This is a genomic window from Natronobiforma cellulositropha (assembly GCF_025629245.1).
GTDB lineage: Archaea > Halobacteriota > Halobacteria > Halobacteriales > Natrialbaceae > Natronobiforma > Natronobiforma cellulositropha.
Map to the genome: position 1 here is coordinate 1 of NZ_JANZXN010000031.1, position 53,981 is coordinate 53,981.

59 protein-coding genes and 2 tRNA genes are annotated in these 53,981 nt (G+C 66.7%); 30 read left to right on the forward strand and 31 right to left on the reverse strand.

Going from position 1 to position 53,981, the window contains the following annotated elements:
• Window positions 1–204 precede the first annotated feature (204 nt).
• From N0B15_RS14190 to N0B15_RS14200, 3 genes are all read left to right on the forward strand, one after another.
• A tRNA-Cys gene (locus tag N0B15_RS14190) sits at window positions 205–280 on the forward strand.
• 526 nt (window positions 281–806) lie between these two features.
• Entirely contained in the window at window positions 807–1,268 is a 462-nt protein-coding gene (locus tag N0B15_RS14195; RefSeq protein ID WP_263020373.1) for a CPBP family intramembrane glutamic endopeptidase, read from the forward strand.
• Between the two features lie 118 nt (window positions 1,269–1,386).
• Window positions 1,387–2,229 carry a hypothetical protein gene (locus N0B15_RS14200; RefSeq protein ID WP_263020374.1) on the forward strand — a complete coding sequence of 281 codons (843 nt, stop codon included), beginning with the start codon at window positions 1,387–1,389 and terminating at the stop codon, window positions 2,227–2,229.
• Window positions 2,230–2,808: 579 nt separating this feature from the next.
• Here N0B15_RS14200 and N0B15_RS14205 read toward each other — a convergent pair.
• The 3 genes from N0B15_RS14205 to N0B15_RS14215 all read right to left on the reverse strand — a co-directional run bounded on the left by N0B15_RS14205 (window position 2,809) and on the right by N0B15_RS14215 (window position 3,900).
• A tRNA-Lys gene (locus tag N0B15_RS14205) sits at window positions 2,809–2,882 on the reverse strand.
• A 77-nt stretch (window positions 2,883–2,959) separates the two neighbouring features.
• Window positions 2,960–3,685 carry a DUF7119 family protein gene (locus N0B15_RS14210; protein WP_263020375.1) on the reverse strand — a complete coding sequence of 242 codons (726 nt, stop codon included), beginning with the start codon at window positions 3,683–3,685 and terminating at the stop codon, window positions 2,960–2,962.
• A 71-nt stretch (window positions 3,686–3,756) separates the two neighbouring features.
• Window positions 3,757–3,900, reverse strand: a complete 144-nt coding sequence (locus N0B15_RS14215; RefSeq protein WP_263020376.1) for a hypothetical protein — start codon at window positions 3,898–3,900, stop codon at window positions 3,757–3,759.
• Between the two features lie 592 nt (window positions 3,901–4,492).
• Between N0B15_RS14215 and N0B15_RS14220 the strand changes: the two genes are divergently transcribed.
• Window positions 4,493–6,385 carry a PAS domain-containing sensor histidine kinase gene (locus N0B15_RS14220; RefSeq protein ID WP_263020377.1) on the forward strand — a complete coding sequence of 631 codons (1,893 nt, stop codon included), beginning with the start codon at window positions 4,493–4,495 and terminating at the stop codon, window positions 6,383–6,385.
• A gap of 23 nt (window positions 6,386–6,408) precedes the next feature.
• Here the strand turns inward: N0B15_RS14220 and N0B15_RS14225 are convergent, their stop codons facing one another.
• The 4 genes from N0B15_RS14225 to N0B15_RS14240 all read right to left on the reverse strand — a co-directional run bounded on the left by N0B15_RS14225 (window position 6,409) and on the right by N0B15_RS14240 (window position 9,066).
• The gene (locus tag N0B15_RS14225) at window positions 6,409–6,879 is read right to left on the reverse strand and encodes a desampylase (RefSeq protein WP_263020378.1); all 471 of its coding nucleotides are present in this window, start codon (window positions 6,877–6,879) and stop codon (window positions 6,409–6,411) included.
• Window positions 6,876–7,808, reverse strand: a complete 933-nt coding sequence (locus N0B15_RS14230; protein WP_263020379.1) for an ABC transporter substrate-binding protein — start codon at window positions 7,806–7,808, stop codon at window positions 6,876–6,878. The genes N0B15_RS14225 and N0B15_RS14230 overlap by 4 nt, the downstream gene beginning before the upstream one ends.
• Before the next feature lie 37 nt (window positions 7,809–7,845).
• The gene (locus N0B15_RS14235; protein ID WP_263020380.1) at window positions 7,846–8,235 is read right to left on the reverse strand and encodes a hypothetical protein; all 390 of its coding nucleotides are present in this window, start codon (window positions 8,233–8,235) and stop codon (window positions 7,846–7,848) included.
• Window positions 8,236–8,322: 87 nt separating this feature from the next.
• Entirely contained in the window at window positions 8,323–9,066 is a 744-nt protein-coding gene (locus tag N0B15_RS14240) for an SDR family oxidoreductase (RefSeq protein ID WP_263020381.1), read from the reverse strand.
• A gap of 123 nt (window positions 9,067–9,189) precedes the next feature.
• Between N0B15_RS14240 and N0B15_RS14245 the strand changes: the two genes are divergently transcribed.
• Both N0B15_RS14245 and N0B15_RS14250 read left to right on the forward strand, forming a co-directional pair.
• The gene (locus N0B15_RS14245; protein WP_263020382.1) at window positions 9,190–9,954 is read left to right on the forward strand and encodes a hypothetical protein; all 765 of its coding nucleotides are present in this window, start codon (window positions 9,190–9,192) and stop codon (window positions 9,952–9,954) included.
• A gap of 71 nt (window positions 9,955–10,025) precedes the next feature.
• A complete protein-coding gene (locus N0B15_RS14250) occupies window positions 10,026–10,262 on the forward strand; it encodes a hypothetical protein (RefSeq protein WP_263020383.1) in 237 nt (78 codons plus the stop codon).
• 85 nt (window positions 10,263–10,347) lie between these two features.
• Here the strand turns inward: N0B15_RS14250 and N0B15_RS14255 are convergent, their stop codons facing one another.
• Together N0B15_RS14255 and N0B15_RS14260 are read right to left on the reverse strand one after the other, a co-directional pair.
• Window positions 10,348–11,859, reverse strand: coding sequence for a carboxypeptidase M32 (locus N0B15_RS14255; protein WP_263020384.1), 1,512 nt, complete (start codon window positions 11,857–11,859; stop codon window positions 10,348–10,350).
• 79 nt (window positions 11,860–11,938) lie between these two features.
• Complete coding sequence (locus N0B15_RS14260; protein WP_263020385.1) at window positions 11,939–13,030, reverse strand: M20 family metallopeptidase; 1,092 nt, start codon at window positions 13,028–13,030, stop codon at window positions 11,939–11,941.
• 509 nt (window positions 13,031–13,539) lie between these two features.
• Here N0B15_RS14260 and N0B15_RS14265 point away from each other — a divergent pair.
• Together N0B15_RS14265 and N0B15_RS14270 are read left to right on the forward strand one after the other, a co-directional pair.
• Entirely contained in the window at window positions 13,540–14,319 is a 780-nt protein-coding gene (locus N0B15_RS14265; protein WP_263020386.1) for a helix-turn-helix transcriptional regulator, read from the forward strand.
• 72 nt (window positions 14,320–14,391) lie between these two features.
• Window positions 14,392–16,278, forward strand: a complete 1,887-nt coding sequence (locus N0B15_RS14270) for a PINc/VapC family ATPase (RefSeq protein ID WP_263020387.1) — start codon at window positions 14,392–14,394, stop codon at window positions 16,276–16,278.
• Window positions 16,279–16,473: 195 nt separating this feature from the next.
• On the opposite strand, the gene N0B15_RS14275 is transcribed toward N0B15_RS14270, so the two are convergent.
• The 7 genes from N0B15_RS14275 to N0B15_RS14305 all read right to left on the reverse strand — a co-directional run bounded on the left by N0B15_RS14275 (window position 16,474) and on the right by N0B15_RS14305 (window position 22,974).
• On the reverse strand, window positions 16,474–16,860 hold the full coding sequence (locus tag N0B15_RS14275; protein ID WP_263020388.1) for a MarR family transcriptional regulator: 387 nt from the start codon (window positions 16,858–16,860) through the stop codon (window positions 16,474–16,476).
• 659 nt (window positions 16,861–17,519) lie between these two features.
• Window positions 17,520–17,930, reverse strand: a complete 411-nt coding sequence (locus N0B15_RS14280) for a hypothetical protein (protein WP_263020389.1) — start codon at window positions 17,928–17,930, stop codon at window positions 17,520–17,522.
• A 48-nt stretch (window positions 17,931–17,978) separates the two neighbouring features.
• Window positions 17,979–18,275: a winged helix-turn-helix domain-containing protein gene (locus tag N0B15_RS14285; RefSeq protein WP_263020390.1), complete on the reverse strand. Its 297-nt coding sequence runs from the start codon at window positions 18,273–18,275 to the stop codon at window positions 17,979–17,981.
• A 215-nt stretch (window positions 18,276–18,490) separates the two neighbouring features.
• A complete protein-coding gene (locus N0B15_RS14290) occupies window positions 18,491–19,612 on the reverse strand; it encodes a DUF5305 domain-containing protein (protein ID WP_263020391.1) in 1,122 nt (373 codons plus the stop codon).
• Between the two features lie 202 nt (window positions 19,613–19,814).
• Complete coding sequence (locus tag N0B15_RS14295) at window positions 19,815–20,981, reverse strand: signal peptidase I (protein ID WP_263020392.1); 1,167 nt, start codon at window positions 20,979–20,981, stop codon at window positions 19,815–19,817.
• A gap of 144 nt (window positions 20,982–21,125) precedes the next feature.
• Window positions 21,126–22,295, reverse strand: a complete 1,170-nt coding sequence (locus N0B15_RS14300) for a CARDB domain-containing protein (RefSeq protein WP_263020393.1) — start codon at window positions 22,293–22,295, stop codon at window positions 21,126–21,128.
• Window positions 22,296–22,467: 172 nt separating this feature from the next.
• Window positions 22,468–22,974, reverse strand: a complete 507-nt coding sequence (locus N0B15_RS14305; protein WP_263020394.1) for a hypothetical protein — start codon at window positions 22,972–22,974, stop codon at window positions 22,468–22,470.
• Window positions 22,975–23,240: 266 nt separating this feature from the next.
• On the opposite strand from N0B15_RS14305, the gene N0B15_RS14310 reads away from it, so the two are divergent.
• The 4 genes from N0B15_RS14310 (at window position 23,241) to N0B15_RS14325 (ending at window position 27,313) form a co-directional block, all read left to right on the forward strand.
• Window positions 23,241–23,813, forward strand: a complete 573-nt coding sequence (locus N0B15_RS14310) for a DUF7344 domain-containing protein (RefSeq protein WP_263020455.1) — start codon at window positions 23,241–23,243, stop codon at window positions 23,811–23,813.
• 7 nt (window positions 23,814–23,820) lie between these two features.
• Window positions 23,821–25,035: a hypothetical protein gene (locus N0B15_RS14315; protein WP_263020395.1), complete on the forward strand. Its 1,215-nt coding sequence runs from the start codon at window positions 23,821–23,823 to the stop codon at window positions 25,033–25,035.
• Window positions 25,036–25,149: 114 nt separating this feature from the next.
• Window positions 25,150–25,497 (forward strand): EMC6-like membrane protein, encoded by a 348-nt coding sequence (locus N0B15_RS14320; RefSeq protein WP_263020396.1) that lies wholly within the window; start codon window positions 25,150–25,152, stop codon window positions 25,495–25,497.
• 1 nt (window position 25,498) lies between these two features.
• Window positions 25,499–27,313: a ribosome biogenesis/translation initiation ATPase RLI gene (locus tag N0B15_RS14325; protein WP_263020397.1), complete on the forward strand. Its 1,815-nt coding sequence runs from the start codon at window positions 25,499–25,501 to the stop codon at window positions 27,311–27,313.
• Between the two features lie 119 nt (window positions 27,314–27,432).
• Here the strand turns inward: N0B15_RS14325 and N0B15_RS14330 are convergent, their stop codons facing one another.
• The 3 genes from N0B15_RS14330 to N0B15_RS14340 form a co-directional block, all read right to left on the reverse strand.
• A complete protein-coding gene (locus N0B15_RS14330; RefSeq protein ID WP_263020398.1) occupies window positions 27,433–27,999 on the reverse strand; it encodes a DoxX family protein in 567 nt (188 codons plus the stop codon).
• A 121-nt stretch (window positions 28,000–28,120) separates the two neighbouring features.
• On the reverse strand, window positions 28,121–28,855 hold the full coding sequence (locus tag N0B15_RS14335; protein WP_263020399.1) for a hypothetical protein: 735 nt from the start codon (window positions 28,853–28,855) through the stop codon (window positions 28,121–28,123).
• Between the two features lie 85 nt (window positions 28,856–28,940).
• The gene (locus tag N0B15_RS14340; RefSeq protein WP_263020400.1) at window positions 28,941–29,462 is read right to left on the reverse strand and encodes an archaemetzincin family Zn-dependent metalloprotease; all 522 of its coding nucleotides are present in this window, start codon (window positions 29,460–29,462) and stop codon (window positions 28,941–28,943) included.
• A 39-nt stretch (window positions 29,463–29,501) separates the two neighbouring features.
• Here N0B15_RS14340 and N0B15_RS14345 point away from each other — a divergent pair, with 39 nt between their 5' ends.
• From N0B15_RS14345 to N0B15_RS14355, 3 genes are all read left to right on the forward strand, one after another.
• Complete coding sequence (locus N0B15_RS14345) at window positions 29,502–29,900, forward strand: UPF0146 family protein (RefSeq protein WP_263020401.1); 399 nt, start codon at window positions 29,502–29,504, stop codon at window positions 29,898–29,900.
• Window positions 29,901–29,969: 69 nt separating this feature from the next.
• On the forward strand, window positions 29,970–30,839 hold the full coding sequence (locus tag N0B15_RS14350) for a TIGR01548 family HAD-type hydrolase (protein ID WP_263020402.1): 870 nt from the start codon (window positions 29,970–29,972) through the stop codon (window positions 30,837–30,839).
• Window positions 30,840–30,929: 90 nt separating this feature from the next.
• The gene (locus N0B15_RS14355; RefSeq protein WP_263020403.1) at window positions 30,930–32,495 is read left to right on the forward strand and encodes an FAD-dependent oxidoreductase; all 1,566 of its coding nucleotides are present in this window, start codon (window positions 30,930–30,932) and stop codon (window positions 32,493–32,495) included.
• Here the strand turns inward: N0B15_RS14355 and N0B15_RS14360 are convergent.
• Window positions 32,492–33,334 (reverse strand): glycerophosphodiester phosphodiesterase, encoded by an 843-nt coding sequence (locus N0B15_RS14360; RefSeq protein ID WP_263020456.1) that lies wholly within the window; start codon window positions 33,332–33,334, stop codon window positions 32,492–32,494. The genes N0B15_RS14355 and N0B15_RS14360 overlap by 4 nt on opposite strands.
• A 102-nt stretch (window positions 33,335–33,436) precedes the next feature.
• Here N0B15_RS14360 and N0B15_RS14365 point away from each other — a divergent pair, with 102 nt between their 5' ends.
• Both N0B15_RS14365 and npdG read left to right on the forward strand, forming a co-directional pair.
• Window positions 33,437–33,694 (forward strand): hypothetical protein, encoded by a 258-nt coding sequence (locus N0B15_RS14365; RefSeq protein ID WP_263020404.1) that lies wholly within the window; start codon window positions 33,437–33,439, stop codon window positions 33,692–33,694.
• A gap of 54 nt (window positions 33,695–33,748) precedes the next feature.
• Window positions 33,749–34,417, forward strand: a complete 669-nt coding sequence (gene npdG, locus N0B15_RS14370; protein WP_263020405.1) for an NADPH-dependent F420 reductase — start codon at window positions 33,749–33,751, stop codon at window positions 34,415–34,417.
• A gap of 89 nt (window positions 34,418–34,506) precedes the next feature.
• Here npdG and N0B15_RS14375 read toward each other — a convergent pair whose 3' ends face one another.
• Window positions 34,507–34,776, reverse strand: a complete 270-nt coding sequence (locus N0B15_RS14375) for a thioredoxin family protein (protein WP_263020406.1) — start codon at window positions 34,774–34,776, stop codon at window positions 34,507–34,509.
• Between the two features lie 115 nt (window positions 34,777–34,891).
• Between N0B15_RS14375 and N0B15_RS14380 the strand changes: the two genes are divergently transcribed.
• The 4 genes from N0B15_RS14380 to hisE all read left to right on the forward strand — a co-directional run bounded on the left by N0B15_RS14380 (window position 34,892) and on the right by hisE (window position 36,620).
• A complete protein-coding gene (locus N0B15_RS14380) occupies window positions 34,892–35,053 on the forward strand; it encodes a preprotein translocase subunit Sec61beta (RefSeq protein WP_263020407.1) in 162 nt (53 codons plus the stop codon).
• Window positions 35,054–35,183: 130 nt separating this feature from the next.
• Window positions 35,184–35,762 (forward strand): pyridoxal 5'-phosphate synthase glutaminase subunit PdxT, encoded by a 579-nt coding sequence (gene pdxT / locus N0B15_RS14385; protein ID WP_263020408.1) that lies wholly within the window; start codon window positions 35,184–35,186, stop codon window positions 35,760–35,762.
• Window positions 35,763–35,867: 105 nt separating this feature from the next.
• A complete protein-coding gene (locus N0B15_RS14390) occupies window positions 35,868–36,335 on the forward strand; it encodes a bifunctional nuclease family protein (RefSeq protein WP_263020409.1) in 468 nt (155 codons plus the stop codon).
• Window positions 36,336–36,620: a phosphoribosyl-ATP diphosphatase gene (gene hisE, locus N0B15_RS14395; protein WP_263020410.1), complete on the forward strand. Its 285-nt coding sequence runs from the start codon at window positions 36,336–36,338 to the stop codon at window positions 36,618–36,620.
• Between the two features lie 354 nt (window positions 36,621–36,974).
• Here hisE and N0B15_RS14400 read toward each other — a convergent pair whose 3' ends face one another.
• Entirely contained in the window at window positions 36,975–37,346 is a 372-nt protein-coding gene (locus tag N0B15_RS14400; protein ID WP_263020411.1) for a DUF5518 domain-containing protein, read from the reverse strand.
• A gap of 80 nt (window positions 37,347–37,426) precedes the next feature.
• On the opposite strand from N0B15_RS14400, the gene N0B15_RS14405 reads away from it, so the two are divergent.
• Window positions 37,427–38,389 (forward strand): NOG1 family protein, encoded by a 963-nt coding sequence (locus N0B15_RS14405; protein ID WP_263020412.1) that lies wholly within the window; start codon window positions 37,427–37,429, stop codon window positions 38,387–38,389.
• Between the two features lie 426 nt (window positions 38,390–38,815).
• On the opposite strand, the gene N0B15_RS14410 is transcribed toward N0B15_RS14405, so the two are convergent.
• Entirely contained in the window at window positions 38,816–39,004 is a 189-nt protein-coding gene (locus N0B15_RS14410) for a hypothetical protein (RefSeq protein WP_263020413.1), read from the reverse strand.
• 522 nt (window positions 39,005–39,526) lie between these two features.
• Here N0B15_RS14410 and N0B15_RS14415 point away from each other — a divergent pair.
• The 3 genes from N0B15_RS14415 (at window position 39,527) to N0B15_RS14425 (ending at window position 40,720) form a co-directional block, all read left to right on the forward strand.
• Window positions 39,527–39,799 carry an AbrB/MazE/SpoVT family DNA-binding domain-containing protein gene (locus N0B15_RS14415; RefSeq protein WP_263020414.1) on the forward strand — a complete coding sequence of 91 codons (273 nt, stop codon included), beginning with the start codon at window positions 39,527–39,529 and terminating at the stop codon, window positions 39,797–39,799.
• Window positions 39,796–40,182: a PIN domain-containing protein gene (locus N0B15_RS14420; RefSeq protein ID WP_263020415.1), complete on the forward strand. Its 387-nt coding sequence runs from the start codon at window positions 39,796–39,798 to the stop codon at window positions 40,180–40,182. Before N0B15_RS14415 ends, N0B15_RS14420 begins: the two co-directional genes overlap by 4 nt.
• A gap of 340 nt (window positions 40,183–40,522) precedes the next feature.
• The gene (locus tag N0B15_RS14425; RefSeq protein WP_263020416.1) at window positions 40,523–40,720 is read left to right on the forward strand and encodes a hypothetical protein; all 198 of its coding nucleotides are present in this window, start codon (window positions 40,523–40,525) and stop codon (window positions 40,718–40,720) included.
• Here the strand turns inward: N0B15_RS14425 and N0B15_RS14430 are convergent, their stop codons facing one another.
• The 4 genes from N0B15_RS14430 to N0B15_RS14445 all read right to left on the reverse strand — a co-directional run bounded on the left by N0B15_RS14430 (window position 40,721) and on the right by N0B15_RS14445 (window position 46,785).
• Window positions 40,721–40,984 carry a hypothetical protein gene (locus N0B15_RS14430; protein WP_263020417.1) on the reverse strand — a complete coding sequence of 88 codons (264 nt, stop codon included), beginning with the start codon at window positions 40,982–40,984 and terminating at the stop codon, window positions 40,721–40,723.
• A 60-nt stretch (window positions 40,985–41,044) separates the two neighbouring features.
• Entirely contained in the window at window positions 41,045–44,884 is a 3,840-nt protein-coding gene (arlG, locus tag N0B15_RS14435) for an archaellum stator protein ArlG (RefSeq protein ID WP_263020418.1), read from the reverse strand.
• Window positions 44,885–44,972: 88 nt separating this feature from the next.
• Window positions 44,973–46,262: a TIGR00341 family protein gene (locus N0B15_RS14440; RefSeq protein WP_263020419.1), complete on the reverse strand. Its 1,290-nt coding sequence runs from the start codon at window positions 46,260–46,262 to the stop codon at window positions 44,973–44,975.
• 142 nt (window positions 46,263–46,404) lie between these two features.
• The gene (locus N0B15_RS14445; protein WP_263020420.1) at window positions 46,405–46,785 is read right to left on the reverse strand and encodes a hypothetical protein; all 381 of its coding nucleotides are present in this window, start codon (window positions 46,783–46,785) and stop codon (window positions 46,405–46,407) included.
• Window positions 46,786–46,889: 104 nt separating this feature from the next.
• Between N0B15_RS14445 and engB the strand changes: the two genes are divergently transcribed.
• Entirely contained in the window at window positions 46,890–47,507 is a 618-nt protein-coding gene (engB, locus tag N0B15_RS14450; protein ID WP_263020421.1) for a GTP-binding protein EngB, read from the forward strand.
• A 9-nt stretch (window positions 47,508–47,516) separates the two neighbouring features.
• Here engB and ddh read toward each other — a convergent pair whose 3' ends face one another.
• The 3 genes from ddh to N0B15_RS14465 all read right to left on the reverse strand — a co-directional run bounded on the left by ddh (window position 47,517) and on the right by N0B15_RS14465 (window position 50,627).
• On the reverse strand, window positions 47,517–48,455 hold the full coding sequence (ddh, locus tag N0B15_RS14455; protein ID WP_263020422.1) for a D-2-hydroxyacid dehydrogenase: 939 nt from the start codon (window positions 48,453–48,455) through the stop codon (window positions 47,517–47,519).
• Between the two features lie 237 nt (window positions 48,456–48,692).
• Window positions 48,693–49,988 carry an eIF2B alpha/beta/delta subunit family protein gene (locus N0B15_RS14460; RefSeq protein WP_263020423.1) on the reverse strand — a complete coding sequence of 432 codons (1,296 nt, stop codon included), beginning with the start codon at window positions 49,986–49,988 and terminating at the stop codon, window positions 48,693–48,695.
• Window positions 49,989–50,147: 159 nt separating this feature from the next.
• Window positions 50,148–50,627, reverse strand: coding sequence for a PKD domain-containing protein (locus N0B15_RS14465; protein WP_263020424.1), 480 nt, complete (start codon window positions 50,625–50,627; stop codon window positions 50,148–50,150).
• A 441-nt stretch (window positions 50,628–51,068) separates the two neighbouring features.
• On the opposite strand from N0B15_RS14465, the gene N0B15_RS14470 reads away from it, so the two are divergent.
• Together N0B15_RS14470 and N0B15_RS14475 are read left to right on the forward strand one after the other, a co-directional pair.
• Window positions 51,069–51,839, forward strand: a complete 771-nt coding sequence (locus N0B15_RS14470) for a coenzyme F420-0:L-glutamate ligase (RefSeq protein ID WP_263020425.1) — start codon at window positions 51,069–51,071, stop codon at window positions 51,837–51,839.
• Window positions 51,836–52,834 (forward strand): 5,10-methylenetetrahydromethanopterin reductase, encoded by a 999-nt coding sequence (locus tag N0B15_RS14475; RefSeq protein WP_263020426.1) that lies wholly within the window; start codon window positions 51,836–51,838, stop codon window positions 52,832–52,834. Before N0B15_RS14470 ends, N0B15_RS14475 begins: the two co-directional genes overlap by 4 nt.
• On the opposite strand, the gene N0B15_RS14480 is transcribed toward N0B15_RS14475, so the two are convergent.
• Entirely contained in the window at window positions 52,821–53,021 is a 201-nt protein-coding gene (locus N0B15_RS14480) for a DUF8024 family protein (protein ID WP_263020427.1), read from the reverse strand. The two genes, N0B15_RS14475 and N0B15_RS14480, sit on opposite strands and share 14 nt — an antisense overlap.
• Window positions 53,022–53,110: 89 nt before the next feature.
• On the opposite strand from N0B15_RS14480, the gene N0B15_RS14485 reads away from it, so the two are divergent.
• Window positions 53,111–53,482, forward strand: a complete 372-nt coding sequence (locus N0B15_RS14485) for a DUF7573 domain-containing protein (RefSeq protein ID WP_263020428.1) — start codon at window positions 53,111–53,113, stop codon at window positions 53,480–53,482.
• Between the two features lie 106 nt (window positions 53,483–53,588).
• Window positions 53,589–53,783, forward strand: coding sequence for a cold-shock protein (locus tag N0B15_RS14490; RefSeq protein WP_263020429.1), 195 nt, complete (start codon window positions 53,589–53,591; stop codon window positions 53,781–53,783).
• The last annotated feature ends 198 nt before the right edge of the window (window positions 53,784–53,981 follow it).

Genomic DNA, 53,981 nt, shown 5'->3' on the forward strand with positions numbered 1-53,981 from the left:
CAGCGTGATGGCAAGTACTGGAGTGGGCGACCCTCTGGGAACGGTATCTCGCCGCCTCCACTCATATTCGTTTATCACGTACCGGAGAGCGCCCGCGGTGGGTGTCCTCCGGTTTTTTTTTTCGTACTGGAGAGCGGACGTGCCGTAGAATGCGAGACGGCGTACCGCTACGCTTAAACGACCCCGGTGAGTACTGACGGACGCGCCAAGGTGGCAGAGTCCGGCCGAACGCAGCGGCCTGCAGAGCCGCCTACCGCCGGTTCAAATCCGGCCCTTGGCTTCTACTGCGAGCAATTTCGCGAGCCTCGAGCATCGATCGATGGCTCGACCCTACGAGTCGTGGCTGGCTGAGCGAAACGAGCCAGTTCGTCCCGTTTTTCGGTCCAAATTTGCCCTTGCTGTGACGGCCGACAGTTTCGTGACCGGACCTGCACCTCGCCTCGAGCCTCGAACCGTGGGGGTTCCCCATTGTCTACCTCGGGTGGGCGTATCTCTGTTGGCTCCCGGTCATCGTCTCCGGCCGTCCTGTCTGGACCGTCCCGGTCGTCGTGCCGTTCGTTGTCGGTGGTGTTAGTCCACTGTTGGCGGGGCTAGTGTTGTTGTGGCTCGCCGATGGCAGGGTGGGCTATCGGGATCTCTGGCAGCGACTGGTCGACGTCGGCCGTATCAGCGCACGCTGGTGGCTGGTCATCGTGTTGTTCTTTCCCGTTTTCAACCTTCTCGTGGCAGCAGTCGCAGTGGTGCTCGGATTCACGGCTACTCCGCTCGAGGGTGCGTCTTTGCAGCGACTGGTAGACCCCGGTGGCATGGCGCTGCTGGTCGGTGTTGCGGTCGTCGTGCCGTTCGTCGAGGAGGTTGGGCTGCGTGGGTACTGGTTCGATCAGCTACAGGCACGCTGGAGCGCGCTGGTCTCGAGTGTGATCTTGGGTGTCGTCTGGGCGGCGTGGCACGCACCGCTGGTCTACGTGACCGGGTATTTCGCGGAGACGACCTTCCAACCGGAACTCCGGTGGTGGCTCCCCAGTCTCGTCCTGCTGGCGATCATCGGGACGTGGGTGTACAACAACACCCATCGCAGCGTTCTCGCGCTCGTCTCGTTTCACGCCGTCGGTAATCTGGCCGGTGAGACGATGGGGTTCAGCGCGGCGATGTATCCGTACGTTCACCTGGGGACGGCGGCTGTTGCGCTACTCGTCGTCTGCTGGGGTCCGGAGTCGTTTCGTGGGTGGGGCGACCCGAAACCGGCCGTCGACCGTGGTGTTCGGTAGGTCGGCGTCGCCGCCGATCCGGGTCGGTCTCGCGTCTGTGGTCGCTGTGTCGTCGCTCGCGTGGGGCTACCCCGGGAACTTAGTAACCGTTATACGAGGGGCGAACTACGCTTCGCACATGCAATTTCGAGCAGGGATCCTCTACGTCGTTCTCTTCGTAGTGGTCGCTGCGGGTGCGTACGGTGTCATCGCGACCGCAGAATCACCGGAAGTAACGCTTAGCGAGGCGGAGGCTACGTTCGCGCTCGGTGAGGGCGACGAGTTCGAGGTCGGCGGCCAGGTGTTCAACGTGTCGCAACTCGCTGATGGGTCGGGAACGGTCGAACACGTCGACGAGGAGGCCGTTCTCGACGTCGAGTGGGATGACGGTGATTCGGTACCGGTCGAGGAGGACCTCGAGTACATCCTCGAGATCAACCAGCCGGAAGTGGCCGACGATGAGGACGAAGACGACGCCAGCCCCGAGTCGTTCACGCTCCGTGAAGACTACGACGACGAGGAGTACGAGACCGTCGAGCGAGCGGACGGTCTCTACGTCGTCGTCACGGAGAACGGCTCCGAGGAGCTGATCCACATCGACGACTTCGACGAGATCGATAGCCAGGTCTACGAGGTCGGTGATGCAATCGAGTTCTACGACGAGGAGACCGAGACGCAGGTCGAGGGCGAGGTTGCGACGATCAGAGCCGAGGTTGTGGTCGTCGAGTACGTCGGCGAACTGGTGACCGAGTTCGACCTCGAGCACGCGAACACGGTGACACTCGAGGGTGAGGAGTTCGGTGTCGTCTTCCCGGGTGACGGGACGGTGTATCTGACCGACGATCTCGAGTCGTTCGAGGGGCAACTCGACGACATCGAAACGTTCGAAGACCGGGTGCAGGGCCTGTGGTGGGTCGTCTCCCTCGCTGGACTGACGGGTACGTTGATCGCTGGACTGGCGTTCATGCCGGCTCGAGGCTGACCGACGCGCTCGAACGCGGATTGATTTTTCTCGACACGCCGTCTCTCGTGCCGACGTATTACTCGGTGGTTTCGTGGCCTGCTACCGCTCAGGGTGTCGTTTTCTCGCTCTCGGCCAGACGGGAGCCGACGGTACGTTCGGACCAGTGTCTGTACGCGGGAACGCCTCACTCGAGCGGCGGTGCGGTGGAAGCGGGCCGAGCGCGATACCCACCGCTCGCAGAGTTGCTCGCGGTGAGAAACGGGCCGGGCGCGATTTGCACTCCGCCGAGACGGTCCTGCTCGCCTCGTTTCGCTCGGCTGTGCGGGCTGCGACTCGTCTAGTTCAAATCGCTTCCGTCCGGTTCACACACTGGCTCGCTCCCGCAGTACTCACTCCGTTCGTACCACGCGTCGCTCACCAGTTCGTTGCACGGGCCGGGCGCGATTTGAACACACGGTCGGACGTGCTCACTCACGGCTTCGCCGTTCGCAACCGCGGTCGCGAGGCGACCGCGTTCTCGTTCCGCGCGACTTCCCTGCGATTCAAATCTCGCCGGATCCGATACCCACCGCTCGCAGAGTTGCTCGCGGTGAGAAACGGGCCGGGCGCGATTTGAACACGCGACCGTCTGGTTAAAAGCCAGATGCTCTGCCGGACTGAGCTACCGGCCCCTTGGTAGTCTTTTTTCGTGAGTAGCGGTTAAACGTTTCTTTCTCGAGTGTCCTGTGTGTCCCGGTGTCGTGGTGGTTCACTCGAGGAAGGTGTCGAGGGCTTCGGCGATGAGGTCGTCGGGGGCGACGTTCTCGAGGGAGGCCTGTCGCCGGAGGTCGCGGTAGATGTCTGTGGGGAGGGTAATGTCGAGGCGTCCGAGGCTGACGCCGACGTCGGCGAGTGCCTGGTCGATCGGTGTGTCGTCGTTGATCGCGCTGGCGGCGTTCCTGACGTCTCTGACGGTGAGGTTCCCGTCGAGTGTCGCCCAGGCGAGGAGGAGTCTGGACTCGCCGTCGACGCGGGCGATGTGTTTCGCGGCGGTCGGTGCGATGTGGCCGAGGGCGACCTGCCGGCGGACGGGCCGGGGGAGGTCGTGGACGCGGGCCCACTTTCTGATGAACGCGACGGTTGCGTCGCCACCAGCGCGTTCGGCGGCGGCTTTGTACGAGCCTTCGCCGCGGACGAGGGCGGCGCAGGCCGCAGCACCGCGGAGCATGTAGAGGTTGTCCTCGCTGGCGCTCGTCTCGTCGGCGAACTCTCGGACGGCTGTCGCGGCTTCGGCGAGGCTCTCGGGGTCGTCGGGGTCGAACTGGACGGCGTCGCGCGCATGTGGGCCGGTGATCGACTCGTCACCACGGATCACCGGTGCGCCGACGGGCGACTCGCGGTCGGTCGGAACCGGTCGCTCGCGCGTTCTGTTGGGGCGGCGCGAGCGCTCGCGTGAGCGACGTCGAGGGCGGTTCCCGGGGCGGTCGTCAGTCATACCTCGCCAGTAGGGGTGTGATGGTAAAAAGCTCCCTTCCGAACGACGCTCCGCGAGCGCTGGCGGGTGCGCTACTCCTCTCGCTGTTCGGCGAGGTGCTCCCAGATTTCGGTACAGCCAGCACCGACTTCGATTCCGTCGAGGTGTTCGTCGTCGCGCTCCGGTTCGGCGTCGTCTGCGTCTCGCTCTCGCGGCTCTTGTGTGCACTCGCTCATAGTTCGCTCCGGCCCTCGATACTCGTCTTCCGATCGGCACGAGACGTCGGTCGGTCGGCTGTCTGTGCAGTCATGGACCCCCATTTGTGCGACAGTAGCTTAAGTACCGCTACGGAAGCAAGCGATACCCGTGCTTTGGTCTGGCGGTGGTTGTTGCCGGTATCTCGGTCGCTTTCTCGGCGGGTGAACACACCGACACCGGCCGATTTCCGCGCTCGAGCGGCGTCATTTTCCGATCGGCGGTTATTCGGAGGACGGCCGCTCTCACCGTGGTGTCGTCGAACGTGCCGTGACGTTCGGCGTTCACCGGTACGACGGCCGACGAGGCTGGGCTCCTCGTCCTGGCTACTGGTGGCTCTGCTCCCGAGTGGGTGTGGTTTTTCTCGGTGTGCTCGCTGGGGGGCGACGTCGGAACCGGCTGACGGTAGTCGCTCCCTGCGTCCCGTATGTCCCGTGTTCACGTCCGCATTCGCTGGTAAAAGCTGCCGGCATAGGTGAGCCTCGCCCGTCTCGCTTCTGCGTGGTATTCACACGCGACCCGCTTCGCTTCTTGTGGAAGGATTTATTAATTTAGGCGATAAGGTCTGATTACATGACTGATAACCAAGAGCTATTTGGGACTGAGCGTCGCGAGGTCGGCGAGCGCTCGGATGCGGACCGAACGCTCCTCGATACGGTCGCCGTCGCGATTTACGAGATCGATCCAGCGGGCCGGTTCACTGCGGTAAACGAGGCGTTCCTCGAGGCGACGGGCTACGAACGCGAGCAACTGCTCGGTCAACACGCGGGTCTCGTCTTCGACGCGACGGACGTCGACCGACTCGTGTCGACGACCCGCGATAGCGACGGTGACGTCGTCACGCTCGCAGCGTCCGTCCGGTGTGCCGATGGAACGCGTGCCCCCTACGAACTTCGGAGCCGTCGGCTCGAGCGTGACGGCGAGTTTCGCGGCGTGGCGGGCGTCGTCCGGGACTTCGGCGTCTCGGATGCCGACGAGCACCTCGACTACGAGGAGGCGCGCGAGCGCGAGCGCGAACTCGAGCACTACGAGGCGATCGTCGAGACCGTCACCGACGGCGTGTACGTCCTCGACCAGAACTACCACTTCGTGATGGTCAACGACGCCTACGCCGAGATGACCGGCTACGACCGCGAAGAACTCCTCGGCGCGCACTGTAGCCTCGTCGTCGGCGAGGAGATCTCCTCGCAGGCCGCCGAGTGGTCGGCGAAACTCGCTGCGAGCGACGACACCCAACACGCGACGATCGAAGCGGAGATCATCCGCGCCGACGGCTCCCTCCTGCCGGCAGAGAGCCGGTTCACTCCACTCTCGTCGCCCTGTGGTGACTTCCGTGGCACCGTCGGTGTGGTCCGTGACGTCACCGACCGTCGCGAACAGGAGCGCGCGCTCGAGGAGAGCGAGCGCCAGTATCGGACGCTCGTCGAACACTTCCCGAACGGAGCGGTCGTCCTCTTCGACGACGACCTTCACCACATCGCCGCCGGTGGACAGCTCCTCGAGGAGTTGACCATCGAAACGGAGCACCCGGACGGCTGGCCGATTCCGGAAGGGGGCGCCGACGATCTGGCCGACACCGTCGAACCGCACTTCTGTGCGGCACTCGAGGGTGAGGAACACACCTTCGAACTCGAGGTCGACGACCGCCACCTCTTCGCACACACGCTGCCGGTGAACAACGCCGACGACGAGGTGTTCGCCGGGATGTTGGTCGCCCAGGACGTCACCGAACGCAGAGAGACCCGGCAGAAACTCGAAGAGTTAGTCGAGAAACTCGCCGAGTCGAACGAGCGTCTCGAGCAGTTCGCCTACGCCGCCAGCCACGACCTCCAGGAGCCGTTGCGAATGATCTCGAGTTACCTCCGCCTCCTCGAGGGCCGGTACGGAGACGACCTCGACGAGGACGCCCAGGAGTTCATCGCGTTCGCCGTCGACGGGGCCGACCGGATGCGCGAGATGATCGACGGCTTGCTCACCTACTCGCGCGTCGATACGCAGGGCGATCCGTTCGAACGCGTCGACCTCGAGGCGGTCTTCGAGGAGGCACTGACGGACCTGCAGGTGACGTGTGACGAGAGCGATGCGCAGGTCACGAGCGAGCCGCTGCCGTCGGTCTGGGGCGACGCTGGCCAGTTGCGCCAGGTGTTCGAGAACCTCGTCAGCAACGCGATCACCTACAGCGGTGACGAGCCACCGCGCGTCTCCGTCGCCGCCGAGCGCGAGGACGACCGGTGGGTGATCTCGGTCGCCGACGAGGGAATCGGCATCGAGTGTGACGACATCCAGCGCATCTTCGAGGTCTTCCAGCGTGCTCACACCTGGGAGGAGAACGCCGGTACGGGCATCGGACTGGCGCTCTGTCAGCGCATCGTCGAGCGCCACGACGGCGACATCTGGGTCGAGTCAGAACCCGACGTGGGATCGACCTTCTCGTTTACGCTCCCGGTCGTCGACGACCGCGAGTAATCTTGCCGCTCTCGGTTTTTCCGTCACTCGAGGACCAGCCGTTCGCGCTCGAACCGTCCACCCGTTTCGCGCTCCGGCGTCGCTCGCCACCGCCACGAGCGGACGGTGGCGCCAGCCGCCGGCCGCCCATCTTCGAGCGAGACGAGCAGGTACGACCGGTCCGGCCACGCGGCCCCGTCGACGTCGGTCCGACTCGGTGTCGGCGGCCCACGCGGATGGGAGTGGTAGAAGCCGACGATCGATTCGCCCCGGCTTTCGAGCGTCTCGAGCGTCTCGAGGAGGGGTTCGGGGTCGATGCGGTAGCGTCGTTCGGGATCGTCGGCGGCGTTCGGCGTCGGATACCGCGAGGTGATTCGACTCGCCTGCGGGTCGAACGTCCCGCCGAGGACGCCACACACTTCGTCCGGTACACCGCGTCTGGCGTCTGCGACGAGCGCGTCGTGAACCGGTTTCGGACAGGCGAGCGTCGGTGCGGACCGCTCGGTCGTGGTCATCGGTGTCCCGTCGTGGCTGGCTCGAGGGCGGCGAGCGGTCGGGTGACGTCTTCGGGTGGTGTCTCGAACAGCGACGGGTGGAGGAGTCCGGCGAGGTACTCGAGGGTGTCGGCGAGTCTGGGACCCGGGCGGTTGACGTACTGGTCGCCGTCCATCGCGTAGACGCGCCCGGTTCGGACGGCCGTGAGATCGTCCCAGCCGGCCCGGCTCGTCAGGTCGCGCCGGTTTTCGGCCGTCTGTGCGAGGTCGAAGCCGCAGGGGGCGACGACCAGCACGTCGGGGTCGTACTCGCGGAGGGTCGCCCACTCGTGCGGTCGCGACGGGTCGGCCCGTTCGGCCAGCCCGTACCGGCCACCGGCGGCGGTGACGAGTTCGGCCGTCCAGTGGCCCGCGACCATCACGGGGTTCGTCCAGTCGAGAATCGCGACGGTCGGACGACCGGTGGCGCGTGCGGCCCGCTCGCGGACCGCCTCGAGTCGTGACTCGAACGTGTCGGTCAGCGCTCGAGCGCGTTCTTCCCGTCCGATCGCGTCGCCGATCGCCGCCACGTCGTCGAGTACGTCCCCGACGGTGTGTGGGTCGGTCGTCACCACGACCGGGTCACACGCGAGCGTCTCGAGCGTGCGCTCGACGACGGCCTCGTCGACCGCACAGACGTCACAGATCGCTTGCGTGACGATCACGTCGGGGTCGAGTCGCTCGAGTCGCTCCGCGTCGAGTTCGTAGACGCCGTTCGCGTCGGTGCTCGTCTCGAGCACCTGGCGGTCGATCTCACCGCTCGTCGCGTCGGCGTCGACGTTCGAGCGGGTGACCGCCGGCACCGTCGCGACTGCGGGCGGGTAGTCACACTCGTGGGAGACGCCGACGGGGAGACGGCCGAGGGCGGCGACGATCTCCGTCGCCGATGGGAGCGTCGTGACGACGTTCATAGGGTCCGTCTGCCCGCCGTCGACAAAAGCGTGTGGCTCAGTCCCGTTCGATCTCGATGGTGACCGCCTCCTCGTCGGGGCGTTCTCGCCCGATCGCTCGCGTGAGACCGCGCTCTACTTCGTCGTTGACCGCACCGACGAAGCGGATCGCCGCGTCGCCGCCGCGGCCGACGACGGCGACTCGCTCGTCCTCGAGCAGCGTCTCGAGGCAGTGTGCGCCCTCGGGGTGGAGGTACTGGAACGGGTGGTCTGGGGGAACCTCGCGGAGGTCGACCTCGAGCGCCCAGAGCACCGGCAGTAGCTGGACGGCGTAGCCGTGGGGTTTCGGTGCGCACCTGCCGGCGGCAGTACTGAGGGCGGTCGTCGCAGTGGATTCAGCGTTCGTGTCGTAGCTGACGCCCGGGAGACCAGGAACGGAGAGCTTCATACGTGTACGCACGCCCGCCGTCACCTGAGTTCGAGGCCGGCAGGCTCCGACCGGTTAAGAGGGGAGCGGCGTGTTCGCTCGAGGTACTCAGAACCCGCTGAACTTATCGCGCCGGAAGAGGTCGAGTTCGCTCACCGCAGAGGGCGAGCGCGTCAGCGCGAAGCGAATCGCGTCGGCGATCTCTTCGGGTTCGCTCACCTCACCCTCCTCGAAGCGCTCTTCGAAGCTGTCCTCACCGTTGCCGCCGAACTCGGAGCGAACCTCGGAGGGGTTGACCACCGTCACGGCGACGTCGTCGTCGCCGACCTGGGCGGCGACGCTGTGGGCGAAGCCGCGCACCCACCACTTGGTCGCGGCGTAGACGGGGTTCTGCGGCCGGGGGTACTGCCCGGCGAAACTGCCGACGAACAGCAGGTGGCCCTCGCTCGCCCGGACGTGGGGCAGTGCCGCCCGCGTCGCGTAGAAGACGCCGTCGACGTTCACCGACTGCATGGTCTCGAACTCCTCGTCGGTCATCGTCTCGACGTCGCCGCCGAGACCGAGGCCCGCGTTGTTCACCAGTGCGTCGAGACCGCCGAAACGCTCGAGCGTCTCCTCGATCAGCGTGTCGACCGCCTCGCGGTCGGTGACGTCCGTCGGGACGACGAGCGTCTCGGCTCCGTGTTCGGCGTCGGCCTCGGCGGCGATCTCCTCGAGTCGCCCCTCGCGGCGGGCGGCGAGGACGAGGTTCGCGCCGTCGGCGGCGAGTGCGTCGACCGTGGCCGCACCGATGCCCGAACTCGCGCCGGTGACGATGACGGTCCGGTCTGTCAGTGTCTGCGTCGGTGTCATAGGTGACCGTTCGGTATCTGCCTGTAATGGTTTTCCGTTGTGCAGTGATCGGCAGTGGTCGGTTTCTCACGGCTGACACGCCAGCAGAAATTCTTATTAGCAACAATCGACACGGTCGTACCAGTGACCGACGACGCTGCCGACGGGGTTTCGGCTGATGGCGCGTACGTCAGAGACCGTTCGGACCTGCAAGCACACGTCTGGGAGTTAGACGACGACGCTCGGGTGTCGCTGTCGGCACAGACGGAGACGGTACTCGAGGCACACGGTCGGATTCAGGAGGAACACCGGAGCCAGGCGAACCGGCTGCTGCGGGCATACGTCGCCGGAATCGGTCTCCTCGTTGCCGGACTCGGTGCGCTCGGAACCGTCATTCGACAGCTCTCCTTTCCCGAAATCGACGACCGTACGTTGGCGAATCCGGAGGTGTTGCAGGCGCTGGCCGCAGTCAGTATCGCGCTTCTCGGCGGCGTGCTCATTTTCCGTGCGTTTTTGCGTTTCGCCGGAACGGTCGAGATCGTCGTCCAGATTCTCACGCCCGAAGAGATCGAGACGGATACGGTCATCTCGGGTATCTTCGCAGCCTTACCCTTCTATCCTGGTGAACACCAGACGGAAGACGACCTCCGGTTTCGGGGCGAAGCCAGAGAGGGAATCCGTCGGGTCGTCGAGGCCGACCACCTGCTCAGCGTCCCCGTCCACCCGAGTCTGTCGGCGGAACGTCTCCTCACTGAGCAGCTCGTTCGCGCACGCCAGAACGAGGCGGTGATCAACTACAACATGACCCAGCTCTCGCACATCTACGAACTCCTCTTACGATCCCTCCAAGACGTCCTCTTCGGGACGTTCGTGCTCGCGGTCGGTCTGTTGCTCCTCGTGACCGGCTGACGGGCGAGCCGTTCAGCGACCGACGCTATCGCCAACAGTTAAGTGAGTGGCTCATCGACTGCTACTATACGATGGCAACTCGTTCCCCAGTCGCCCAGCGCGACCACGCTCGCTCGCCGCGAGAGGGGTTCTCGCTCGCCGAGGCTGCCGTCTCTACGGGGGCCGCGGCCGTCTTCGCCGTGTTGTTCGCCCCGCTATTCACCTACGGCTTCGCGATCAGCGGCTACGAGGTCGGTTCGGCGGCTGTCGTTCTCGCCGTCGCGCTCGTCGGCCTGGCCGTCTCGCTGCTCGCACAGTTCCGTCGCTGACACCGCCTCACCTACCCGTCGACGCGAGTGACTGTCTTCGTCGCCGTCTCAGCCTGTCTCCTCCGCCCTCGAGCCGCCGCTCGGCTCAGAGGTCGTACAGCTCGCCGTACTTCGTCTGGACGTACTCGAGGAAGTCGTCGGCGCTGTAGGTCTCGCCGCTCGCACGCTGGATCAGGTCGGGCGTGGTGTAGCGCTTACCGTGGCGGTGGACGCGCTCGCGCAGCCAGCCGTTGAGGTCGTCGAACTCCCCGTTCCGAGTGTGTTCCTCGAGGTCGCCGAGGTCGGCTTGGGCGGCGGCGTAGAGCTGTGCGGCGAGGACGGAGCCGAGTGAGTAGGTCGGGAAGTAGCCGAAAGAGCCGTGGCTCCAGTGGATGTCCTGGAGGCAGCCTTCCGCGTCGGTTTCGGGGCGGACGCCGAGGTAGGACTCGTACTTCTCGTTCCACACCTCGGGAACGTCGGCGACCTCGAGATCACCCGAGATGAGATCGCGTTCGATCTCGAAGCGGATGACGATGTGGAGGTGGTAGGTGAGTTCGTCCGCCTCGACGCGGATGAGGTTGTCGTCGTAGACCTGGTTGGCCGACTCGTAGGCCGCACGCGGGCTGACACCCTCGAGTGCGGGGAAGCGCTCGGTCACGGCGGGGAGGAAGCGCTCCCAGAAGGCCTGTGAGCGGCCGATGTGGTTCTCCCAGAGCCGGGACTGGGACTCGTGGACGGTGAGGTCGCGCGCCTCGCCGAGGGGGGTTCCGTAGCCCTCTGCGGGCAGGCCGAGGGTGTAGTTGGCGTGGCCGAACTCGTGGATGGTCGAGGTGATCGATCCCAGCAGGTCGGACTCGTCGAAGCGGGTCGTGACGCGCGCGTCGAACTGCGTCCCCGTCGAGAACGGGTGGGGGGCGGTGTCGAGGCGGCCGTGGTCCCAGTCGTAGCCGAGCGTATCGAGGACGTCCCGACACAGCTCTTCCTGGGTCTCGTCGTCGAACGTCCCCGCGAAGGCGTCAGTCTCGAGGTCGGCGTCGGTCTCGCCGATCGCGTCGATCAGCGGGACCAGTTCCTCGCGCAGGCGCGTGAGGACTCGCTCTGCGGTCTCGAGGTCGATGTAGGGTTCGTAGTCGGCGAAGAGGACGGCGTAGGGGTCCTCGTCCGGATCGATGTGGGCGGCGTACTCGCGTTTGAGCTCGACCAGTTTCTCGAGCGTCGGCGCGAACTGTTCGAAGTCGTCCTCGGCTTTCGCCTCGACCCAGACCGGGTGGGCGTTCGAGGCGGTCTCGGTGATCTCCGTGACGAGTTCCTCGGGGACCTTCGTCGCCCGGTCGTAGCGGCGTCTGACCTCGCGGACGACCGCCGTCTGCTCCTCGTCGAGGTCGCCCGTCTCGAGCGCCTCGAGTAGCTCGCCGGTCTCCTCGTCGGTGAGCAGTTCGTGGCTGATCGCCGAGAGCGCCGAGAGCTGTTGTGCCCGCGCTGGCGTGCCGCCTTCGGGCATCATCACCTCCTGGTCCCACTGGAGGACGCCCGCGGCGTTGCCGACGTTCGCGATGCGTTCGACGCGTGCGGTCAGTTGCTCGTATGGCTCGTCCGCCGGGACCTGATCTGTCGACATGTGTACTCGATTCGCCAGCCACGCCCATCAACGTCGTGGTTCCAGTAGCCTTCTCCGGCGACTCGCGTGCCGGGCGGTCTCACACCGACGGCCACGACTCGAGTGCGCGTCGGTAGGTCTCGTAACAGCGCTCGAGGACGGCGACGCTCACGCTCTCGGTCGCGGTGTGGGCCTCGCCCGGCTCGGCGGGACCACAGATCACACACTCGGTGCCCGCCCGTGCGAGCCAGCCCGCGTCGGTCGCGTGGGGTTTGGTGACGAGCGCGGGCGTCGCGGGCTGGGCGGCGTCGGCGGTCTCGAGCACCGCCGTTGCGAACGCCTCGTCTCGACAGCGCATCGGCGGCACCTCGCCCGCGAGTTCCCACTCGAGTCCGTCGAGTTCCGCGACGCGTTCGACACGCGCGTCCTCGCCGGGAACGGTCCGTTCGTCGACCGTCAGCGCACAGCGCTCGGGGACGACGTTCATCGCCGTCCCGCCGTCGATTTCGGTGACGACGACGCTGCCGGAGAGGGTGTCGTCGGCCACCTCGAGCGTGGGTGTCTCGAGCGTTCGGAGGAACTCGATGGCGTCGCTCGCGCGGTAGATGGCGTTCTCACCCGCTTCGGGCTCGCTCGCGTGGCTCGCGACGCCGTGGGCGGTCAGCCGGTGGTCGCGTCGGCCCCGGTGGGCGACGGCGACGTCGGTAACGTCCGGGCCCGAGTAGTTCGTCGAGCCTTCGCCGACGATGGCGTACTCGGGCGCGAAGCCCTGCTCGACGGCGTACTGTGCGCCGACGCCGCCGACCTCCTCGCCGACGAAACTCGCGAAGACCGCTTCGCCCGTCGCGTCGTCCGCGCCGTCGCGGAACGCGAGCATGGCCGCCGCCAGCGCCCCTTTCATGTCCGCCGTGCCCCGTCCGTAGAGGCGTCCACCGCGGCGTTCGAACGCGTAGCTGCCGTCGGTCTCGAGGTGCGCCTCGGCTGGCGGGACGACGTCGTGGTGGCCGACGAGGGCGAGCGCCGGTTTCGCCCCCTCGCCCGCTCGAGCGATCACGTTTCCGGCGTCGTCGCGCGTCACGTCGGCGCTGGTTTCGCGCGTGAGCCACCGCTCGATGTAGTCGCCCGCCTCGCGCTCGCCGTCGTGACTCGGGATGGTGACGAGCGCTTCGGTCAGGTCGGAGAGTCCGGTCATACCGCCTCTTTCGCGGGCCGTCGGTGAAACCTTTCGGCGGTCGCCGACGGTCGCGTGGCGGTCGCTCGGTGGTCGGTGTAATCCCCATCGCTTCGAGCGGGTCTCGAAGCGTCTGCCAGGTGACGTCGAAAGTGGAGGGCGGTTGTGTGAGGACACAGGATTGGATTCGACGAGGGGTGATCGGCCATGTCAGAGGCACCAGTGTGGCTCGCCACTCGTCGTAGGTCGACGACGGTGGTGTCACACGTCGTCTCCTGTCCGGGTTGCAGTTGCGGGCTGCACTCGAACAGAGGGAGGGGGGAGTTCTTACCTTATTCACTGAACTGACGTTCACGTATCGAACACTTTCACTCAGGCGTACACTCCGTGAACATTGGCGTGCCGTCCCGACCGACCGTTCGGGTGTACACGGTCGCCAGCGGCGTCGTCGCCACCGTTTGTGCAAGTCGCCCCTGCCGATTCGTCCGTGTCATCAGAAGTGATAATATCGGCTGGTCTCGAGTATGGGTATGGGATACGAGTGGGGGCGATACTTGCTCTCATCGCCGCATCGGCTCGAGGTGTTACAGGCGCTCGAGCCACCGGGTGCTGACACGCGTGATCTCACCGACTCGCTGTCGATCTCGCGCGTCACCGTCCAGCGCCACCTCAACCGATTCGCCGATGCGGGGTGGATCGAGAAGCGAGCGGGACGGTACGTCCGGACACCCCTCGGCGAGCACGTCTTCCACACGACGATGGACTTTCTCGTTCGGCTCTCGCTGCTCGAGTGCCACGAGATGGTCGTCTCTTCGTTCGCGGGGTTCGACGAGACGTTCGACCCGCTGTTCCTCTCGGACGCGACGGTGTCGGTCGCCACCGAGAGTGCACCACACGGACCGATCAGCCACTACCGGAAGGGGATCACGGCGGCGGAGCCGTCGGTCGTCCACGGAATCATGCCGGTGTTCAGTGAACTGCTGACGGAGGTCCACGCCAGACTGCTCGCCGAGGGCGTCGAGACGGAACTGATCGTCCCGAGACACGTCCTCGAGACTGCTCCGCCGATCGAGGACGTTCCCGACGCGTCCTTCTCGCTGTTCGTCCTCGAGCAGCCGGTCGAGTTCGGACTCACCGTGACCGACACCGCGGTCTTCGTCGGCGGCTACGCAGATCGGACGTTCGTGACCTGCGTCGAGAGCACCGATCCCGACGTCCGTACGTGGGCCTCCTCGCTCTACGAGTCGTACCGGGACCAGGCGACGCAGGTGCCCCTCGAGAACGTCCTCGACTCGTCGACCCGTCGCTGACGCGGCTGGGCGCTCCGTCCCCCGTTCGTCGCGTCCCGCAGCCTTATGCCGACAGGTGCCTAACCGTCCGACATGAACGTCGTGCCGGATACGAGCGTGGTCATCGACGGCCGCGTCTCCGCGGCAATCGAAGGTGACGAGAGTGGTGGTGCGAGCGACGGCTCGCTCGAGGGCGCGACGGTCTGCGTCCCCGAGGCGGTCGTCGCCGAACTCGAGCGACAGGCCAACGACGGTCTCGACAGCGGCTGGGACGGTCTCGGCGAACTCAAACGCTTAGTCGAACTCGCAGACGAGGGACGGATCGACCTCGAGTACGTCGGCGAGCGCCCCGACGCGACCGAGCGCGGCCGGGCCACCGAGGGTGAGATCGACGCGATGATCAGGGACCTCGCCGAGGAACTCGAGGCGACGTTCCTCACGAGCGACGTCGTCCAGGCGGAGGTCGCCGAGGCGAAGGGACTCGACGTCGACTACATCTCGCCGGAGACCCGTCGGGTCGGTACGCTCGCCATCGAGGAGTTCTTCGACGAGGAGACGATGAGCGTCCACCTGAAGACGGACGCCCTCCCGATGGCCAAACGCGGTGCGATCGGTGAGATGCACTACGAACCCATCGCCGAAGAGCCGCTCTCGGAGGCGACGATAGACGAGTACGCTCGCGAGGTCGTCGACGGCGCGCGCGAGGCCAGCGGCGGGTTCATCGAACTCTCAGAGCCGGGGATGAAGATCGTCCAGTTTCGCGACTACCGCATCGCCATCGCCCGGCCGCCCTTTTCGGACGGCATCGAGATCACCGCCGTCAGACCGATCGCCCAGACCGACATCGACGACTACGACCACGCAGACGAGTTGAAAGAGCGGCTGCTCGAGAGCCAGCGCGGCGTCCTCATCTCCGGGTCGCCGGGGGCGGGGAAGTCGACGTTCGCCCAGTCGGTCGCACGATACCTGAACGACAACGACTACGCGGTGAAGACGATGGAGAAGCCGCGTGACCTCCAGGTCGGTCCCGAGATCACCCAGTACACCGCCCTCGGCGGGCAGATGGAGAAGACCGCGGACGCCCTGCTCATGGTCCGTCCCGACTACACTATCTACGACGAGGTCAGGAAGACGAGCGACTTCGAGGTGTTCGCGGACATGCGTCTGGCGGGTGTCGGCATGATCGGCGTCGTCCACGCGACCAGACCGATCGACGCCCTCCAGCGGCTGATCGGCCGGGTCGAACTCGGGATGATCCCGCAGGTCGTCGACACGGTCATCTTCGTCGAGGCCGGCGAGGTCGCGAAGGTCTACGACGTCAAGACCGAGGTGAAGGTCCCGGCGGGACTCACCGAGGAGGACCTCGCCCGGCCGGTGATCCTCGTCACCGAGTTCGAGACCGGGACGCCCGAGTACGAGATCTACACCTTCAACCGCCAGGTCGTCACCGTGCCGCTGCTCGAGGAAGAGGAGACCCGTGAGACCGGCGTCGACCGCATCGCCAAAGGCGAGATCGAACGCGAGATCCGCTCGATCGCCCGCGGCTACGTCGACGTGGATCTGAAGAGCCAGAACCGGGCGGTCGTCTACGTCGACGAAAACGACATCTCGACGGTGATCGGCAAGGGTGGCGGGCGGATCACCGACGTCGAGAACCGCCTCGGGATCGACATCGACGTGCGGACCCACGAGGAGAACCCCCACTACGGCTCGAACGCGTCGGCCGCGGGTGCGAGCGACGGCGGCCAGGCGAAGCCAGCGGGACAGACGGTCACCCCGGAGATCACCTCGAGACACATCATCGTCCCCGTCGACGGCCACCACGGCGAGACCGTCGAGGTCCAGGCCGGCGGCGAGTACCTCTTTACGGCGACGGTGAGCCGTGGCGGCGAGATTCAGGTCTCTCGTGGCAGCGCCATCGCGGACGAACTCGAGCGGGCGATCGATCGGCGGGTTCCGGTCACGGTGACCGGGTCGTAATCTCCGTTGTTGCGTCTTCGTCGACGGTCTGGACGACGGATCGATTAGTCTGGCAATGGGGTCGTGCGCTCCGTGTGGCGACTGCGTTCGGATACGACGCCACACTCACACGTCAGAAACTCCGTCAGAACAACTAGTGCTTTGGCAAGCCTGAACGGATGAGTGAAACCGGATGCGGGTGTCCGGTTTCACTCATCAGCCGACGCTTGGCGGAGTACTAGTCGACGAGGGTTTTTCATCGACGTTACTAATGGCTCCATCTAGTCGGATGAGCGCCTCACTGATCGGGTTTTCTGCGTCGAACCGGTATCGCCGAGGGCTTGTTCCTTCGACGAGTTCGATGATTCCGAGACCAGCGAGAAGGTCGATGTGGCGATTGACGGACTGTCGACTCACGTTCGACATGCGTGCGAGCTCTGTCTGGTTGAACTCCCGGTATGGGGGAAAGTCGAGTAACGCATCGACCATCATACATACGCTGTCGTTCTTCGTGAGAGCTAACCAGCCGGATGGATACGTTTCGCGAAACGGCGTCTCGTCAGTATCGGCTGCCTTCTGGGGTACGTTGTTGCTATTACTCATGGTTGACCACTTCTGACACAGCGGGTGTGCCACATCAGTGTCCGTTCCGTTGGCGGTGGTAGTGGTGGTGGCTACTATCTGTATCTACTATCCCCTGGCATGTTAAACCTATTGGACAAGGGTGTCCTATTGGTGTGACGGCTGTATACTGGGACACACACAACATTTATAAATTTTGGTAATGAATACTGAAACACAGGGAAATTTATATGAATTCTGCTCGAATAACTGACGCGGAGATTAAATGTGAGCTGCTGTGGAAAATCTGTCGACGACATGGATGGAGTACGCCGATAGCACAAGAAGACCTCGTCAATCTTGCGTTAGATCGAACCGAACAGGGGCGCGGGAAGCGCCTCGTCACCGAACTGTTGGACGAGCCATACATGCAGTATCAACGCGGAAGGGGGTATCGCGTCGCGAACAGTCCCGATGCACAGGCCGTTGCCGCGTTTCGGCTGCGTGAGACCTGCCAGTATACGACCCTCCAGATAGAGACGACTTTGTCACGTTTTCAACAGGCAGGGGGATTCGATGCCTACGACTGTGAAGGTGTCTTCGATGACTGTGCACAGTGGTGACGACGACGTAGCGTTCGTCGGACTCACTCGAGCGTTCGCGGCGTGGTGTACGCGTGCTGTGCGCCCCCTCGTTGAGGACTACTCCCCATCAGTGCTGTATATCTCGGTGTTGCGCCACCAGAACAGTCCCCAGGCGAAGAGGAAGCCGCCGACCATCGCGAGGATGTCGGTGATGATCCGCGAGAGGTCGAAGCCGCCGATCATCGCGACGACGGCGGCCGACCCGGTCAGTGCCCCGGCGAGGACGAACACGACGTCACCGACGATGTGGGCTCGAGACTGTTCCCAGTACGGCTGGCGGTGTTCGTCGTACCAGAGACCGACGTAGATGAGAATCGGTGCCATCAGCGTAATGGTGGTGACGACCTCGAACTCCTCGGCGAGACCGCGCGGACGGAGGACGGTGAAGTTGAACATCCCTGCGATAAACGCCGCGGCGATCAGACCGAGCAGTAGCCACCCCCACCGTGGTAGCGTCTCTTTGTCCATGCACAGTTCCGTCAGCGGTAGAAAATAACCCTGGCGCTTCCCCCTCGACTACTCCGCACAGCAGGCGTCTTCTTTCGCCCGCGGTTCGTCGACACCACAGCCGTCTGCGGCGACCGGATCGGTGATCTGGTAGAGACTCTGGCGCGCGTCGGCGAAGTAGATGTCCTCGTCGACGATACCGATGTCCTCGAGGCGCTCGAGCGCGTAGCGTACGGTTCGCGCCGAGAGCATCGACTCCTCGACGATCTGTTTCTGTGTGAGTGGCCCGTCGTACTCGAGTACTTTGAAAACCAGTTTTGCACTCGGAGGCAGGTCCGCCATCGTTTCCCCATCGGTGTCGACCATCGTTACGAATCGAAACGCCCCAGAAGTATAAAAGTTGAGCCTTACGTGACAGTCTCGTAGTACGTTTTCGCCGCTCGAGTGTTACCCGAAGTGTCGAAATCCGACCGGTGAGCGCCTCTCGCGTCCGATTCTGGAAAACGATGGTGGGGAAGGCGTGGCTGAGAGACGGGGACCGATGGACGACGTGAGCGGACGAGTCGGCTCCACAACCGGGTTCAGATCTGGTTCCAGGCGTCCTCGTCGTCGGGGTCGGGGAGGTCGCCGCCGACGGGGGCGGTCTCCTGTGGGCTGGCGGGGTCGACGGCGTCGCGCCGCTCGAGGTCGATGTCGGGCCAGGCGGTCTCCTCCCAGACGCCGCGGTCGCTGTAGTAGTAGACGACGTCGTCGGTGACGACGGCGAACAGACCGCGCTGGCGGTCGTGGACGACGCGCTCGCTGGTGTCGATGGCGACGTCGACGACGTCCTCGAGCGTGTCGAGGGCGATGTGGTGGTCGCCGATCCACATCGGGATCGTCCCGTGAGAGATCCACTCGGCGTAGCGGCGCTCGTGGACGGCGCGGCGGGCGGTGGCGACGTCGACTTCGGGGCGCAGCGAGACGAACGCGCCGACGGCGAAGGCGGCGACACTCAGGAAGGCGAGTCCGACGACGAGCGTCGAACTCGGCGTCTCGGTCACCTCGACCTCGGTGTAGACCGGCTTCGAATCCCGGTCGTACAGCTCGCCGTCGAACCAGTAGGCGACGTCGCTCAGGCCGACCTCACTCGAGAGGTGGCGTTCGTCGGCGTTCGCACCGGTGTCGTAGGAAGCGGTCACGTCGAGCCAGAGGCTGACGGTTCCGACGCCTGCGAGTTCGTCCTCGAGTTCGGCGAGGCGCTCGGCGAGGTCGCGTACGTCGAGGGTGACGGCCGTGCTCGCCACGCCGTCTTCGGCGGCGACACTGGTGTTGACGACCTCGTCGGTCTCGTCCCAGAACGCCTGCCCGTCGTGTTCGGCGGTGTATCTGACGGTCACCACGTGGGAGACGCTCGTCTCGTCGCTCGGCACGCTGGTCTGTGTCTCGAGGGTCACGTCGGGGGTGTCGTTGAGCGTGTAGATCGAGCGCTCTTCGAGGACGGCGTCACGCTCCCAGAGACCGTCCTGGACGACGACGGCGCTCGTCAGCACCTCGGTCTCGACGACCTCCGTGCCGGTCTCCTGGTTGATCGTCGTCGTCGTGGGCGTGGCGAGCACCCAGCCGGTCGCGACGAGCGAGAGGATGCCGATCGCGATCGCGGCGATCACGAGCGAGCGGCCGTACTTCGCGACCGCCAGATCGACCCGCGGGTTGTCGATCACGGCTCCCCTCCGTCGGTGAGGCGGTCGCTCATCGGCCGCCTCCGGACTCGGTCTCGACTCGCAGGCGTTCGCCCGGGTCGCCTCTCACCGTCGCCGCGTTGTCCCGTTCCGACACGGCGAGCGGTCCCCACTGACGCATGTCGAGTAGGGTCAGACGCGCGAACCGTATAATCGTACTTGTTTATTACAGATGTGTTCACGACTATCGCCTCCTCCTGAGTTTGCGCTCGAGTCGCGTTCGCAGCGGGACGTGATCGCCCGGCCGTCTGATCCGGAAGTCCCCGGCACCGAAGAGGAGGACGACCAGGCCGACGGCCACGGTGACGATCACGGCGTTGACGGCGGCGAGTGCGAGCAGCGGGTGAACGCCGTGGAGCGCCGCGAGCACCGACGGCGGCAGAACCAGCAGGTAGCGGTGTTCGCCCACGTAGCGCACCGTCTCCCCCGGCTGTTCGGGTGCGGCGAGCGAGAGCGTCGTCTCGCCGGTCGCGCGCGCGCCGACGGTGAGTCGGTCGGGCGTCGCCTCGACGCCCGGACTCTCGGCCTCGAAGAGGGTGACCACCGGGACGTACCCCGCGTTGTCGACCGTGTGGGCGACCGTCGCCGTCTCGCCCGGAGCGACGATCTGTGGGTCGCCCGTGGCCGCCTCGCTCGCGCCGACACCGTAGCCGACCACGCCGGAGGGGACGACCATCGCGGCGGTCGCGAGCGTCACGAGGACGAGCAAGACCAGTCCGACCGCCACCCAGAACGCCAGTACGCGCTCGCGGACCGTCGATCGCTTCACGTCCCGTCTCGTCCCCGTCCCCTCGAGCAGCATCGCGAGACCGAGTAGGGCCACGCCGACGCCGACGAGCAGCGCGCCGACGCTCTCGCCGCCGAGGGCGATCGGTGCGCCGACGGCGGCCGCTGCGACGCCGACCGCCCGTTCGGCACCCGTCTGGACGCCCATCACGGCGGTACCGAGGTGGGGGATCGTCACCACGCGGTCGCCGATCTGGAGGGCGCTCGCGACGATCTGGCCGTCGCGCACCGGTGGCTCGCCGCCGTCCTGGTCGGTGAACGGGTTCGCGTCGCCTCTCGTGACGTAGCCCTCGTCGGTGACGTCGACCACGCGGTGGGTGGTGAGACCGCCGTCGTGGAGGTGGGTCGCCTCGAAGACGACGACGTCGCCGGGTTCGGGGTCGCCGGTGAGCGCACTCGGCACCGCGACGAAGCCGTCACCTGTGCCGATGGTCGGCTCCATGCTCCCGCTCGTGACGTAGCCGAGCAATACTGGCTGCCCGAGGAGGTGGCCGACGACGAGCGAGAGGACGACGAGTGCGACGCACGCGAGGAGCACGCGCTCCCCGAGTTTACTCGCGTTCATCCCGCCTCCGGCGCTGGTGGTCGTCCATCCGTTCACACGGCGGCGTTCGCGCGCTGCGTCGCCGCCAGTCTCGTACGTGGTGGCGACTCGACGCGAAAATAAGGCTTCTGGCCGTCCGTGTCTCGTGTGTGTTCGAGTCCATCGTCAGTCCCGTTTCGACCGCCACCACGGTGCCCAGAGGTCGACTCGTCGTCTGGCGGTCGCGAGCGTGAGCACGACGGCGACGGCGAGCGGGAGCGCGACGGCGGCGGCCGTCTGGCTCTGCAGGTGGGTACTGCCGAGCACCACGCTGCGTGCGCTCGCGACGGAGACCGATCCCGGCCCGACGGCGACGCCGTCGACCGTGATCGCGTACGTGCCCGTCTCCTCGAAACGCCACTCGAAGCGCACCGTCGCCTGCTCGCCCGGCTCGAGGTCGACCCGTTTCGTCTCGACGACGGCGTCGCCGACGCCGAACTCGGCCGTCTTCGACCCCGCCACCTCGCCGCGGTTCTCGTAGGTTCCGGTGACCACCAGCGTCTCACCCACTCGAAGCGACTCCGGCTCGAGCGTCGTCTCCGTGAGCACGATGTCGGCTGCCGGCCCGTCGGGGCGTGTGACGTTCACCGTCGTCTCGCGCCCGCCGATCCCGACCTCGAACCTGCCCGGGGTCTCCATCAGCCGTTCGAAGCGAACCGTCTCGCGCTCGCCGGGACCGACCCGGACGCGCTCGCGGTCGACGGCGACGCCGTCGACGCGCAGGGTCGCGATGGCGAGTCCGCTCGCCTCGCCGCGGTTGACGTAGGTCGCGCTCGCGACGATCGACTCCCCGGTCTCGAGTTCGGTCGGCGAGACGCCGACGCTCGTCAGCGAGACGGCCGAGCGCTTCGGTTCGTCCGGGAGCGCCGGCGTCTGTGAGACGTGTATCCGCACCGTGTCGTGTACGCTCGAGGTGACGCGGGTGTCGACCGAGACGCCGACCGTCACGGTCTCGCCCACCGCCGGGGTGAGCGGGTTCGCGGTGTCGACCACTCGAGTCCGGTCGCCGTCGGCGTAGAACGTCAGGCCGTCGAGGTCGCTCTCGATCCAGACGCCGTCGACCGACGCGTCGGTGACGGTGAGTTCGAACACTACATCGACGTCGGTCACCGCGCGCTTCGAGAGCCGGTCGAAGTCGAGCGTGAGCGTGCCGCCGTCGGTCGAGGCGTACTCACTGCTCGCGGTGAGTGACACGTGCGGCGTGTCGTCGACGTCGGTGCCCCCGGCGACCGTCGGCGACGCGAGTGCGACGACGACGAGCGTGAGGGCGACGGCCAGGAGTGTGCGGTGATGCATCTGGTATCTGCGGTCCGTGACAGGGGGTCTCGACGGCGTGACAGGCGACGTCGAGACCTTCGAGCGTGTGACGCACCTCGCATACGGGTGTACGCAATGCGTAGGCGAGTGTGCGCGAGTGCGCGTGCGGGTGTACGCTGTGTGTTACGTCGGTGGTCAGTTCGAGTCGCGATCAGGGAGTCGGCGTCGCGGTGATGCGCAACTCGACGTCGAACTCGTCGGCGACCGTCGAGGTCTCGACGAGGATGTCGATGTCTTCTTCGGACTCGTTGCTGCCGAGCGTGATCGAGTCGAACTCGCCGCTCGAGCCGACGAACGTCAGCTCGAAATCCGTGACCGCGCTGCCGTCGCTCTCGACGAGTTCGAAGCTGATGTCGAGTGACTCGCCGGCGTTGTTCTCGAGCGTGAACGCGTCGGTAATCGTCACCGTCGCGTCGACGTTGATGTCACCGAGGCTCGCCAGATCGATCTCGAACACGCCGTCGCTGTCGGTCCTGACGTACGCGGAGTCTCCGTTCGGCACGAGTCCGATGAGTGCCCCCGCGTCGTCCTCCTCGACGTGGACCGTCACCGACCGTTCCGCGGTCACGCTACTGAACGCTCCCGACCCGAGCGCCGCCCCGCCGCCGAGTACGATCGTTCCCATCCCCACCAGTACGTTTCTTCGGTTTAATTTCATGTTTTCTCTCTCGTACCAACCCTGGAATCATCAGTGAGATTACTGAGTCGGTCTCCATCCTCCCATTAGGAGTCACCCACCATTGTATTACGCAGCCAGAAGACTGTCATGGAAGCCTGGAAATCCTTCAAGACGGCCTTGATCGGCGGAATTCGACGGTCTCTGCCCGTCACTTCGATTCATGTCTGAAAGAAACTACGTCGACACTGAAAAGTAACAAGTGTTATGTATCAACGTCGCGTTCTTTCCACGTGGGTGGATCATCGATGACGGCCGAACTCGAGGGGGAACGACCACCCGGTGGGGGACCGGGTGGCGACAGTCGACCGGAACGGGGGGAAATTTTCGACCTGCTGAGTAACCACCGTCGCCGCTACACGATCCACTACTGCAAACGCGAAGGCGACCCGGTCGCCCTGGGTGACCTCGCCGAACACGTCGCCGCCTGGGAACTCGAGAAGGAGGTCTCGGAACTCACCTCCGCCGAGCGAAAACGCGTCTACACCGCGCTCCAGCAGACACACCTCCCGACGCTCGAGCGCGCGAACATGGTCGTCTTCGACGACCGGACGGTCGCGTTGACCGACCGCGCGGCCGAACTCGAGGTCTACCTCGACATCGTCCCCGGCGACTCGATTCCGTGGGGTCTCTACTACCTGGGACTCTCCGCGCTCGGCTTACTCGCGCTGGGCGGCGTCGCGAGCGGCGTCATCCCGACCGATCCGGTCCCCGCGCTCGCCTGGGCGGCGGGCGTCCTCGGGGTCGTGTTCGTCTCGGCGCTCGTCCACGCCGTAGAGGGCCGTCGGAACCGCCTCGGCACGGCAGACCGACCGCACTGATCCGACCATGTCCACGCTCAGAACGCTCGCGGTACTGTCGATCGTCGCCGGAGCGGTGTTGCTGGCCGGCCCGGCGTTCGGCTTCGCGTCGTTCGCGGCCGACCGTGGCGTGATTCTCGGCGTCGCCGACAACGCGGAGGCGACGGTCGCCATCGAACCCCACGACGTCGTCGTCGACGACACCGACACGGCCGTCGCGACGATCACCAACAACGCCGACGTGGCGCTCACGCTCGAGACCACGGCCGACGTCGGCGAGGGTCTCACCGTCACCAGCGGCTTCGACGGGACGCTCGAACCCGGCGAGATGGCGACGATCGCGCTCGGCTGTGACGCCTCGAGCGGGCAGGGACCAGTCGGGGTCGACCTGACGGTCTCGGCGAGCGGCCCGGGGGTCTCGCTGACGGGCATCGCGGAGTCGTTCACGGTCGAACGCGACTGTGCCGGTCCCGGCGGCGGCTTCGGTCTCGTCTACATCAGCGACGTCTCCGGGTTCGTCGCCCCGAGCGAGGAACGCCAGGAGATCCGCTTCCGGTTCGACGAGCAGATTCAGACCTGGGACACCGTCGAGATCGACCTGAGCGAGGCCCGCGACAACGGCGTCAACTACGACGGCGTCTTCGGCGACGGCGGCGACATCGTGATCGAACAGGGCGCAGGCGCGGTCTGGACCAGCGGTGACAGCATCGTCTACCAGGTGACCGACGCGGACGACCTCACGCAGGACATCGTCCTCTCGCTCGGCAGCTACGCGACCGACGGTAACAGCGAGCCGTTCGACGTGACGTTCACCCGGACGGACACCGGCGAGTCGGTCGTCACCCAGTTCGAGATCGACGGCGACGACGGTGCCGACGCGGCGTTCCTCGACGCCTGGGCGGCCGACCTCTCGAGTACGGACGGCCGCCAGTCGTTCGGCTTCACCCCCGGCGCGAAGGTCGCCTCCTGGGACGAGGTCCGGATCGACCTCGGCGGCCCGCTCGGCGAGGACGTCGCTTACGGCTGGGACGCCCGACTCGAGGAGGGACCGCGAAGCGACGACTCGGTCTGGCGCTCGGGCGAGACGCTCGTCTACCAGTCGAGTCCCGCAGACCGGGCCGGCGAAGCGGTGGTCGTCTCGCTCGACGTCGACGCGACGAACGCCGACCCCGGCACCTACACGGTGACGTTCACCCGGACGGACACCGGCGACCAGGAGACGGTGACGTTCACGCTCGAGTGAGCGGCCGTTTTTCGCCTCCGAAAACCGCACTCGACGGCCCGGCCGCTACCCCCGCAGACGCGCGCTCGCGGAGAACCCGAACGCCTTTTGACCGTCGCCCGCGGAGGTCGCACCATGGCGACCGAATCGATCAGCGACCGACGCGAACACGTCCGCTCGATCGGCGTGACCGCGGTGGCTGCCCTCCTCGGCGTCGGGGCGGCCATCGCCTCGATGCTGATCATTGGCGATCCGGCCGCGGCGGCCGATCCCGCGCAGGCGGCCGACGAGTACGCGACGGACATCAGGGCGCTGTTGATCGTCATCGCGGTGATCGCGATCCAGTTTCCCCTGCTCAAAGCCTCGCGGATCTACCACGAGGACGAGTTCGGCATCAAACACTACCTGTTCATCACGTTCATGACCTTCTCGTTCTGGTTCGTGACGTGGGGGGTCCTGCTCACCTCGAGGGCGATCGCCTGATATGGCCGACGACAGCATCGCCGTCGTCGACTTAGATCGCTGTTCACCGGACCGGTGCAACTACGAGTGTAAGAACTACTGCCCGCCGAACCGGACCGGCAAGGAGTGTATCACCCTCCGCGGCGAGGAGGCGGTCGACGGCCAGCCGGAACAGGTCCGCATCTCCGAAGAGATCTGTCTGGGCGAGACCTGCGGGATCTGCGTCGTGAAGTGTCCGTTCGACGCGATCGAGATCATCAACCTCCCGCAGGAACTCACCGACGACCCCACCCACCGCTACGGCGAGAACGCCTTCTCGCTCTACGGTCTCCCCGCCCCACAGGACGGCCAGGTGACCGGCATCCTCGGCCCGAACGGCATCGGGAAGACGACCGCCGTCCACATCCTGGCGAGCGAACTCGAGCCGAACCTCGGCCGGTACGACGACGCCCCCGGCTGGGACGAGGTCCTGGACGCCTACCGCGGCACCGAACTCCAGGACTACCTCGAGGAGGTCCGCGACGGCGCGGTCACCGTCTCGCGTAAACCCCAGTACGTCGACCAGATTCCGAAGCAGTTCGACGGCCGGACGCGCGACCTCCTCGACGGGACCGACGAGCGCGGCGCACTCGCGGACCTCGTCGACCGGCTCTCGATCGGTCCCGTGATGGACCAGTCGATCGACGACCTCTCCGGCGGGGAACTCCAGCGCGTCGCGCTGGCGGCGACGCTCGCCCGTGACACCGACTTCTACTTCTTAGACGAGATCACCCCCTACCTCGACATCGGCCAGCGCGTCACCGCGGCGCGCCTCATCCGCGAACTCGCCGACGACCACGACCGCACGGTGCTCGTCGTCGAACACGACCTCGCCGTCCTCGACTTGCTCGCCGACACCCTCAACGTCGCCTACGGTGAGCCGGGTGCCTACGGTGTCGTGACGACGCCGAAGTCGGTCAGAAACGGCATCAACGAGTACCTCGCGGGCTACCTCGAGAACGAGAACATGCGGATCCGGCCGAACCCGATCGAGTTCGAAGAACACGCCCCGCGGGCGACCGCCAGCGGCGACGTCCTAGTCGAGTACCCGGACCTCGAGAAGTCCTACGGCGACGGCGAGTTCTCGCTCACCGTCGACGGCGGCGAGATCCGACGCAACGAAGTGCTCGGCGTCGTCGGCCCGAACGGCATCGGGAAGTCGACGTTCGCGAAACTGCTCACCGGCGCGCTCGAACCCGACGCGGGCGACGCCGACCTCGCGCTCGAGATCTCGTACAAACCCCAGTACGTCACCATCGACCAGCACATGCGCGTCGACGTCTTCCTCTCCTCGATCACCGATCAGTTCGGCTCCTCGTACTGGACGACCGAGATCGCCGGCCCGCTCCAGCTCGAGCGGATCATGGAGCAGAACCTCTCGGATCTCTCCGGCGGGGAGCGCCAGCGCGTCGCCATCGCGGCCTGTCTCTCCGATACCGCCGACCTCTACGTTCTCGACGAGCCGTCGGCCCACCTCGACGTCGAACAGCGCGTGCTCGCGACCCGGGCCATCCGGCGCTACGCCGAACAGCAGGACGCGACGGTGCTCGTCATCGACCACGACATCTACATGATCGACCTCCTCGCCGACCGCCTGATGGTCTTCGACGGCGAACCCGCCGAACGCGGCCACGCCGGGACGCCCCAGGAGATGCGCGAGGGGATGAACGACTTCCTCTCGAACCTCGACATCACCTTCCGCCGGGACGAGCGCACCGCCCGCCCCCGGATCAACAAGCCCGACTCACAGCTCGACACGAAACAGAAGCGTGCGGGCGAGTACTACTACGCGCCTTGACGCTCTCGTCTCCGTTACTCCTCCTCTGAGTTCTCGTCTCCGTTACTACATCCTGACGTTTTCGCATCCGTTCGTCCAAAAGAGCCGCTTCGATTCCTCCCAACGGGGGCGACTCTCCCTCAGCCCATGAGGTAGCGCAGCGCCGGGAACCGCTCGAGCAGCGTCTGGCCGCCGACCTCGAGACGCTCGAGGTAGCGGTCCGCACCGAGGATTCGCCCCGCGCCGATGGCCGCCAGCGCCAGGAAGACGACGGCGTAGATCAGCGTCGAGTCGAACAGCGCCAGCAGCTGTCCCTCCCACCCGCCGAGGTAGAAGGCGAACATCTGGAGCGCCCCGCCGAGGGCTGCCAGGCGGACGAAGCCGCCGACGAGCAGCGCGACGCCGATCAGCACCTGCGTGACCGGGATCGTGACGTTGATGATCTCGAGCAGCGCGGCGTTGCCAGCCATCGCGGCGTAGAGCCCGCTGACCGGGCTCGCGGCGTCGACGCCGTGGACCAGGTAGCCGGTGGCGTCGAAGCCCTCTCCGCTCACGAACGCGAACTTTCCGAGTCCGGCGAACAGCATCATCCCGCCCATCACGACCCGGAGCACGACGACGAACCACGCCGTCAGCGCGTGTGGGTCTCCTTCCAGCGTGATTCCCGCGTATCGGCTCTCGAGTCTGTTTTGTGTGGTCGTCGACATTGTCATCCCCTTACAAATACTCGTTGGGTGGACACCCCCAAGAACCGTCACGACGGCTCCCAGCCCTCGAGAATCGTGTTGCTATCGGTGAGGACACGCCGTGAGAATTCTCGCTCGGCGGTCAGTACTCGAGGCGCGTCGCGAGTGCGTAGAGACCGACCAGCACGAGGACCAGCCCCGGAAGCGCGTAGGCGAGCACCGCACTCGAGAGCACGACTCCGCCCGTCACGCCGACGATCGCCCCGACGACGGCGGCCACCACGCCGAGGAGAACTGCCCCCGTGCCGAGCGTCGCCACCGTCTCGGTCGAGAGTCCCTCCGGCGGCGGGTCGGGGCGTTCGAGCGGGTCGACCAGCCGCCACTGCGGTGTCCGCTCGGGTTCGTAGCCGACGTAGGGACCGAGCGACTCGAGCAGGTCCTCCCAGCCGAGCGCCTCGAGCCACGAGGCTGCCTCCTCTTCGCGGTCCGCTCGCGTCACGTAGACCGGTTCGCCGACGAGGTGGCCGACCGAGGCGGCGTCGTAGCCGACGTCCTCGACGATTCGGGCGAAGAGGTACTCCGACGACCACGGAATCGGCTTCTCGAGCGTGAAGGTGACGAGCGCGTCGTGTGGCAGGCGCACCTCGAGTTCGACCGTCGACTCGTCGAGCGAGGTGAGTCCGCTGACGCGGCCCTCGACGTAGCCCTCCGGCGTCGTCAGCAGGTCGATGCGGCCGAGTTCGTCCTCGAGTGCGCGCTCGGCGGCGTCGTCATCCACGTACGGTGACCCCATCGGTGCTCGCTCGTGGCGCTCGCTCGCCTCGTCGCGGTCGGTCTCGACCTCGATTTCGATCTCGTCGTCGCGGTCACGACTCACAGCGGTCGTAAGGCCCGAAGGAATAAGTCGCTGTCCCAGCCGCCTCACTGGATGGGTGGGTGGCCATCGAGACGCGGTGGTCGTCTCAGCCGATGAGGCGCTGACAGCTTCCGCAGAGGTTCTCCTCTTTGATGTCGACCTCGCGGACGGTCGGCGAGAAGTTCATCACACAGCGGTTGTTGTCACAGTGTTCCAGCCCGTAGGTGTGGCCGATCTCGTGGACGATCTCCTTTCTGACCCGGTCTTCGAAGATTTCCGAGGCGCTCTTCTTCGAGAAGCCGCCGTCGGAGGAGGTCTGGAGACGGTAGGTCGAGACGACGCTGCCGCTGCCGTCGAGGTAGGCGAGACCGAAGACGTAGTTTCGCCGCCGGTAGAACAGATCGAGGGGCGTGATCGCGATGTTCTTATCGCCCCGGCCGACGCGCTCTGCGAGCTGGATAAAGTTCTCCGCACAGTACTGGTTCCGTCCGGTGTCGTACGCGCCGTTTGGCACCGACTGGGCGTCGTTGACCGTGACGTCACAGTCGTAGACCGACCGCAGCGCCGAGGAGGCCTCCCGCTTGACCGCTGCGGGAACGTTGCCGACCGGCACGATGTCGACGAGCATGACAACCGCTATGACGGCCCCGAGCATAAACGTCCCGCCGTGGCACACGCTCCGCACACCGACGCCCTCTGTGACTCCCTCGAGCGCTACGCCCGTCTCGTCGAGGTCGGAATCGGTCGCCGTACCGACGTCGCCGAGGCGCTGGTGGCTCGCGGTGCGTCCGTCACCGCGACCGACGTCCACCAGCGCGCCGTCCCCGAGGGCGTCACGTTCGTCCGCGACGACGTCGTCGACCCCCGACTCTCGATCTACCGCGACGCCGACGCCATCTACGCACTCAACCTCCCACCGGAACTCCACCGGCCGACGCTCGACCTCGCCCGCCGGGTCGACGCCGACTTCGTCTTCACGACCCTCGGCGGCGACGAACCCACCGTCCCGGTCGAGCGCGTGACGATCCCCGGCGATACGCTCTACGTCGCTCGAGACGCCCCCTGACTCGTCTCGGCCGTCAGCACGCTGGCCCAAGTCGACACGCCCAAAGCCTCGGCCGCCCTCGAGTCGGCTATGAACGCAGACGCCGTCGTCCTCGACATCGATGGGGTGCTCGTCGACGTCGCCGACTCCTACCGGCGCGCCATCGTCGAGTCCGTCGAGACCGTCTACGAGCGGACGATCAGGAAGGAAGACATCCAGCTGTTCAAAGACGCTGGTGGGTTCAACAACGACTGGAAACTCACCTACGCGGCGGCGCTCTACGTGCTCGCGACCGGTGAGGGCTACCGCGGCTCACTCGAGACGTTCACCGACGCCATCGCCGCCCACGGCGGTGGACTCGAGGCCGCCGAGACGGCCGTCCGCGAGGAGATCGGTGCGCGCGCGACCCAGCGCGTCCGCGAGCGCTGGGATCGCGAGCGCCTCCGCGACGTCTTCCAGCAGCGGTACCTCGGCGCGGAGCTCTATCGCGCACTCGAGGGGGGCGAACCCGAGGAGGAGACGCGCGGGTTCATCCACGACGAACCGCCCATTCTCGCCTCCGAGACCGTCGCGTTCCTCTCCGACTACGACGTCGGCGTCGTGACCGGCCGCCCGCGGGCCGAGGCCGAAATCGCCCTCGAGCGCGTCGGGCTCGAGATTCCGGCCGACCACCGCTTCACGATGGACGACTGGGCGGAGGGCAAACCCCACCCGAAGGCGCTGGTGACGCTCGCCGAGCGCTTCTCGGCGTCGTCGGTCGTCTTCGTCGGCGACACCCTCGACGACGTGCGGACGGCTCGCAACGCGAGCGAGACCGACCCCGACCGGACGTACCACGGCGTCGGCGTCCTCACCGGCGGACTCACCGGCGAGGCGGGTCGGGAAACCTACGAGGCCGCGGGCGCGGCGGCGGTCCTCGAGTCGGTCAACGACCTGCCCGCGCTCCTCGAGCGGGCGTAGGCGACACTCGAGTCTCGTCCATCGATGTCCGCTCTCCGCCGAGTTCCCTCCCCCGTCGCTTTTTCTCCGCACGCGTCGTAGCCCTCTGTCATGTCCGCCCCGTTCTCGCGTCCGTTCGACGACCTCCCCGGAGAGCCGACCTCGCTGTGGCTCGCGACGACCGGTGAGGCGGGGTTCGCCCCGCTCTCGGAATCGATTCACGTCGACGTGGCCGTCGTCGGCGGCGGTATCGCCGGACTCCACGCCGCGCTCGCCTGTCGCGACCGGGGGCTGTCGGTGGCCGTCCTCGAGCGCGACGACCTCGCCGCGGGCGTCACGGGGAAGACGACGGCGAAACTGACGAGCCAGCACGGCCTGTGTTACGCACACGTCCGCGAGACGTTCGGCGCGGCGGCCGCGCGCCAGTACGCCGCGGTGAACGAGGCGGCCATCGACGCCGTCGAGGAGCGCGTCGACGGCTGGGGAACGAGGCGCGAATTCGGCTTCGAGCGCCGCCCACACTACGTCTACGGCGACGACCGCGACGCCATCGAGCGCGAGGTCGACGCCGCCGGTGAGGCTGGCCTGCCCGCCTCGTTCGTCACCTCCGTGCCGCCGTTCGACCGGGCGGCCTGTGCCGTTCGCTTCGACGACCAGGCCTGCTTCCACCCGCGAACCTACCTCCTGGCGCTCGCCGAGGAGCTGGCGGCGCGAAGCGGCGTCCGCGTCTGTGAACACACGCGCGTGACGGACGTCGACCCGGGGTCGCCGTGTCACCTCGAGACCGAGTCGACCGACGAACGGGGGACGCGCGCTCGCGTACGTGCCGACCAGGTCGTGCTCGCGACGGGCTTTCCGCTGCTCGACCGGGCGGGCTACTTCGCCCGGCTGCACCCGAAGCGCTCGTACGTCCTCGCCGTCGAACTGGCCGAGGAGCCACCCGAGGGGATGTACTACCGGCCCGGTGATCCCTACCGGTCGGTGCGCACCCACCGCGACGAGGACGCGACGCTGGTCCTCGTCGGCGGCGAGAACCACAAGACTGGCCAGGGCGGCTCGGCAGCAGACCGCTACCGCCGCCTCGAGTCCTGGGTCCACGAGCGCTTCGCCGTCCGCGAGATTCCCTACCGGTGGTCGACCCAGGACTACGTCCCCGCCGACGGCGTCCCGCTGATCGGCCGTCTCGGACCCGGCGCGCCGAACGTCTTCGTCGCCACCGGCTTTCGCGGCTGGGGAATGACCACCGGCGTCGCGGCGGGTCCACTGCTCGCCGACGCCATCACGGGGACGGAGAACCCCGCGCTCGAGCTGTTCGACCCCGTTCGCCTGACGCCTCGTGCCTCCGCCCCCGAGGCGCTCACCGAGAACCTCGATGCCGCCAGCCAGTTCGCCACCGACTGGGTCGGGGCGCTGCTCGCTCGCGACGGCGAGGCGCTCGCCCCCGGTGAGGGACGCGTCGTTCGCCGCGGGGCGAGTCCAGTCGCACTCTCGAGAGACGGCGACGGCGACCTCCACGCCGTCTCGGCGGTCTGTCCGCACATGCGTTGCGTACTCGAGTGGAACGACGCGGAGTACAGCTGGGACTGCCCCTGCCACGGCTCGCGCTTCGCACCCGAGGGGGACCTCCTCGAAGGCCCGGCGACGACGGACCTCCCGCGACGCGACCGGGAGCGTTAGTGCTCGCGCCACGCCGGGCGCTCGAGACCGGGGTACTCCGCGATGATGGCATCGACGCCCGCCGCCCGTAGCTGATCGAACTGGCTCCAGGTCTCGACCGTCCAGACGTTGACCGCGCGTCCCTCCTCGTGGGCGCGCGCCAGCAGGTCGACGCTCGGTTCCTCGGTCGGCAGTCCGTAGTAGCTCTCGTGAGCGCTCGCGAGCGGCGTGCCCGCGATGGCGGTCCGCGGCGGGTGAACCGCCTCGCAGTCGTAGCGCCGGGCCACCTCGAGACCGTCCTCGAGTGCGTCCCAGACCAGCACACCAGCGGCGTACTCGGGAGCGACCTCCCGGAGCGCGGCGAGCGCGCCCTCGTAGAACGAGGAGCACAGCACCTCGCCACGGAAGCCGTCGCACATCTCGACGACGCGCTCGACGAACGGCGTCCACACCTCGCGCCGGGGCGCGCGCTCGCTCGCCTCGAGCGCCTCGCCGAACCGGAGGTCATCGCGCCCACAGCTCTTCAGCTCGACGTTGACGCCCGCACTCGCCGGGAGCGCGTCGAAGACCCTCTCGAGCGTCGGTACCGTCTCGCCGCTGGCGAGCACCTCGGCGCCGGTGACCGTCTCGAGCGGCGTCTCGTGGACGAGTCCGCGGGCGTCGGTCAGCGGCCGGCCGTCTCGAGGCTCGTCGCCCTCGAGTCGGTCGTCGTGGAAGACGACGGGGGTACCGTCGGCGGCGGGCCGGACGTCGAGTTCGACCATCGCGGCGTCGGCTGTCGCGCTCGTGAGGGCGGCGACGGTGTTCTCGGGGGCGACCCCGGCGAAGCCACGGTGGGCGACGACGGTCGGTGTGTGCATGGTCGTCTCCACGCGCGCTGTGGTGTTGTACGCTCGCCTCCCGGCACCGCCGTCGGCGCACTCCGGTAGTGGATTCATACGTCGCGGGGGCGAATCTCGCCCATGAGCGACGACCCGCTCGAGCGTGCCGAGAGGACGCTCGACCGTGCGACCGGTCTCGAGACCGAGCGCGCACTCGCCGTCCTGGCCGAGGCGCGGACGATGCTTCGGGCGAACCGAGACGACCCCGCGCTCGAGACGGAGCGACTCGACGCACTCGAGACGCGACTCACCCAGCGGATCAGGGAGGTCCGCGAGCGAGAGGCGTACGATAGTAACCTGGGCGCGTCGATGAACCCGGAAGACGAAGACGCACCCTGACGAAGTGTTGCGTTCATCGACTGATTTATCCACCCCGCCTCACGCTGTGTGGGTATGCGACTCGCACTCATTGGCGGCACCGGCGACATCGGCCGCGCGCTGGCGCTGCGCTTCGCACGCGACACCGATCACGAGGTACTGATCGGTTCGCGTGACCCGGAAGACGCCCGCGCGGCCGCCGCGGGCTACGAACGAGAACTCGCCGCTCACGGCTTCGACCGCTCGATCATGGGTTTCGTCAACGAGATGGCGGCCGACCGGGCCGATATCGTCGTGTTGGCGGTGCCGCCGTACTACGTCGGCGACACCATCGACGCCATCGCCGACCGCCTCGGTGCGGGGACGGTCCTCGTCTCGCCCGCCGTCGGGATGACACGCGACGACGGCGTCGTGCGCTACCGCCCGCCGCCGGCGGGGAGCGTCACCGAGCTAGCGGCGGCGCACGCACCCGCAGACGTGCCGGTCGTCGGCGCCTACCACAACCTCCCGGCCGACCGCCTCGCCGCGCTGGACACCGACACCGAGTTCGACACGCTCGTCGTCGGCGACGACGACCGCGCCAAACGCCTGGTTCGTGGGGTGACCGACGAGGTGGCCGGACTGCGTGCCGTCGACGCAGGGCCGCTCTCGAACGCCGCCGCCGTCGAAGCGCTCACCCCGCTGTTGATCTCGATCGGTGCCTACGACGCCCGTCTCGACGACGCCGGCGTGGTGTTTCACTGATCGCCCGTCTCGACTCGACGCCGTGACTCTGGTGCAACGGCTCGAGGTGCCGGTACCAAGAAGAACCGCCCGCGCCAGTGCGATCGATCTTACGCGCCAGCCGACTCGAGTGCGCCCTCGATGTCCTCTCGCTGGGTGACGCCGACGAAGCGTTCGACGACGCCATCGTCGTTCTCGATGATGAGCGTCGGGAGCGATCGGACCTGGTACTCGTTGGCGACGTCTTGTTGTTCGTCGACGTTGATCTTCTCGACCTCGAAGCGTCCGTCCCAGTCGGACTCGATGTCCTCGAGGATCGGATCTTGTGTCTTGCAGGGACCGCACCAATCCGCGTAGAAGTCCTTGAGCGTAACTGTCATGCCGTTACCTGTTGTTCCCGCGCGTCGCGCATAAGGGTTTCTCACTCGCACCACCTTGCCGCATCCGGCGTGGCCCGGTCGAAAGATTTAGTTCTGCGGGCGGAAAGGATGGGGTATGGACAAAGGACAAAACACCGGTGGGCTGATGTCCAGCGCCGGACTGGTTCGCTACTTCGACGCCGAGGACCAGCGCGCGATCCGCATCGACCCGAAGACCGTCATCGCCGTCGGCATCCTCCTCGGTGTCCTCGTTCAGGTTCTGACGTTCGTCTCCTGAGCGGACATCCCTGACGGCGCTGAGAGCGCCCGCGCTCGACTGTCTCGAGTGTTTCACTCGCCGTAGCCACCGCTGGGCCGACCGCGCGCGTGACGCGCCCCTTTTGACACCCCCACTCCTACCCGCTCGCATGTCAGTGACCGCTGGCGTCGTCGCCGTCCAGGGGGACGTCGCAGAGCACGCCGCCGCCATCGCTCGCGCGGCGGCCCGTTACGAGGAGTCAGTCGAGGTACTCGAGGTCCGCGAGGCGGGTCTCGTCCCCGAGTGTGACGTCCTCGCCGTTCCCGGCGGCGAGTCGACGACCATCTCGCGACTGCTCCACGACGAGGGTATCGCCGCGGAGGTTCGCGACCACGTCGCCGCCGGAAAGCCGGTGCTCGCGACCTGTGCCGGGCTGATCGTCCTCTCGAGCGACGCCCGTGACGACCGGGTCTCGCCGCTCGGTCTCGTCGACGTGGCCGTCGAGCGCAACGCCTTCGGCCGCCAGGCGGAGAGCTTCGAGGCTCCGCTCGCGGTCTCGGGGCTCGAGGAGCCGTTTCCCGCGGTGTTCATCCGCGCGCCCGTCATCGACGAGGTCGGCGACGCCGAGGTGCTCGCCGAGTGGGACGGCCGCGCGGTCGCCGTCCGCGACGGACCCGTCGTCGCGACGGCGTTCCACCCGGAACTCACCCCCGACGCCCGTCTGCACGGCCTGGCCTTCTTCGAGTAGACGACCCGCTCGAGCGTCACATCGCCCCGCTCCGGTCGGTTTCACCGCACTGCACGGCGTACGCCGTCGCACAGGTTTTTCCCGTTCGCCCCCATGCGTGGTGATATGAACGCATCTATCGACGCCGTCCGGGTCGCGGGGACGCCCCAGGGTCCCGTCCCCGTGCTCGTCCTCGCCGTCGACGGTGAAGACGACGTGGTGCCCATCTTCATCGGCTTCGAGGAGGCCGCGAGCATCGCCCGCGGACTCGAGGCCGAAGACATCGGCCGGCCGCTGACACACGATCTCTTACTCGACGTGATGGAGGAACTCGGCGGCCGCCTCGAGCGCGTCGTCGTCACGGAGATCGAAACCCGCGAGGATGGCGCCGGTGGGACCTACATCGCGGACTTACACGTCGCGACCCCGCGCGGGTCGGCCGTGATCGACGCCCGGCCGAGCGACTCGCTGGCGCTGGCCGCGCGGACGAACGCCCCGATCGAGGTGTCGGAAGGCGTCTTCGAGAGCGGGCGTGACGACAGAGCCAAGTTCGAGCAACTCGACGACATCCGTGACGTACCCGGTGACCTGTAGATGGACGACACACTCGCTGCGCTGTTCGCGCTGATCGAAGACCGAAAGGAGACCCTGCCCGCCGATTCCTACACCACCTCGCTGTTCACCCACGAGAAAGGTGAGAACGCCGTGCTCGAGAAACTCGGCGAGGAGACGACCGAACTCGTGCTGGCGGCGAAAGACGACGACCACGAGGAGATCGCCTACGAGGCCGCCGACATCGTCTACCACCTGCTGGTGTTGCTCTCGATGAAGGAGATGGACCTCGATGATCTCGAGGCGGAGCTGCGTTCGCGTCGCTAGCTCGATTTTTCGCCCCGTCTCGCTCGTACGGCTCGTTGTCCCGTTTTATCTCAAGCGAAGTAGGGCGCTAAAACCTCGCGCTTCAGCGCGGGGATACAGCGCCCGAACGTAGTTTTAAGAGGTTTCACAGCGTACCGAATGCTAACCGAGGCGGTCTATCCGCCCCATCCCAATGAGACAATATCGGGATTCGCCCTTTCGTCATGGAAGGCACCCCTTCCAAGAGACGAACAGGGTGCAGGAAGCACAAGATAACCCTGAATCCCCGTCTTNGCCGTTTACGGCGGGGAGGATGTCACCGGTGATCGCTATCCCAATCGAGTGCTACTGGCTGACGACTCACACCAGCCCGTCTCAGTCCGCCAGGAGACCGCCGAGTGCGCCTGCGATGGCGCTCTCGATGGCCATCACGAACGCGACGACCGTCGCGATGGCGAAGACACCCGCGCCGACGAGCAGTCCGCCCGCGCCGCCGACGGGACCGAGTGCGAGACCGACCAGACCGAGGGCGATCCAGACGAGCAGGCCGCCGACGAGTCCGCCGAGTGCCCCGGCGAGCAGGCCGTGCCAGGCCCCTCGAGCGGGACCGCCACCGGCGAGGTAGCCCGCGAGGAAGCCGCCGACGAGACCGGCGGTAAGCTGACCGAGGACGGGGGCTGTGAGACCGACGATACCGAGTACCGTCGTGACGAGGAAGCCGATGAGTACCGCACGCCAGTTCGTCATGCTCTCGTGTAGGCACGCCCGCGAGAAAAACGCTCGTCACGCAACGAACGACCTTTTAGGCTGGACACGCTAGCGAGGGTATGATTTTCGAAGACCTTCCGACGACGCCCACGTCGGAAGAGCTGATCGACAAGGCGTTCTCGCGGGCAGCACGGGCGGGACGGGCCAAACGCGGTCTCGAGGCCCAGCAGTCGATGCTCCAGACGGCGTCGAACATCGTCTCCGACAACCTAGAGAACGTGGTCACCGCTTGGCCGGACTTCGAGTACGTCGACCCCTTTTACTACGAACTCGCCGACGCCATCGTCGACGTGGACGCCCTCCGCCAGAGCCTCTCGCAGGCGATGTGGGCGAGTCGGAAGGCCCGCGACATCAACCGGGAGTACCAGCCACGGGTTCGCAAGACGGACGTCGACACCGCCAGAAAGCACCGGAAACAGGCGTTCGCCCGTCTCGCGGACATCGTCGAGCAGGTCGGCGACGACCTCCTGGCGATCAACGAGGCGCGAAACGACCTCCGCACCCTGCCAGAGATCGGTCCCGACGAGCCAACGATCGTCGTCGCGGGCTACCCGAACGTCGGCAAGTCCTCGCTGGTCAACGAGGTGACCAACGCCCGCGGGGAGACCGCCTCCTATCCGTTCACCACCAAGGGCATCGGTCTCGGCCACTTCGACCACCAGCGCATCCGCTATCAGATCGTCGATACCCCCGGGCTGCTCGACCGCCCACCACAGGAACGAAACGAGATCGAAGCCCAGGCCGTCAGCGCCCTCGAACACCTCGGCGACTGCGTCCTCGTCTTACTCGACCCCAGCGGTGAGTGTGGCTATCCGATCGACTCCCAGCTCGAGTTGCGCGACGCTATCGAAGCCCAGTTCGAGGGCGTCCCGGTGTTCACCGTCGCGAACAAGGCCGACCGCTCGCGCGACGTCGAAGCCGACTTCTACATGAGCATCGAGACCGGCGAGGGCGTCGAGGAGGTACTCGAGGCGGCGGTCGACGCGATCGGGTACGAGCCGGAGTTGCCGAGTAGAGAGTAACGCGGCTCGGAGCGAGCGTAGCGAGTGAGAGCCGCGGAACAGGCGAGCGGTGAACGGAGTGAGCCGCGAGCAACGCGATTCGGAGCGAGCGTAGCGAGTGAGAATCACGGAACAAGCGAGCGGCGAACGGAGTGAACCGCGAGTAACGCGGCTCGAGCGCGAAGCGTGAGAGCCGCGAAAAAGCGAGCGGGGCGTGCCGCCCCGCGAGCAGCGTGAGGGATTACGACAGAGAGCGAGAGCCGCGGAAAGGCGAGCGAGAGCGTGAGACGCACGCAAAAAGCGACGCAGAGCGCCGATTTTCACTCGAGCGAGCGACTCACGGACCGAGCAATCGGCGCGGAGGTCCCGAAACCGGTGTGGAGACGGTGGGTTACAGAGCCGGATCGGTGTGGAAACGTGTGGTCACAGAGCCGAATCGGTGTCGTGTCAGAGGCGACAGCCACACGGCGAGACGCGCCGGTCGCCGGGACCGAGAACGGTGACCAGCACCATCGGGTCACCACAGCGTGGGCAGGCCGGAATCGCCGCCGCCGACTCCGCCGTTGCCTCCGACTCCGCCGCTGCCTCCGACTCCGCCGCGTTCGCACTCTCACCCTCGAGTGGGTCGTCGCTCACACCGTCCTCCGCGGGGCTGTGACACCGGCGCGAGCACTCGAGCGCTCTGCTGGTCGGCGGGTGGGGGCGGCGAGGCTCGAGTCGGCGGCGGCGCTCGAGGGGGTGACGACACCGGACTGTTCAGGAATACGATACAGACGCGAGCGAGCGTTACCACTGCGAAAACGGCGTGCTCGGCCGCGGTGGCGGGCGTTTGCGAGACGTTTAAGTCTTGCCAGTCTGTTTGTTGTCATGGCTGTCTAAACCGCGTCCGTGGTTTGGAAGCCACGCCTCGGGTGGTGCTTCACCCGGGGCACTTCTCTGAGACCCCCGTGGAGACGGTGGCTTCCGGTTCGTACATCACTACTATCTGACTTATATGTATTGGAAATCGGCGGTGGTGAGCCGAGGGGGTGGCTCGCTCGCTCGAGAAGCGGATCACACCATCGGGACCAGGCAGCGAGCAGCGCCGGTTTCCGGTTGTGGCACAGTGACCCCAATTGTGGGATAGAACTTTTAGTTGTGCCACACGAATGGACGGCCATGTCTGTCGAGACAGATTCACACGGGCGTCTCTACCTGTCCTCGGAGCTGCGGCAGAAGTACGGTGAGAAGTTCCACATCGTCGAATACGAAGACCGCCTCGAGCTCGTCCCGATCGATGCGGATCCGCTTCAGGCGGTTCGAGAAGCAGCCGGTGGTGCGTTCGACGGGAAGTCGGCTGCAGAACTCAAAGGGGAAGCACTCGAGCAGGCTCGGCAGGAAGCGAGCGAGGATCTCGAACGGCGACACGAGGCGGAGGACTTCGGTGAATGACGGTTTTCGTCGAGACTGACTTTCTCATCGCGCTCGTAAAAGATTCTGACTGGCTCAAACAACGGGCCGAAACGGTTCTCGAAGAGCGTGCGGTCGTCACGTCTCCGTTCTCGTATCTGGAGTTGCTCATTATTCGCGAGCGCCACGAGTACGACTACGTCCGACTGTTCGCGAACATGCTCGAGCTCGTCCCCGTGAGGACCGACGACGAACGCCAGATCGTCCTGAAGGCGGTCCACTACTACGAAGAGGGGATGACGCCGTTCGATTCCTTTCACGCCGCACTCGCCGAGACGCACGGTCTCCCGATTCTCTCGTCGGATACGGCGTACGAAGCGGTCGGTCCCGACCGTCTCCCGTTGGAGCCAGATACGAGCGAGTAAGCGACTGGCCGGATATAGTGACAACTGCAACGAGTTACACACTGATCGCCGACTCGTCTGGCGATCAGGTGTGCACTGACTTGCAGTGGCTACTATACGCGCGGCCGCACCGTTCGGGAGCCGCACCATCGTGGGTTCAGCCAACACTCCCGCCAGAAATCGAACTGAGGGCGACCACCCCGAACGCCCCACCCCGCGCGGTGGCCTGCCGGTTGGCCGACGCGAGCGGGAAGGCGGGGCGCTCTGCTGACCGTCGCCGACGATACCGGGGCGTCGTGGCCGCACAGCGCTCGCCACTGCAAGCCGGTGGGTTTTGCTCGCCGGTGGTCTCGAGCGTGGTATGGGTACGTTCAGTGACCGCCTCGTGATCGTGCTGATCGCGGCGACGGGACTCGCGGTGTTGCTCGTCGGGTGGGCCGGTGGGCTGGTCGAGGCGCAGGTGTCGGGGTGGCTCGAGACCGCCTTGCTGGCGCTCTTGGCGCTTGGGTTTCTGGCGGCGCTGGTCGGCGTCTGGTTCGAGTTCGGTTCGCTCGAGTGATCAGCGTTTCAGCCGAGCTAGCGGGGCGGGGCGCTCGAGTTCCTCGAGGCGGTCGAGTTGGCGGCCGACCCAGGAGCGCCGCCCGAGAAAGCGGTGGAGGAAGTAGGAGGGGGTGAAGGTGGCGATGACGCCGAGGGCGAACAGGAGGATGCCGAGGGCGAGTTCGCCCGAGCGGACGAAGTCGAAGCCGACGATGAACATCGGGCCAGCGATCGAGAGACCGGCCCCGATCTCGATCATCGTGAAGAGTCCCAGTCGAGCCATTCACTCGGGGTAGGAACTGCTGCGATTTATGTGCACGGGTTTCTCGCGTGGACGGCTCGCTCAGGTCCCGTCTGCGACCTCGATAGACCGCCGCGCGTCGACGACGACGCCGTCGCCGTCGAAGACGAGACCGACGACGACGAACTCCTCGCCGAGTCCGTAGTCGGGATCTAGGGTGATCGTTCCCGACCCGCTCGTGGTCGTGGTGCGGTCGATGTGGGCGAAGTCACCACCGATGGCGAGCACCTCGAGTTCGGTGAAGTCGCCCGTCGAGGAGAGGGCGTAGCTGATCTCGAACGAGGGCGATCCGTCGCTCGTATCCTCGACCTCCCAGGTGGTGAGTTCGGGACTCGTTCCGGTGTCGAGGTCGTCGTTTCCGGCGGGGTTCTCCGCGTCGGCCGTGTCGCTGATGGTGCGACTCGCGGCGACGAACTCGCCGCCGTTCGGGTCGTCGGCGATCACGTCGATGGTGATCTCGAACTCGTGGCCGAAGCCGTAGTGGTTCTCGTAGCGGACGTGCCCGCGTGGGTCGCTGCTGTCGATCGTCTGGCTGCCCGCGGGTTCGTCGAGGTTCTCGAACCTGACGCTGACGTGGGAGAACGAGGCGTCGACGTTGCCGACCTCGTAGGAGACGACGTACTCGGGGTCGTCTAAGTCCTCGTGTGAGAGGTCGTCGACGCGCGTGCTGAGTGTCACCCCATCACCGACCTCGATGGGGGCCGTCGCGCCGTCGTCGTCGCTGTAGATGCCGTGTTCGTAGGTGCCGTCAGCGGCGTCGACCGTGTGGGTGAACGAGACGCTCTCGCTCTCCTCGGGGGCGAGCGTCACGGTGGTCGTGTTCTCGACGACGCCGTCGAACTCGTAGGCGAGTGTCTGGGTGTCGGCTTCGGTGCCCGTGTTCTCGACGGTCGCCGTGACGGTGATCGTCTCGCCGTCGTCGGCCGAGTCGGGGGCGTCGAAGTCCGACACCTCGAAGAACGGCGTCTCGGGTGCTGGCGTTGCGCTGAGGTCGACCCGTGAGACGACCGGCGTCCGGGTGGGGTCTGTCGTCTCGAGTTCGAGGCGGAGGCGGAAGCTGTCGGTGTCCTGGCTCAGCCCCTCCACGGCGTAGGTCTCGTCGCTCGTGAGTTCGACCTCCTCGCTCACCTCGTTGACCTCGCCGTCGCCGGTGGTGTCGGTCTCGACGGTGACGGTGACGCTGCCGCCGTCGAGCGCCGCCGAGACGTTCTCGAGTGCGAGGTCCTCGACCGCGAGGTCGTCGCTCGCGGTCTTCCAGCCGGTGGTGTGGGTGCCGCTCGCTGCGGTCCAGTAGAGGGCGTCGATCTCCGCGCCGGAGAGCGCGCGGTCGTAGAGCTGAATCTCGTCCATGTCGCCCTCGAACGGTCCGTGGCCGGTGTGGCCCGCACCGATCGAGAGGTCGACTGCGGCCGGGTCGAGGGCGGTGTTGCTCTCCTGGGCTCTGAGTTCGCCGTCGAGGTAGATCCGGGTGACGTCGCCCTCGCGGACGCCGACGATGTGGTGCCACTCGCCGTCGGTCACGAGGTCGCGGTCGAACGCGACGTCGGTGTGGTCGCCGTCGCCGTGGACGCGGAAGAACACCTCGTCTGAGTAGTCGCCGTTGTCGGCGATGAGATAGCCCTCGCGGTTGTCCCAGTGGCTCTTATCGAGCAGGTACGTCTGGTTGTCCTCGTTGTCGCTGACGCCGAGTTCGTCCGCCCTGATCCACATCGAGACGGTCATGTCGCTCGCAAAGCGGTGCGCCTCGTCGTCTGCGACGTTCACCCGCGCGTCGATGCCGTCGAAGCCGTAGGCGCTCGAGCCGACGAGTCCCGTCTGGCCGAGCGCCGGGCCGTTGACGTGGTCGCCGTCGAAGCCGCCTGCGGCGTCGATCGCCGTGGTTCCACTCGCTTCGTCGAACGGCCAGTAGGAGACGAGACCGTCGGTCGTCGCCTCGTAGCCGAGTCTGACGGTGTCTCCCTCCCTGTCACCCACGCCGTCGCTGACGGTTCGTTCGTGGGTGCCCGCGCTCCAGTCGGTGTCGGTGCTCCAGACCAGCGACTCGGGATCGACGCTGCTGACCGTAATTTCGGCGGTATCGGCGTCGTCGTCGCTGTAGATGCCGTGTTCGTAGGTGCCGTCGTCGGCGTCGACGGTGTGGGTGAACGAGACGCTCTCGTTCGCTCCGGGGGCGAGCGTCACCTCGGCCGTCTCCTCGACGACGCCGTCGAAACGGTAGGCGACGGTCTGGGTCGCCGTCTGGCCACCGGTGTTCTCGACGGTCGCCGTGACGGTGATCTCCTCGCCATCGTTCGCCGAGGCGGGTGCGTCGAACGCCGTGACCTGGAAGGCGGCCGCCTCGGCGTGCGTGCCGGTGAGTCCGATCTGGGAGACGACGGGCGTGCTGACAACGTCTGCGGTCTCGAAGTCCATCACGAGACGGAAGCGCGAGGCGTTCTCGGTGAGTCCCTCGACGTCGTAGCTGTCGTCTTCGGTGAGTTCGATCGGATCGCTCACCTCGTCGACCTCGCCGTCGCCGGTGGTGTCGGTCTCGACGGTGACGGTGACGCTGCCGCCGTCGAGTATCGCCGAGACGTTCTCGAGGGTGAGGCTGTCGGCGGCGAGCGCGTCGTCGGTCTCCAGCCAGCCCGAGGTGTAGGTGCCGTTGCTCCCGGTCTGGTGGAGGGCGTCGACCTCGGCGGGACTCAGCGCGCGGTCGTAGATCTGAATCTCGTCCATCCCACCCTCGAGCGGGCCGTGGCCGGTGTGGCCCGCACCGATCGCGAGGTCGACGAAGGAGGCGTCGAGTGCGGTATCACTCGCCTGACCTTGCAGGGTGCCGTCGAGGTAGAGCAGGATGTCTCCCCCGTCGCGGACGGCGACGATGTTGTGCCACTCGCCGTCGTTGACGAGCGTCCGGTCGAACGCGATGTCGGTGTGGTCGCCGTTGCCGAGGACGCGGAAGAACACCTCGTCGGCGTAGTCACCGTCGTCGGCGACGAGGTACCCTTCTCTGTTGTCCCAGTGGCTCTTATCGAGCAGGAACGTCTGGTTGCTGTCTGCGGCACTCTCCCCGAGCGTCGTCGTGTTGATCCACATCGAGATGGCCATGTCGCCGGTCAGCCGTAACGCCTCGTCGTCGGAAACGTCGACGCGGCCGTCGACGCCGTCGAAGCCGTAGGCGGTCGAACTGAGCAGTCCCTCCCGGCCGGGGGTCACGCCGCCAACGTGGCTCCCGTCGTTCGCCCCTGCGGCGTCGAAGGCGGTGTCGCCGTCGTCCTCGTCGAACGGCCAGTAGGCGACGAGACCGTCGACCTCGGCGTCGTAGCCCAGTCTGACCGTGTCCGACTCCCGGTCACCGGTGTCGTCGCTCACGGTTCGCTCGTGTGTCCCCATCTCCCAGTCGCTCGACGTACTCCAGAGCACCGAGGAGGTCTCCGGCTCCGGCTCGGGTTCGTCCTCGCCGACGGCGAACTCGAGGACGTCCACCGCGCCGTGGATGCGCACCATCGCGCGGTGGTCGCCGTCTGCGAGCGCCCCGTCGACCGTCACCTCGAGGACGCGCCCGGTGCGCCAGTAGTCGTCGCCGAGCACCGTCGCCGACGCTGGCTCGACGTAGCTCCCGTCGAGTAAGACGTCGAGGTCGTCCGCCTCGAGCGTCGAACCGCCGACGTTCTTGACGTAGAGCGTCGTCGTCTCGCTCCCCTGGTCGTAGGTTCCACTCGCTTCGGGATCGTTCACCAGGAGGATGTCGGCGTCGATTTCGGCGACGATGCGGTCGCTCTCGCGTTCGACCGACCCGGCGTAGTGGCCGACTTCACTCGTCAGCGAGCCGACGAACAGCATCGTCGCACTGACGACCGCGATGAACAAAATGAGGTGTGTCACCGACGTTCGTGCCATTCGACCACTGTTCTACGTAGCTGACCTCTGTTCGCGCTCGGCATAATACTGCTGGCCAACTCAGCGTTCGAGTCGAACCGCTCCAGTCTCAGCGCTCGAGGACGTCGACGAACCGGACTTCGACGTCGACCGGCTCGCTCGCCTGGGCGTTGATCCGCTCGCTCAACAGTTCGACCAGTCCGGGATACGCTTCGCCGGGCGGGCCACCGACCGTGACCACCACCCGGTCCGGCCCGCGGAACGGATACTCGTCGTCGAGGACGACCTCGAGTTCGAGCAGCTGGACGGCCGGGTACGACGACTCGAGCGCCGCCGTCACCGCCTCGTTCGCCTCCTGTTCGAACGTCGCCGCCTGGTAGGAGTTGTACGTGATCGCTCCGAGGAACAGCGAGAAGACGAGCACCACGACGACGAGGACGCTCACCTGTCGGCGAACCCGCGCCTGCGTCGGCTCGAGGTCGAAGAAGCTCTCGGGACGGTAGCCCGCGTACCACAGCGTCAGGAGACCGGCGAGGTTCACCGAGAGGACGTTGACGAACACGAGGACGGTCGAGCCGATGGCCGCGGCCGGTTCGCCGAAGGCGATGGCGATACCGGCAGCGGCGGCGGGTGGGATCAACGCGGCGGCGATCATCACGCCGACGAGGGCGACCGACGCGCCCGTCGAGATGCTCAGGATACCGGCGACGCCAGCCCCGAGTGCGATCACCAGCGAGAGCAGGTCGGGCGCGAGGCGTTCTTCGATCTCGCCGATCGACGCGATGTTCAGCCCCGGCGGGACGACGTTGAGTACGCGGACCGACCACGCGAACGCGGCCGCAGAGCCGATGGCGAGAGCGACGCCGAGAAACTGGTACTTCGCGCCAGTGACCAGCAGTTCTCGCTCGTTGAGGACCGTACCGATACCCACCCCGAGTGCGGGACCGATCAGTGGGGCGATCACCATCGAGCCGACGACGACCGCCGGCGAGTCGAGTAAGAGTCCCGCGGTCGCGACCAGCGCGCTGACCACCGTCAGGATCACGTAGATACTGAACGTCGGCGTCAGCGCCTCCGCCTGGGAGACGAGTTCCTGTCTCGAGATCCGGTCCTCGTCGACGTCGCCGTTCTCGTACTCCTCGCTCAACGCGTCGAACTTCCTGGAGACGACCGTCTCGGCGTCGACGACGACCGTGTAGGCGTCCTCTTCGACGCCCTGGTCTTTGAGCGAGTCGAGCACCGGCTCGACGGCCGCCGTCGGAAGCGGGAAGTAGACGACGGCGTCGTAGCCGCGCCCGCCGGTCTCGTTGGTCACGACGTAATCGACTCCCTTCGACTCGAGCGTCTCGAGGATCCGCTCACGCGCTCCCGCCGGAATCGTTAGCTGAACGAGACGCACTGCTCTCTCTTCTGGCCCCTCCCCAATAACTTCGGTGCTCGCGCGTGGAGCCGACCCGCTCGCCGGCCGTGGGCTGCTGGACTCGTTTGCCCTGACTGCTGTCCCGTTCGAGCGACCACCGGCTGGATGGCACCCATCCGTATCAGCTCGTCTCGGCGACGACCAGCGTCACCCGCTCGTCGCTCTCGACGGTCAGGTCGGTCTCGACTGGCTCGAACGCCCGGTCACCGGCCGGTTCCACGCTGAGGAGGTACTCGCCGGCGACACCCTCGTGACGGACCGTCCCGTCGTCGATGTCCGACTCGTGGTACTCCGTGGTGAGCCGCTCCGCCTCGACGGTGACGAGGACGATCACACCGGCCGAGATCGGCGTCCCGTCCTCGCGCTCGAGCGATATCGTGAGCGTGTACAGCGGTTCGTCGACGACGCTCGTCTCACCGCTCTGGCTACACCCCGCGAGCGGGAGGACGAGCGCGGCCGACAGCCACGACCCGACCCGGCGACGCGAGAGGGGGCGCTCCATGCCGATGATTCGACGGACATTCGACAAGAATCTATCGAAGTTCCGACCTGACCCGCGAGCGCCTCCCTCGCGAGCCTTATTACCCGGGCGTTCCCACCTCGAGTATGTTCGACACTCGCCCGGAGCGGAGCGCGGAAGTCGTCCTCGTCGGCCGCTCGAACGTCGGAAAGTCGACGCTCATGCGCGAGCTGACCGGCCACCGTGTCGACACCGGCGGCAAGCCCGGCGTCACCCGCAAGCCGAACCACTACGACTGGGTCTCCGAGGACTTCGTCATCACCGACCTCCCCGGCTTCGGCTTCATGAGCGGCGTCCCCAGTGAGTACCGCGAGCAGATCAAGACCGACGTCGTCCGCTACCTCGAGGAGTACGCCGACGCCATCCTCGTCGCGGTGCTCGTCGTCGACGGCAAGAGCGTCGTCGACATCATCGACCGCCACTCGAGCGACGAGGAGATTCCCTACGACGTCGAGATGTTCTACTTCCTCCAGGACCTCGAGATACCGACGGTCGTCGCCGTCAACAAGATGGACAAGGTGAGCGACCGCGACGAGCGCCTCGACGACCTCTGTGACCGTCTGGGTCTCGTCCCGCCGTGGCAGCAGTGGCGCGACACGGTCGCCCCCATCACCGCCAAACGCGGCGAGATCGACCCGCTCACCGAGGCGGTCAGAACCCACCTCCACGACCACCGCCGCGACGACCTCTTCAAGTTCTTCTGAGACCCCCGCTCAGACGACCCGGTTCTCGAGCGCCTCACCCGCCGCGGCCCGCTCGAGGTTGTCGGTGACGAGCCCGGCGATATCCCGATAGTAGTCGCGGGTGAACGCCGCACAGTGGGGCGTGACGATCACGTTTTCGGCGTCCCACAGCGGCGAGTCGGCCGGGAGCGGTTCGGTCTCGAAGACGTCGAGCGCCGCCCCGGCGATGGCCCCCGACTCGAGCGCCTCGACCAGTGCCGGTTCGTCGACGACCCCGCCGCGTGCGACGTTGACGAAGTAGCTCTCCGCATCCATCGCGGCGAACACCGCGGCGTCGAACAACCCCTCGGTTTCGGCGGTCAGCGGCACCGTGGCGATGACGAACTCGACGCCGCCCACTGCCTCGAGCAGCGCCTCGTTTGGATGGACGTCCTCGAAGCCGGGCACCGCCTCCCCGGAGCGTCGGACGCCGATCACCTCGACGCCGAGCGCGCCGAGTACGTCGGCGACGCCCCGCCCGAGTGTGCCGGTGCCGACGACGCAGGCGGCCGTCCCCGGGAGCGTGAACGCCTCGTCCCAGGCGGGCTGGTCCCACTCGCGCGCACACTGGTTCGCCGCGTGGTCGTGGAGTCGCCGCGAGAACGCGAGCAGGTAGCCCGCGACCGTCTCGCCGACGGTCCGGCCGTGGATGCCCGTGCTGTTGGTCAGGACGACGCCTGCCTCGGCGAGACGCTCGAGCGGAAACCGGTCGACACCCGCCTGGATCGAGTGGACCCACGCGAGGTCACAGAACGCCTCGCGGTACTCGAGGGTGACGACCGCGTCACAGTCTCCGATGCCGTCGTCGCCGACGACCGCCACGTCGAGGTCGGCTGGGTCGTCCGCGAGCGCCTGTTCGAGTCGTTCCGCCGGAAACACCGCGTCGACCGACTCGTGGACGCCGAGCCGTGAGAGCCGTCTCGAGAGCATACCGTCGGCTACGGTCGGCAGGTACGTACATCCATCGTGGGGCCGCTCGAGCCTGCGGCTGTCCTGTACGCGCTCGTCACACCCGTCCCGGAGAACACTCGCTGGCCGTTCACAGCAGGCGGCTCGGGGAAAAGCCCTCGTCACAAGGGGCTCGGAGGGGGTAACTCTTCGTCACCGCCGCCTGCCAGCGCCTACACGGCGGGGGTGTTTCCGTCTGTCGCTCTCGTCTGCGCCCGCTCACTCCACCGCTTCGCCCCACACCTCCTTCTCGAGCGCGCTCGCCTCCGCGGCGACCTCGCCGATGTCGCCACTCGAGCGTCGCCCGTCTTCGGTCAGGTAGCCCGTCACACAGTCGGCGGGCGTCACGTCGAACGTCGGGTTGATCGCGTCGAGGCGGGCCTCGCCGTCGTAGACCGCTGTGGCCGGCCCCGACTCGAGGGCGACCTCCGCGCTCGTCGCGACCTTCTCACTCGCGCTGGCGACGTAGACCGGCACGCCCTCGTTGCTGGCCGCGAGCGCCGCCGCGCGCGTCCCGGCCTTGTTCACCACGCGCCCGTCCGGGACGAGGGTGTCCGCGCCGACGAGCACGCAGTCGACGTCGCCGCGCGCGAGGACGTGCGCCACGGCCGCGTCGGTGAGCAGCGTCACCGCCGTCTCCTCGGCGAGCGCCTCGGCCGTCTCGACTCCCTCACCGGCGGGCCGCGACTCGGCGACGAACACCCGGTTCGGCCCGCCGCGCTCGAGCGCCGCCCGCACCGTCTCGGACTGTGAGAGCGTCAACACCCGCCCGCTCGCGTACTCGCTCGCGACGCGGGCGGCCCCCTCGTCCGCCGCGTACGCCCGCTCGATGGCCGCGACCGTCGACTCGAGGGCGCTCTCTGCGTCACGGTCGGCCGCCTCGCCGAGCGCTCGCGTCACCCGGTTTCTGAGCACCGCCATGCTCGGGCGTGCCTCGCGAACCCGCCGGGCGAGCGCGAGGAGTTCGTCCCACTCCTCGGCCCCGTCGACTTCGCCCGCCCCCTCGCGCTCGGCGACGAGCAGCGCCGCCCGGTCGCGAAGCACCTCGAGCGCCCGGATCGAGAGGTAGGCCGCGCCGTGGTCGCCGTCGGCGCTGATCGAGCGAACCGTCGGCGCGACCCGCTCGTAACACGTCCAGAGCATCGGCACCGTCTCGCGTTCTGCGAGTATCGCCGTCGGCGACACCCACTCCGCATCGACGTGCTCCTCGCTCAGTTCGACGTCCCTGTACGCACACTCGAAGAGGTACGGGTGGACGCGCCAGGTCCGCTCGAGGTCCTCGTCCTCGACGCGCACCGGTCGCCCGGCGCGGACGAGCGAGACCGCCTCCTCGAGACCGGTCTCCTCTCTGATCTCTCTGCGCACCTGTTCGTCCGGGCCGCCCTCGGCGTAGCCCGAGACGCCGCCCCAGAAACCTGCGTAGCTGCCGACCGCGTCGCTGCGCTCGAGCAGCAGTATCTCGCCGCGGTGTCTGAGAAAGGCGGTCACGACCGGTACTGTCTCGCTATCCTCCATACCGGGACTGACGGCTTCGGAGGAGGAGTCGCTTACGAGGTCACGCTCGGACTCCAGACTGCGAGTGTGGTCTGTGTCGGCACCCCGTCTAGCTTCCTCGGTGAGTCCCGTTTTTCGTCTCAGCCGTCCATAGTACAGCGAGTCGACTCTGTCCTCGAGTTAAATGACGTGAATCGTAACGTCGACTGTGTCGGCCGCTGTGGGGTCCTCTTGGACGGTAATCGCGGTGAACTCTTCTTTCGGCACCTCACCTGTGACACGGAGCGTGACCGTGTACGTTCCCGTTTCCTCGTACGAGATGGTGACCTCGTCGCCAACCGCAAGCCCCACTCCGTCGCCGCTCCACACGTACTCGGTAATCTCTGCACCGTTGACGTCACTCCAGTCCCACTCTGAGTCCGCACCCGAGAGTGTCACTTCCTCGTTTTCCGAGACGACGATTTCGTTCGTTGGACCGGCATCGACCTTCGCCTCAGGGAAGGTGAGTAACTGATCCTCTTCGCTGACCACGAAATCGAACTCCGTGAAAATAGTGCCGCTGCCGGTGTCGACGTCGGCGAACACGGTGTAGAATCCTGGGTTGTCGTAGGACGCTCCAAGGTAGTCGACTGAGTCCTCGAGCGTCTCTACGTAGTCCATGTCGTTGATGCTGCTGCACGGCGAACTCGAGTCGCAGTGATAGACTTCGAAAGAGTGGTCGTCTCCGACGCTCGAGTCGTACTCGACTCGCAGGTTGAGTTCTTCTCCAGGACGAACAAAAGTGTCGTCTGCGAACGCGGTGTCGATATCTTCGTGAGCGACACCAGTCGTCGTTGCACCGAGTAGGCCTGTCGCACCGACCGCGCCGATTCCGAGTCCTTTCAAAACGTTTCGCCGAGTCTGCTCTGAATTGTCTCTCGACATCACCACTGGCTACCACGATGGCTGATATATGTGTTTATCTGATGTATTTGGATATGATACTAACATATTCTCACTTTCAGATCTCGATAATTATTGCCAGTGGCCGTGGAGTACTATCGGTTCGGCCGATCTCTCCGCTGACGGTGGCCTTTTGCCCGCGCTCGCCACACATCGGGTATGCACCTACAGGCGGTACCGGACCTGCCCGAGGTCCGTCCGGGCGACGACCTCGCCGCACTCGTCGCCGAGCGGACCGACCTCGAAGACGGCGACGTGCTCACGATCGCGAGCACGGTCGTCTCGAAAGCCGAGGGACGGATGGCCGATCTCGAGGCGTTCCCGGCGGGGCCCAGAGCCAGCGAGATCGCCACACGGCTCACCGAGCGCACCGGCGAGGAGAAAGACCCCCGCTTCGCCCAGGCGGTGCTCGAGGAGAGCACCGACCTCGTGATGGACGAACCGTTCTTGCTGACGGAGACGCGCTTCGGTCACGTCTGCGTCAACGCGGGCATCGACCGCTCGAACGTTCCCGACCACGACCTGCTCTTGCTCCCCGAGCGCCCGGGTGAGTCGGCCGCCCGGATCCGGGAGGCGCTGCCCGCCGACGTCGCCGTCGTCGTCACCGACACCTGCGGGCGGCCGTTTCGCTACGGCCAGCGCGGCGTCGCCATCGGCTGGGCGGGCATCCCCGCGAGCCGCGACTGGCGGGGCGAACCCGACCGTGACGGCCGCGAACTCGGCGTGACGGTCCAGTCGGTGGTCGACGAACTCGCGAGCGCGGCGAACCTCGTCACCGGCGAGGGGGCTGGCGGGACGCCCGCGGTCGTCGTCCGCGACTGGGAGTTCGGCGACCACGCCGGGAGCGACAACCTGTTTCGCGACCTCGAGAGTGACTTCGTCCGCCAGGCGCTGCGCGAGTGGGAGTGGACCCCGGAGGGGGATCGATGACCTCGCCCGCGTTCACGCGCGCGATCGAACTCACGCCCGAGCACCCGCCCGAGGAGATCGCGGCCCTCGCCGCGCTCGCCGAGTCTGTCGGCTTCGAGGCGGCGTTCACCAGCAGCCACTACTTCAACCGCGATCCGTTCGTGACGCTCGCGTCGATGGCCGCCCGGACCGAGGACCTCGCACTCGGGCCGGGCATCGTCAACCCCTACGACGCACACCCGGTCACGCTCGCCGCGCGGACGGCGACGCTCGCGGAGGTCAGCGACGGCCGCGCGCTGTTCGGGATCGGCGCGGGTGACCGCTCGACGCTGCGCACGCTCGGTATCGAACGCGAGCGGCCGTTGCGTCGGGTGCTCGAGACGGCGGCCGTCGCGCGCGACCTCTGGGCGGGCGAGACGGTCACCCACGAGGGGACGTTCACCGCACGCGATGTCTCGCTCAACCTCGAGCCCTGCGAGGTGCCGGTCTACGTCGGCGCGCAGGGACCCGACATGCTCCGGATGGCCGGAAAACACGCCGACGGGGTGCTGGTGAACGCCTCACACCCGGCCGATCTCGAGTGGGCCAGCGCGCGCGTCGCCGAGGGAGCGGCGGAGCGCGAGGCGGCGCGCGACCCGGTCTCCGTGCTGGCGTGGGCGAGCGTGAGCATCGCCGAGGACGCCGACGCCGCACGCGAGGCCGCCCGGCCGCCGGTGGCGTTCATCACCGGCGACGTCGCGCCGCCGGTGCTCGAGCGCCACGGCATCGACGCCGAGGCGGCGGCGGGGGTGAGCGAGGCGCTCGAGCGCGGTGCGCTCGGCGAGGCGTTCGCGCGGGTGACGCCCGCGATGCTCGACGCGTTCGCGGTCGCGGGGACGCCCGAGACGGTCACCGAGCGCTTCGCGTCGATGCTCGAAACCGTCGACGGCGTCGTCGTCGGCTCGCCGCTGGGGCCGGATCTCGAGACGGGGATCGAACTGGCCGCGTCGGCGCTCGAGCGCGTCAGTCGAAGCTGAACAGCGATCCGGCCGCACCGAGTGTGAGGAGACCGAAGACGCCGACGGAGAAGACGATCAGGAGCGTTCCCATCGCGATCAGTACGGGCGCGAGACCGTCGCCGAGGGCGACGTCCGCGAAGTACTCGTTCATCTCGACGATTTCGTCGAGAATCGTGTTTACTACCAGCACGCTGTCGAGGCTCATGCGGGGGGCTTACAGTCGGTGGTACTTGGCCGTGCCGGTCGACCACGACGGTCACAGCGGTTAAGACCGGGGCGCCCCTCGGTTCGAGCGTGAGCGACGAGGCAACGCTGCGTGACTTTCTCGAGACGGTGGACGAGGCGGGAGCGTCGAGCGAAGCGGGTGAGGAGGGTGGTGACTCGAGTGACGAATCGGTGAGTGAGGAGGGTGATGGGTCGGTGGGCGAGGAGGGTGGTGACTCGAGTGACGGGTCGGTGAGCGAGGAGGGTGATGGGTCGGTGAGCGAGGAGACCACGGTGGGCGAAGCGGTGGCGGGTGAGGGAGTAGCCGACGGCGAGGTGGAACCCGCGCTGGCGACGTACGCGTGGGGACCGTACGAGTGTGATCGCTGTGGCGAGCGCGTCAGCCGGGTGTGGCGTGGGGACGAGGCGCCGTTCGTCTGTGAGTCGTGTAAGCGCTGGTAGTGACGGTGTGACGGCCGAGACTGCTCGTCTCCGGGTGCGCGCCCGCGCCTTCACCTCCGTGGTACCCAATACCTTTATGCTCCAGTCGTGACTCTGTGCACTTGCAATGGCGAAAGGTACGGTCGCGTTCTTCAACGACACTGGCGGTTACGGATTCATCGAGACTGACGACGCGGACGACGACGTCTTCTTCCACATGGAAGACGTCGGTGGTCCCGACCTGGAGGAGGGTCAGGAGGTCGAATTCGAAATTGTCGAAGCGGACAAGGGTCCGCGCGCTACGAACGTCGAGCGCTTGTAGACGCACACGTCGGAGGTATCGTTCTCTGATCGTCACTCCTCGAGCGACCGCTCCGACGTGTGTAGGTGTGGGAACTATAGTGATCTAGACCCTGACTACCTGTATCGACGGCGAAAGCCGGGCGTCGGAACGTCGCCGAATCGATCACTGTCGATTTGATTGACACAAAACATATATCCGTGAGACCCTGACGGCGTA

Bases quoted from the DNA above. Each gene is read 5' to 3' on its own strand.
- N0B15_RS14325 (WP_263020397.1), top strand. From the start codon at position 25,499: ATGGCCGACGACAGCATCGCCGTCGTCGACTTAGATCGCTGTTCACCG.
- N0B15_RS14255 (WP_263020384.1), bottom strand. From the start codon at position 11,859: ATGTCGACAGATCAGGTCCCGGCGGACGAGCCATACGAGCAACTGACC.
- arlG (WP_263020418.1), bottom strand. From the start codon at position 44,884: ATGGCACGAACGTCGGTGACACACCTCATTTTGTTCATCGCGGTCGTC.
- N0B15_RS14285 (WP_263020390.1), bottom strand. From the start codon at position 18,275: ATGGTCGACACCGATGGGGAAACGATGGCGGACCTGCCTCCGAGTGCA.
- N0B15_RS14305 (WP_263020394.1), bottom strand. From the start codon at position 22,974: ATGAAATTAAACCGAAGAAACGTACTGGTGGGGATGGGAACGATCGTA.
- N0B15_RS14430 (WP_263020417.1), bottom strand. From the start codon at position 40,984: ATGGCTCGACTGGGACTCTTCACGATGATCGAGATCGGGGCCGGTCTC.
- N0B15_RS14310 (WP_263020455.1), top strand. From the start codon at position 23,241: ATGACGGCCGAACTCGAGGGGGAACGACCACCCGGTGGGGGACCGGGT.
- ddh (WP_263020422.1), bottom strand. From the start codon at position 48,455: ATGCTCTCGAGACGGCTCTCACGGCTCGGCGTCCACGAGTCGGTCGAC.
- N0B15_RS14380 (WP_263020407.1), top strand. From the start codon at position 34,892: ATGGACAAAGGACAAAACACCGGTGGGCTGATGTCCAGCGCCGGACTG.
- N0B15_RS14480 (WP_263020427.1), bottom strand. From the start codon at position 53,021: ATGAGCCTCGACAGCGTGCTGGTAGTAAACACGATTCTCGACGAAATC.
- pdxT (WP_263020408.1), top strand. From the start codon at position 35,184: ATGTCAGTGACCGCTGGCGTCGTCGCCGTCCAGGGGGACGTCGCAGAG.
- N0B15_RS14195 (WP_263020373.1), top strand. From the start codon at position 807: ATGGCGCTGCTGGTCGGTGTTGCGGTCGTCGTGCCGTTCGTCGAGGAG.
- engB (WP_263020421.1), top strand. From the start codon at position 46,890: ATGTTCGACACTCGCCCGGAGCGGAGCGCGGAAGTCGTCCTCGTCGGC.
- N0B15_RS14375 (WP_263020406.1), bottom strand. From the start codon at position 34,776: ATGACAGTTACGCTCAAGGACTTCTACGCGGATTGGTGCGGTCCCTGC.
- N0B15_RS14275 (WP_263020388.1), bottom strand. From the start codon at position 16,860: ATGAGTAATAGCAACAACGTACCCCAGAAGGCAGCCGATACTGACGAG.
- N0B15_RS14365 (WP_263020404.1), top strand. From the start codon at position 33,437: ATGAGCGACGACCCGCTCGAGCGTGCCGAGAGGACGCTCGACCGTGCG.
- N0B15_RS14235 (WP_263020380.1), bottom strand. From the start codon at position 8,235: ATGAAGCTCTCCGTTCCTGGTCTCCCGGGCGTCAGCTACGACACGAAC.
- N0B15_RS14470 (WP_263020425.1), top strand. From the start codon at position 51,069: ATGCACCTACAGGCGGTACCGGACCTGCCCGAGGTCCGTCCGGGCGAC.
- N0B15_RS14475 (WP_263020426.1), top strand. From the start codon at position 51,836: ATGACCTCGCCCGCGTTCACGCGCGCGATCGAACTCACGCCCGAGCAC.
- N0B15_RS14220 (WP_263020377.1), top strand. From the start codon at position 4,493: ATGACTGATAACCAAGAGCTATTTGGGACTGAGCGTCGCGAGGTCGGC.
- N0B15_RS14465 (WP_263020424.1), bottom strand. From the start codon at position 50,627: ATGGACTACGTAGAGACGCTCGAGGACTCAGTCGACTACCTTGGAGCG.
- N0B15_RS14340 (WP_263020400.1), bottom strand. From the start codon at position 29,462: ATGCTCGTCGACATCGTGCCGGTCGGCAACGTTCCCGCAGCGGTCAAG.
- N0B15_RS14240 (WP_263020381.1), bottom strand. From the start codon at position 9,066: ATGACACCGACGCAGACACTGACAGACCGGACCGTCATCGTCACCGGC.
- N0B15_RS14210 (WP_263020375.1), bottom strand. From the start codon at position 3,685: ATGACTGACGACCGCCCCGGGAACCGCCCTCGACGTCGCTCACGCGAG.
- N0B15_RS14250 (WP_263020383.1), top strand. From the start codon at position 10,026: ATGGCAACTCGTTCCCCAGTCGCCCAGCGCGACCACGCTCGCTCGCCG.
- N0B15_RS14295 (WP_263020392.1), bottom strand. From the start codon at position 20,981: ATGAACGCGAGTAAACTCGGGGAGCGCGTGCTCCTCGCGTGCGTCGCA.
- N0B15_RS14200 (WP_263020374.1), top strand. From the start codon at position 1,387: ATGCAATTTCGAGCAGGGATCCTCTACGTCGTTCTCTTCGTAGTGGTC.
- N0B15_RS14320 (WP_263020396.1), top strand. From the start codon at position 25,150: ATGGCGACCGAATCGATCAGCGACCGACGCGAACACGTCCGCTCGATC.
- N0B15_RS14225 (WP_263020378.1), bottom strand. From the start codon at position 6,879: ATGACCACGACCGAGCGGTCCGCACCGACGCTCGCCTGTCCGAAACCG.
- N0B15_RS14265 (WP_263020386.1), top strand. From the start codon at position 13,540: ATGGGATACGAGTGGGGGCGATACTTGCTCTCATCGCCGCATCGGCTC.
- N0B15_RS14230 (WP_263020379.1), bottom strand. From the start codon at position 7,808: ATGAACGTCGTCACGACGCTCCCATCGGCGACGGAGATCGTCGCCGCC.
- N0B15_RS14405 (WP_263020412.1), top strand. From the start codon at position 37,427: ATGATTTTCGAAGACCTTCCGACGACGCCCACGTCGGAAGAGCTGATC.
- N0B15_RS14415 (WP_263020414.1), top strand. From the start codon at position 39,527: ATGTCTGTCGAGACAGATTCACACGGGCGTCTCTACCTGTCCTCGGAG.
- hisE (WP_263020410.1), top strand. From the start codon at position 36,336: ATGGACGACACACTCGCTGCGCTGTTCGCGCTGATCGAAGACCGAAAG.
- N0B15_RS14400 (WP_263020411.1), bottom strand. From the start codon at position 37,346: ATGACGAACTGGCGTGCGGTACTCATCGGCTTCCTCGTCACGACGGTA.
- N0B15_RS14360 (WP_263020456.1), bottom strand. From the start codon at position 33,334: ATGCACACACCGACCGTCGTCGCCCACCGTGGCTTCGCCGGGGTCGCC.
- N0B15_RS14260 (WP_263020385.1), bottom strand. From the start codon at position 13,030: ATGACCGGACTCTCCGACCTGACCGAAGCGCTCGTCACCATCCCGAGT.
- N0B15_RS14390 (WP_263020409.1), top strand. From the start codon at position 35,868: ATGAACGCATCTATCGACGCCGTCCGGGTCGCGGGGACGCCCCAGGGT.
- N0B15_RS14315 (WP_263020395.1), top strand. From the start codon at position 23,821: ATGTCCACGCTCAGAACGCTCGCGGTACTGTCGATCGTCGCCGGAGCG.
- npdG (WP_263020405.1), top strand. From the start codon at position 33,749: ATGCGACTCGCACTCATTGGCGGCACCGGCGACATCGGCCGCGCGCTG.
- N0B15_RS14445 (WP_263020420.1), bottom strand. From the start codon at position 46,785: ATGGAGCGCCCCCTCTCGCGTCGCCGGGTCGGGTCGTGGCTGTCGGCC.
- N0B15_RS14490 (WP_263020429.1), top strand. From the start codon at position 53,589: ATGGCGAAAGGTACGGTCGCGTTCTTCAACGACACTGGCGGTTACGGA.
- N0B15_RS14215 (WP_263020376.1), bottom strand. From the start codon at position 3,900: ATGAGCGAGTGCACACAAGAGCCGCGAGAGCGAGACGCAGACGACGCC.
- N0B15_RS14460 (WP_263020423.1), bottom strand. From the start codon at position 49,988: ATGGAGGATAGCGAGACAGTACCGGTCGTGACCGCCTTTCTCAGACAC.
- N0B15_RS14420 (WP_263020415.1), top strand. From the start codon at position 39,796: ATGACGGTTTTCGTCGAGACTGACTTTCTCATCGCGCTCGTAAAAGAT.
- N0B15_RS14270 (WP_263020387.1), top strand. From the start codon at position 14,392: ATGAACGTCGTGCCGGATACGAGCGTGGTCATCGACGGCCGCGTCTCC.
- N0B15_RS14425 (WP_263020416.1), top strand. From the start codon at position 40,523: ATGGGTACGTTCAGTGACCGCCTCGTGATCGTGCTGATCGCGGCGACG.
- N0B15_RS14280 (WP_263020389.1), bottom strand. From the start codon at position 17,930: ATGGACAAAGAGACGCTACCACGGTGGGGGTGGCTACTGCTCGGTCTG.
- N0B15_RS14355 (WP_263020403.1), top strand. From the start codon at position 30,930: ATGTCCGCCCCGTTCTCGCGTCCGTTCGACGACCTCCCCGGAGAGCCG.
- N0B15_RS14330 (WP_263020398.1), bottom strand. From the start codon at position 27,999: ATGTCGACGACCACACAAAACAGACTCGAGAGCCGATACGCGGGAATC.
- N0B15_RS14300 (WP_263020393.1), bottom strand. From the start codon at position 22,295: ATGCATCACCGCACACTCCTGGCCGTCGCCCTCACGCTCGTCGTCGTC.
- N0B15_RS14350 (WP_263020402.1), top strand. From the start codon at position 29,970: ATGAACGCAGACGCCGTCGTCCTCGACATCGATGGGGTGCTCGTCGAC.